Annotated in this window: 52 protein-coding genes (2 of these 52 cut by a window edge); 25 read left to right on the plus strand and 27 right to left on the minus strand. The window is 68.6% G+C overall.

Going from position 1 to position 56,135, the window contains the following annotated elements; genetic code table 11:
- The 6 genes from DDF67_RS02275 to rhmD all read right to left on the minus strand — a co-directional run.
- A protein-coding gene (locus tag DDF67_RS02275; RefSeq protein ID WP_233247507.1) for a beta-galactosidase crosses the window boundary here: on the minus strand, window positions 1-3,721 show its 5' portion. 71 nt of this gene lie to the left of the window's left edge; the window shows 3,721 of its 3,792 coding nt (coding positions 1-3,721); its start codon is at window positions 3,719-3,721; the stop codon falls past the left edge of the window.
- A gap of 5 nt (window positions 3,722-3,726) precedes the next feature.
- Window positions 3,727-4,062, minus strand: coding sequence for an L-rhamnose mutarotase (rhaM, locus tag DDF67_RS02280; RefSeq protein ID WP_109099344.1), 336 nt, complete (start codon window positions 4,060-4,062; stop codon window positions 3,727-3,729).
- 29 nt (window positions 4,063-4,091) lie between these two features.
- Window positions 4,092-4,997: an amidohydrolase family protein gene (locus DDF67_RS02285; protein WP_109099345.1), complete on the minus strand. Its 906-nt coding sequence runs from the start codon at window positions 4,995-4,997 to the stop codon at window positions 4,092-4,094.
- A gap of 68 nt (window positions 4,998-5,065) precedes the next feature.
- Window positions 5,066-5,815: an SDR family NAD(P)-dependent oxidoreductase gene (locus tag DDF67_RS02290; RefSeq protein WP_109099346.1), complete on the minus strand. Its 750-nt coding sequence runs from the start codon at window positions 5,813-5,815 to the stop codon at window positions 5,066-5,068.
- The gene (locus DDF67_RS02295; RefSeq protein ID WP_109099347.1) at window positions 5,812-6,675 is read right to left on the minus strand and encodes a fumarylacetoacetate hydrolase family protein; all 864 of its coding nucleotides are present in this window, start codon (window positions 6,673-6,675) and stop codon (window positions 5,812-5,814) included. Before DDF67_RS02295 ends, DDF67_RS02290 begins: the two co-directional genes overlap by 4 nt.
- 43 nt (window positions 6,676-6,718) lie before the next feature.
- Window positions 6,719-7,897 (minus strand): L-rhamnonate dehydratase, encoded by a 1,179-nt coding sequence (gene rhmD, locus DDF67_RS02300; RefSeq protein WP_109099348.1) that lies wholly within the window; start codon window positions 7,895-7,897, stop codon window positions 6,719-6,721.
- 213 nt (window positions 7,898-8,110) lie between these two features.
- Between rhmD and DDF67_RS02305 the strand changes: the two genes are divergently transcribed.
- From DDF67_RS02305 to DDF67_RS02335, 8 genes are all read left to right on the plus strand, one after another.
- On the plus strand, window positions 8,111-8,944 hold the full coding sequence (locus DDF67_RS02305) for an IclR family transcriptional regulator (RefSeq protein WP_109099349.1): 834 nt from the start codon (window positions 8,111-8,113) through the stop codon (window positions 8,942-8,944).
- Window positions 8,945-8,977: 33 nt separating this feature from the next.
- Window positions 8,978-9,739, plus strand: coding sequence for an SDR family NAD(P)-dependent oxidoreductase (locus DDF67_RS02310; RefSeq protein WP_058350571.1), 762 nt, complete (start codon window positions 8,978-8,980; stop codon window positions 9,737-9,739).
- Window positions 9,740-9,754: 15 nt separating this feature from the next.
- Window positions 9,755-10,894, plus strand: a complete 1,140-nt coding sequence (gene lldD, locus DDF67_RS02315) for an FMN-dependent L-lactate dehydrogenase LldD (protein WP_109099350.1) — start codon at window positions 9,755-9,757, stop codon at window positions 10,892-10,894.
- Window positions 10,894-11,688, plus strand: a complete 795-nt coding sequence (locus DDF67_RS02320; protein ID WP_109099351.1) for a rhamnogalacturonan acetylesterase — start codon at window positions 10,894-10,896, stop codon at window positions 11,686-11,688. The genes lldD and DDF67_RS02320 overlap by 1 nt, the downstream gene beginning before the upstream one ends.
- A 195-nt stretch (window positions 11,689-11,883) precedes the next feature.
- Window positions 11,884-13,113, plus strand: coding sequence for an SGNH/GDSL hydrolase family protein (locus DDF67_RS02325; protein ID WP_146197932.1), 1,230 nt, complete (start codon window positions 11,884-11,886; stop codon window positions 13,111-13,113).
- 72 nt (window positions 13,114-13,185) lie between these two features.
- Window positions 13,186-13,362, plus strand: coding sequence for a hypothetical protein (locus DDF67_RS25425; RefSeq protein WP_158277974.1), 177 nt, complete (start codon window positions 13,186-13,188; stop codon window positions 13,360-13,362).
- 98 nt (window positions 13,363-13,460) lie between these two features.
- Window positions 13,461-14,786 (plus strand): serine hydrolase domain-containing protein, encoded by a 1,326-nt coding sequence (locus DDF67_RS02330; RefSeq protein ID WP_332888311.1) that lies wholly within the window; start codon window positions 13,461-13,463, stop codon window positions 14,784-14,786.
- A gap of 31 nt (window positions 14,787-14,817) precedes the next feature.
- Window positions 14,818-15,585, plus strand: coding sequence for an SDR family oxidoreductase (locus DDF67_RS02335; RefSeq protein ID WP_109099354.1), 768 nt, complete (start codon window positions 14,818-14,820; stop codon window positions 15,583-15,585).
- A 174-nt stretch (window positions 15,586-15,759) separates the two neighbouring features.
- Here DDF67_RS02335 and DDF67_RS02340 read toward each other — a convergent pair whose 3' ends face one another.
- Both DDF67_RS02340 and DDF67_RS02345 read right to left on the minus strand, forming a co-directional pair.
- Entirely contained in the window at window positions 15,760-16,605 is an 846-nt protein-coding gene (locus DDF67_RS02340) for an arginyltransferase (RefSeq protein ID WP_109099355.1), read from the minus strand.
- A 111-nt stretch (window positions 16,606-16,716) separates the two neighbouring features.
- Window positions 16,717-17,616 carry a flagellar motor protein MotB gene (locus DDF67_RS02345; protein ID WP_058350562.1) on the minus strand — a complete coding sequence of 300 codons (900 nt, stop codon included), beginning with the start codon at window positions 17,614-17,616 and terminating at the stop codon, window positions 16,717-16,719.
- A 126-nt stretch (window positions 17,617-17,742) separates the two neighbouring features.
- On the opposite strand from DDF67_RS02345, the gene DDF67_RS02350 reads away from it, so the two are divergent.
- Together DDF67_RS02350 and DDF67_RS02355 are read left to right on the plus strand one after the other, a co-directional pair.
- Window positions 17,743-18,600, plus strand: a complete 858-nt coding sequence (locus DDF67_RS02350; protein WP_109099356.1) for an NAD(P)-dependent oxidoreductase — start codon at window positions 17,743-17,745, stop codon at window positions 18,598-18,600.
- Window positions 18,601-18,603: 3 nt separating this feature from the next.
- Window positions 18,604-19,671 carry an alpha/beta fold hydrolase gene (locus DDF67_RS02355; protein WP_109099357.1) on the plus strand — a complete coding sequence of 356 codons (1,068 nt, stop codon included), beginning with the start codon at window positions 18,604-18,606 and terminating at the stop codon, window positions 19,669-19,671.
- A gap of 12 nt (window positions 19,672-19,683) precedes the next feature.
- Here the strand turns inward: DDF67_RS02355 and DDF67_RS26315 are convergent, their stop codons facing one another.
- The 5 genes from DDF67_RS26315 to DDF67_RS02380 form a co-directional block, all read right to left on the minus strand.
- Entirely contained in the window at window positions 19,684-20,574 is an 891-nt protein-coding gene (locus DDF67_RS26315) for an exonuclease domain-containing protein (RefSeq protein WP_146197933.1), read from the minus strand.
- The gene (gene ligA / locus DDF67_RS02365) at window positions 20,550-22,898 is read right to left on the minus strand and encodes an NAD-dependent DNA ligase LigA (RefSeq protein WP_109099359.1); all 2,349 of its coding nucleotides are present in this window, start codon (window positions 22,896-22,898) and stop codon (window positions 20,550-20,552) included. Before ligA ends, DDF67_RS26315 begins: the two co-directional genes overlap by 25 nt.
- Window positions 22,899-23,076: 178 nt before the next feature.
- The gene (locus DDF67_RS02370; RefSeq protein ID WP_109099360.1) at window positions 23,077-24,066 is read right to left on the minus strand and encodes a DUF2891 domain-containing protein; all 990 of its coding nucleotides are present in this window, start codon (window positions 24,064-24,066) and stop codon (window positions 23,077-23,079) included.
- Window positions 24,047-25,000, minus strand: coding sequence for a DUF979 domain-containing protein (locus DDF67_RS02375; protein ID WP_109099361.1), 954 nt, complete (start codon window positions 24,998-25,000; stop codon window positions 24,047-24,049). Before DDF67_RS02375 ends, DDF67_RS02370 begins: the two co-directional genes overlap by 20 nt.
- Complete coding sequence (locus DDF67_RS02380) at window positions 24,997-25,680, minus strand: DUF969 domain-containing protein (RefSeq protein ID WP_109099362.1); 684 nt, start codon at window positions 25,678-25,680, stop codon at window positions 24,997-24,999. Before DDF67_RS02380 ends, DDF67_RS02375 begins: the two co-directional genes overlap by 4 nt.
- A gap of 151 nt (window positions 25,681-25,831) precedes the next feature.
- Here DDF67_RS02380 and DDF67_RS02385 point away from each other — a divergent pair, with 151 nt between their 5' ends.
- The 4 genes from DDF67_RS02385 (at window position 25,832) to DDF67_RS02400 (ending at window position 33,422) form a co-directional block, all read left to right on the plus strand.
- Window positions 25,832-26,608: a class II aldolase/adducin family protein gene (locus tag DDF67_RS02385; RefSeq protein ID WP_109099363.1), complete on the plus strand. Its 777-nt coding sequence runs from the start codon at window positions 25,832-25,834 to the stop codon at window positions 26,606-26,608.
- Between the two features lie 174 nt (window positions 26,609-26,782).
- Window positions 26,783-27,907 carry an efflux RND transporter periplasmic adaptor subunit gene (locus DDF67_RS02390; protein WP_109099364.1) on the plus strand — a complete coding sequence of 375 codons (1,125 nt, stop codon included), beginning with the start codon at window positions 26,783-26,785 and terminating at the stop codon, window positions 27,905-27,907.
- Complete coding sequence (locus DDF67_RS02395; RefSeq protein WP_109099365.1) at window positions 27,907-31,053, plus strand: efflux RND transporter permease subunit; 3,147 nt, start codon at window positions 27,907-27,909, stop codon at window positions 31,051-31,053. The genes DDF67_RS02390 and DDF67_RS02395 overlap by 1 nt, the downstream gene beginning before the upstream one ends.
- Before the next feature lie 14 nt (window positions 31,054-31,067).
- On the plus strand, window positions 31,068-33,422 hold the full coding sequence (locus DDF67_RS02400; RefSeq protein WP_109099366.1) for a transketolase: 2,355 nt from the start codon (window positions 31,068-31,070) through the stop codon (window positions 33,420-33,422).
- Between the two features lie 174 nt (window positions 33,423-33,596).
- Here DDF67_RS02400 and DDF67_RS02405 read toward each other — a convergent pair whose 3' ends face one another.
- Genes DDF67_RS02405 through DDF67_RS02415 form a run of 3 tightly spaced genes read right to left on the minus strand, consistent with a single transcriptional unit; the run spans window position 33,597 to window position 34,860 of the window.
- Window positions 33,597-33,959 (minus strand): nuclear transport factor 2 family protein, encoded by a 363-nt coding sequence (locus DDF67_RS02405; RefSeq protein WP_109099367.1) that lies wholly within the window; start codon window positions 33,957-33,959, stop codon window positions 33,597-33,599.
- Between the two features lie 2 nt (window positions 33,960-33,961).
- Window positions 33,962-34,324: a nuclear transport factor 2 family protein gene (locus DDF67_RS02410; RefSeq protein WP_109099368.1), complete on the minus strand. Its 363-nt coding sequence runs from the start codon at window positions 34,322-34,324 to the stop codon at window positions 33,962-33,964.
- Window positions 34,321-34,860: a c-type cytochrome gene (locus DDF67_RS02415; RefSeq protein ID WP_109099369.1), complete on the minus strand. Its 540-nt coding sequence runs from the start codon at window positions 34,858-34,860 to the stop codon at window positions 34,321-34,323. Before DDF67_RS02415 ends, DDF67_RS02410 begins: the two co-directional genes overlap by 4 nt.
- 288 nt (window positions 34,861-35,148) lie before the next feature.
- Between DDF67_RS02415 and DDF67_RS02420 the strand changes: the two genes are divergently transcribed.
- On the plus strand, window positions 35,149-35,640 hold the full coding sequence (locus DDF67_RS02420; protein ID WP_109099370.1) for a GcrA family cell cycle regulator: 492 nt from the start codon (window positions 35,149-35,151) through the stop codon (window positions 35,638-35,640).
- Window positions 35,641-35,677: 37 nt separating this feature from the next.
- Entirely contained in the window at window positions 35,678-35,878 is a 201-nt protein-coding gene (locus tag DDF67_RS02425; protein WP_058350547.1) for a hypothetical protein, read from the plus strand.
- Window positions 35,879-36,055: 177 nt separating this feature from the next.
- Here DDF67_RS02425 and DDF67_RS02430 read toward each other — a convergent pair whose 3' ends face one another.
- A complete protein-coding gene (locus DDF67_RS02430; RefSeq protein ID WP_109099371.1) occupies window positions 36,056-36,682 on the minus strand; it encodes an alpha/beta hydrolase in 627 nt (208 codons plus the stop codon).
- A gap of 220 nt (window positions 36,683-36,902) precedes the next feature.
- On the opposite strand from DDF67_RS02430, the gene egtB reads away from it, so the two are divergent.
- A complete protein-coding gene (egtB, locus tag DDF67_RS02435) occupies window positions 36,903-39,062 on the plus strand; it encodes an ergothioneine biosynthesis protein EgtB (RefSeq protein ID WP_109099372.1) in 2,160 nt (719 codons plus the stop codon).
- A gap of 158 nt (window positions 39,063-39,220) precedes the next feature.
- On the opposite strand, the gene DDF67_RS02440 is transcribed toward egtB, so the two are convergent.
- A complete protein-coding gene (locus DDF67_RS02440; RefSeq protein ID WP_058350544.1) occupies window positions 39,221-39,430 on the minus strand; it encodes a KGG domain-containing protein in 210 nt (69 codons plus the stop codon).
- Between the two features lie 9 nt (window positions 39,431-39,439).
- Entirely contained in the window at window positions 39,440-39,607 is a 168-nt protein-coding gene (locus DDF67_RS25670; protein WP_199229121.1) for a hypothetical protein, read from the minus strand.
- Between the two features lie 251 nt (window positions 39,608-39,858).
- Between DDF67_RS25670 and DDF67_RS02445 the strand changes: the two genes are divergently transcribed.
- Window positions 39,859-40,398 (plus strand): DUF1345 domain-containing protein, encoded by a 540-nt coding sequence (locus DDF67_RS02445; protein ID WP_233247509.1) that lies wholly within the window; start codon window positions 39,859-39,861, stop codon window positions 40,396-40,398.
- Between the two features lie 6 nt (window positions 40,399-40,404).
- Here DDF67_RS02445 and DDF67_RS02450 read toward each other — a convergent pair whose 3' ends face one another.
- The 3 genes from DDF67_RS02450 to DDF67_RS02460 all read right to left on the minus strand — a co-directional run bounded on the left by DDF67_RS02450 (window position 40,405) and on the right by DDF67_RS02460 (window position 43,518).
- The gene (locus DDF67_RS02450) at window positions 40,405-41,187 is read right to left on the minus strand and encodes an EF-hand domain-containing protein (protein ID WP_109099374.1); all 783 of its coding nucleotides are present in this window, start codon (window positions 41,185-41,187) and stop codon (window positions 40,405-40,407) included.
- A 91-nt stretch (window positions 41,188-41,278) separates the two neighbouring features.
- Window positions 41,279-42,754, minus strand: coding sequence for an ATP-binding protein (locus DDF67_RS02455; protein WP_109099375.1), 1,476 nt, complete (start codon window positions 42,752-42,754; stop codon window positions 41,279-41,281).
- On the minus strand, window positions 42,751-43,518 hold the full coding sequence (locus tag DDF67_RS02460) for a response regulator (RefSeq protein ID WP_101711996.1): 768 nt from the start codon (window positions 43,516-43,518) through the stop codon (window positions 42,751-42,753). Before DDF67_RS02460 ends, DDF67_RS02455 begins: the two co-directional genes overlap by 4 nt.
- 104 nt (window positions 43,519-43,622) lie before the next feature.
- Here DDF67_RS02460 and DDF67_RS02465 point away from each other — a divergent pair, with 104 nt between their 5' ends.
- Window positions 43,623-44,063 (plus strand): EF-hand domain-containing protein, encoded by a 441-nt coding sequence (locus tag DDF67_RS02465; RefSeq protein ID WP_109099376.1) that lies wholly within the window; start codon window positions 43,623-43,625, stop codon window positions 44,061-44,063.
- Window positions 44,064-44,070: 7 nt separating this feature from the next.
- On the opposite strand, the gene DDF67_RS02470 is transcribed toward DDF67_RS02465, so the two are convergent.
- Window positions 44,071-44,781, minus strand: a complete 711-nt coding sequence (locus DDF67_RS02470) for an MBL fold metallo-hydrolase (RefSeq protein WP_109099377.1) — start codon at window positions 44,779-44,781, stop codon at window positions 44,071-44,073.
- Between the two features lie 74 nt (window positions 44,782-44,855).
- Entirely contained in the window at window positions 44,856-46,472 is a 1,617-nt protein-coding gene (locus tag DDF67_RS02475; RefSeq protein WP_109099378.1) for an amino acid permease, read from the minus strand.
- Between the two features lie 181 nt (window positions 46,473-46,653).
- Between DDF67_RS02475 and hrpB the strand changes: the two genes are divergently transcribed.
- The 4 genes from hrpB (at window position 46,654) to gatB (ending at window position 52,695) form a co-directional block, all read left to right on the plus strand.
- On the plus strand, window positions 46,654-49,098 hold the full coding sequence (hrpB, locus tag DDF67_RS02480) for an ATP-dependent helicase HrpB (protein WP_109099379.1): 2,445 nt from the start codon (window positions 46,654-46,656) through the stop codon (window positions 49,096-49,098).
- A 641-nt stretch (window positions 49,099-49,739) separates the two neighbouring features.
- On the plus strand, window positions 49,740-50,123 hold the full coding sequence (locus tag DDF67_RS26365) for a helix-turn-helix transcriptional regulator (RefSeq protein WP_109099380.1): 384 nt from the start codon (window positions 49,740-49,742) through the stop codon (window positions 50,121-50,123).
- Window positions 50,038-50,955, plus strand: a complete 918-nt coding sequence (locus DDF67_RS02490; protein WP_158277975.1) for a reverse transcriptase family protein — start codon at window positions 50,038-50,040, stop codon at window positions 50,953-50,955. The genes DDF67_RS26365 and DDF67_RS02490 overlap by 86 nt, the downstream gene beginning before the upstream one ends.
- Window positions 50,956-51,198: 243 nt before the next feature.
- On the plus strand, window positions 51,199-52,695 hold the full coding sequence (gene gatB / locus DDF67_RS02495; RefSeq protein WP_109099382.1) for an Asp-tRNA(Asn)/Glu-tRNA(Gln) amidotransferase subunit GatB: 1,497 nt from the start codon (window positions 51,199-51,201) through the stop codon (window positions 52,693-52,695).
- A gap of 189 nt (window positions 52,696-52,884) precedes the next feature.
- On the opposite strand, the gene DDF67_RS02500 is transcribed toward gatB, so the two are convergent.
- Complete coding sequence (locus DDF67_RS02500) at window positions 52,885-53,277, minus strand: proteophosphoglycan 5 (RefSeq protein WP_109099383.1); 393 nt, start codon at window positions 53,275-53,277, stop codon at window positions 52,885-52,887.
- Window positions 53,278-53,480: 203 nt separating this feature from the next.
- Window positions 53,481-53,996 (minus strand): RcnB family protein, encoded by a 516-nt coding sequence (locus tag DDF67_RS02505; RefSeq protein WP_109099384.1) that lies wholly within the window; start codon window positions 53,994-53,996, stop codon window positions 53,481-53,483.
- Between the two features lie 181 nt (window positions 53,997-54,177).
- Between DDF67_RS02505 and DDF67_RS02510 the strand changes: the two genes are divergently transcribed.
- Window positions 54,178-54,903, plus strand: a complete 726-nt coding sequence (locus DDF67_RS02510; protein WP_109099385.1) for a glutathione S-transferase family protein — start codon at window positions 54,178-54,180, stop codon at window positions 54,901-54,903.
- A 174-nt stretch (window positions 54,904-55,077) separates the two neighbouring features.
- The gene (locus DDF67_RS02515) at window positions 55,078-55,356 is read left to right on the plus strand and encodes an SEL1-like repeat protein (protein ID WP_058350531.1); all 279 of its coding nucleotides are present in this window, start codon (window positions 55,078-55,080) and stop codon (window positions 55,354-55,356) included.
- 66 nt (window positions 55,357-55,422) lie between these two features.
- Here DDF67_RS02515 and DDF67_RS02520 read toward each other — a convergent pair whose 3' ends face one another.
- Window positions 55,423-56,135 carry the 3' portion of a polysaccharide biosynthesis/export family protein gene (locus DDF67_RS02520; RefSeq protein ID WP_109099386.1) on the minus strand. It continues 28 nt past the right edge of the window, so only the last 713 of its 741 coding nucleotides appear in the window; the start codon falls outside the window, past its right edge — the gene reads right to left on this strand; the stop codon is at window positions 55,423-55,425.

The following is a 56,135-nucleotide window of genomic DNA, read 5'->3' on the forward strand; positions in this document are numbered from 1 at the left end:
GTTTGACCGCTTCCAGGGCGTCGCCGGGGGCGCCGTCGCTGGTTACGGCCAGGGCGATGGTGTTCTTGCCGTGCGGATCGACGATGCCGTTGGGCAGGACGAAGGTCCGCTGCGGGCCGACGTGGGCGATGAACTGGCCCATGTTCCAGCCATTGACGAAGATCAGCACGCGATAGCGGCCGGGCGAGCGCGGGGTCTTCGGATCGCCGATCGTCAGGCCCAGCGTCACGTCCTGGTCCTTGGGCAGGGCCAGGTCGAAGTTGGTGCGATACCAGGTGGTGCCGGCGTAGGGCGTGGTCGCGGCCATGTCGGCCTTCTGCCAGGCCTGGTCGGGGAAGCCCGGCAGGTGCCAGCCCATCCGCTCGCCGTACTGGCCGCCTTCGTTCATCGGGCCGCGCACCGGATCGGCGATGTCCTCGCCGCCCTTGTTGCCCTGGATCTTCCAGCTGATCGGCACGGCGAAGCTGTAGCTGGTGGGGCTCGACAGCGAGGCCGAGACCAGGCCGCGGGCTTCCTTGTGGAAGTCGTCGGCGTCGAGGTCCCAGTTGTGGCCGTTGTTGCGCACCATCACCGACAGTACGTGCTCGCCGTCGCCGCGCAGGTCTTCCGGCAGCTTGAAGGTCGCCACGCCCGTGGTGATCGGGCGGGGCAGGCCGCCGTCCAGCTCGTGCTGGCCCAGGAACTTGCCGTCCAGCCAGACCTGCAGCATCCCCGCGCCGCCGGCGCCGTAGTGCAGGGTCAGGGTGTCGATGTCGGCGCGGCCCTTGTAGCGGCCGCGATACCAGACGTCGCCGTGGTGGAAGCCGTGGGTGCTCATGTCGAGCGCCGGCTGGCCCGTCGGCGGACGCACGGTGGAGCCGCCGCGCTTGCCCTCGGCCTTGGCCCAGGCGCTGTCGTCGAAGGCCGGATCCGACTCCGGCGAGCCGGCGGCGGTCTTCCAGTCGAGCCTGGCCAGGTCGGGCACGGTGACGGCGGCGGGGCCGGCCAGCGGCTTGGACGCCAGCAGCGAGCCCGAAGCCGTGGCCTTGGCGGCGACGGCCGCGCCGTTCCAGCGGACGGACTTCACGCCCTTGGGGGCGAAGACTTCCAGGGCGCTCTGCGTCTCGGTGTCGCCGGTCAGAGACAGGACCGCGCCCTTGACGGCGGCGGTGCGCACGAGGCCGGGGCCGCGCTGCAGGGTGGGCCCGGCGGCGGTGTCCTGGCGCCAGAAGGTCTGGCCCGTGGCTTCATCCGCCAGCAGCAGCACGAGCGGCGGACGGCCGCCGCCGGTGACGCGCACGCGGGCCAGGCCCGCGTGCTGGTAGGAGAGCTTCAGGTCGCCCTTGGCGGCGTCGAAGCTCGACGACACCTGGCCTTCCAGCACCTCGACCTTGGGGGCCTCGGCGTAGCGCAGGACCGTCTCGCCCGCCTCGCCGGCGCGGCCGTACATCAAGGCCAGGTCGCCGCCGTTCCAGGGCAGGTGGGTCTGGATCTCGGAGGTCGAATAGACCAGCCGCTGACCGCCCAGATCGTAGCTGGCCATCAGCATCTTGCTGTCCTGGCCCTTGATCCGCGAGGGGACCACGTACTCGCCGTCGCGGGTCTTGACCTTGAAGGTGAAGGCCTCGTCGCCAGTGGCGCTGCTGGGGTTGTGGATCACCACATAGAGGTGGCTGCCGGTCTCGGCGTTGACGTTGTGATAGACGCGGACCTTGTCGTTCGACGGAACGACGGCCTCGCCCTTGTCCATGCGGCGCAGGTCGGTGACCGTGTTCAGGAACTGGCCCATCTGCTTCATGACGCGGGCCTTGTCGCGCAGGCCCCGGGTCTCGTCGATGGCCGAGCCGTAGTCGTAGGAGCTGAACACCACCGGGGCCGGCGACCAGCCCCACGAGGTGCCGCCATAGGTCATGTAGAAGCTCTGGATCGTCAGGCCGTTGGCGATGTTGGTTCCGTAGAACACCCGCTGGTAGCCGACGCCGCGATGGATGGCGGTGCAGTCGTAGTCGCCGTTGCTGCCCCAGTAGTCGAACCAGCCGCCGCCGAACTCGGCCGCGAAGCCGGGGGTATTGGGGCTGGCCGAGGCGCCGCCCTTGGCCCCGCCGGCGCCGTAGAGGCCCCAGTCGGGCGCCACGCCGGGCGAGGAGGGGGTTGAGTCGACCTTGCACGAGCCGCCCGGGTAGCCGTCGAAGGCGTAGAGGTCGGTCGGGCCTTCGACCGCGCCGGGCACGTTGGAGCCCTTGGGCACCCAGTAGCCGTTGCGGCCCTTGTCGTTGTGGAACAGCGGGACGGTGATCCCATCCGCGCGGGCCTTGTCGGCCAGCCACTGCATGTAGCGCTGCTGCGGGGCGCCCACGACGTCGAGCTCGTTCTCGATCTGGTGGGCGATGACCGTGCCCTGGCCGGTGGTCAGCTGGTGGCGGGCGATGACCTTGTTGATCTGGCTCAGCCACTCGTCGGCGGCCTGGATGTATTCCGGCGCGTCGGTGCGGGCGCGGGCCTGCTGGTTGACCAGGTGGCCGGGGAAGCCGCCGCGCGTCAGCTCGGCGTTCACGTACGGGCCGGCGCGGGTGATGACGTAGAGGCCTTCTTCCTTGGCCATGGTCAGCACGCGATCCATGTCGCGGATGCCCGAGAAGTCGTAGACCCCCTGCTTGGGCGAGTGGTAGCCCCAGTCGATGTAGATGGCGACGGTGTTGTAGCCGCTGGCCTTCATCTTCTGGAGGATGTCGCGCCACAGGTCGGGGCTGGGCACGCGGAAGGGATGGAACTCGCCGCCCCACGAATAGATGCGCTCGCCGTCGACCTTCAGGGAGTACTTGTCCCAGGTGATCTTGTGGGCTTCGGCCGGCTTGGCCGCGACCGCCTGGTCGCCGCCTTCCTTCAGCACGGTGAAGTGGCGCACCGTGCCCGACAGCTCGGGCAGTTCCTTCTTGGGCGTCCAGGTGCGGAAGCCGTCGGTGCTGTCGGAGTACCAGTAGCGCTTGGCCATGTACTCGTCGAAATAGATGCGCCAGGCGCCTTCGGGCGTGCGCGTTAGGGCGGGGCCCTCGAGGAACTTGCCCCAGCCGGCCCAGTCGCCGCCGCCCTTGACCTGCCAGGGGCCGTCCAGCGACGGGGCGGTCAGGAGCTCGATGAACTTGGTGGTCTCGTTCTTGGCGAAGGCCTGGTACTGCGAGCCCTCGCGCACGACGAAGGCGTCGATGTAGTTGGGGCCCATGCCCGACAGCGGGCGCGGCGCGCTCCAGCTGGCGAGGTCGGCGTCCTGCGCCGTGATCCGGTAAGGCTGGAACTGCCCGGCGATGCCCGTGGTCGAGACCGACAGGATCAGGTGCTCGGAGCCGTCGGCGTCGACGAACCACTCCGGCGCCCAGGTGTTGGTCGAGGCCGGCACATCGACGGTGACGTCCCGCAGGAACGTCCAGTCGACCAGGTCCTTGCTGCGGGCCAGGCCTATGGTGTTGCTGGTCCAGCCGGTGGTGTAGGCGACGTAGTAGAAGCCGTCCTTGCGCTTGATGACGCTGGGATCGCGGATCAGCCCCTTGGGCGGGGTGTAGGCCAGCGGCTTCTGCAGGGTGAAGCGCGAGCCGTCGACCGAGTCGTACACGCTCATGTTCGACTGGCTGGCGTTGGTGAACGCCGTCATGACGTAGCGCGTCGGCTCGGCCGCAGTCGCGCCGGACAGGGCGGTCGTGGCGAGCAGGGCGGCGGCGAGGCCGAAGAGGGCGGGACGCTTGATCACTGGTTTCAGCCCTCGAAGTAGAAGACGGGCTTGAGCGGCCATTCGACCGGCTTATTGTCCGGATGGACGTCCATCAGGTCGGCCATGAAGTCCCACCAGCGCTTCATCACCGGCTGCAGGGGCAGGGCGTCCTTGTTGTTGTCCGGCTTCAGGCGAAGCACGGCGAACAGGCTCATGGTCTCTTCGTCGAGGAAGATCGAATAGTCGTAGATGCCGGCGCTGCGCAGCGCTTCGGCGAGGTCCGGCCACAGCTCGTCGTGACGGCGCTCGTACTCGGCGGCGACGCCGGGCTTCAATTGCATGCGGAAGGCGATCGGGCGGCCTTCGGTCAGCGTGCTCATGGTTTCCTCCTGGCGTCGTTTCTTGGTTTTCAGGCGATGCGGTAGACGGCGGCGGCCGAGCCGGCGAACAGGCGCTCGCGTTCGGCGTCGCTGAAGCTGGCCGTGATGGCGTCATAGGCGCTGTAGAAGGCGTCGAAGGAGCCGTGCACCTTCTCGACCGGGAAGTTGCTGGCGAACATGGTCCGCTCCACGCCGAAGGTCTCGATGACCTCGAGGACGAACGGGCGCAGGCTTTCCACCGTCCAGGCGCGGTCGACCATGGCCAGGCCCGAGACCTTGCAGGAGACGTTCGGACGCTTGGCCAGCGTCGCCAGGCCCGCGCGCCAGAGCGCCAGGCCGTCCTCGTCGCGGTCGGTCGGCATGCCGGCGTGGTTGACCACCAGCGGAATGTCGGGATGGGCGTCGGCCAGGGCCGCGGCCGTCGCCATCTGCGAGGGATAGAGCTGCAGGTCGAACGACAGGCCGTACCTGGCCAGCAGGCTAAAGCCCGCGCGCCACTGGTCGTTCAGCAGCAGGTCGGACGGGCCGTAGGTCTTGGCCGGGTCCTTGTGAAAATTGACGATCTGGCGGATGCCGCGCACGTGGGGCCGCGAGGCGTGCGCCTCCAGCAGGGCCTCGACGGCGGGATCGTCCAGGTTGGCGCCGGCGACGATGGCCCCGATGGGGGCGCCGGCGGCGATCAGGCCTTCCAGCCAGTCGGTCTCGGAAAGCTGCTTGTCGGTCGGCAGGCCGCACTCGACGTGGACCAGGCGTTGGACGCGCCAGGGCAGGGCGTCGGCGGCGTAGTCGGCGGGCAGGTAGTTCTTGCCGGCGATCATGGCCATGTCGCCCGCCGGGTTGCCCGGCAGGGGAACGTCCTGCAGCCACGAATAGTAGTGCTTGTCGAGATCCCACAGGTGCATGTGGGCGTCGATGATCGGACCCGCGTACGCCATGCCTGTCCCCTTGGGCTCGTGGACTGCGGGCCTGCCCGTCCCGAGGGGCGGGCAGGCCCGGTATCAAACTAGAAGGTGGTCCGGCCGCCGGACGTGTCGAAGGTGGCGGCGGTGGTGAAGCTGCACTCCTCGCTGGCCATGAAGCAGACCATCGCGGCGCTTTCCTCGACTTCGCCCAGGCGCCCCATCGGGATCTTGCTGCGCATGTAGTCGACCTGGCTCTGCGGCAGCTGCTCCAGGATCGGGCTCTCGAAGGTGGCGGGGGTCAGGGCGTTGGCGATCACGCCCTTGCCGGCCAGTTCCTTGCCCAGCGACTTGGTCAGGCCGATCACGCCCGCCTTCGACGCCGAATAGGCGCTGGCGTTCGGATTGCCTTCCTTGCCGGCGACCGAGGCGACGTTGACGATGCGGCCGTAGCCGGCCGCCAGCATGTGCGGCACCACCGAACGGCAGCAGTAGAACAGGCCGTTCAGGTTGATGTCGATGACGCGCTTCCAGCTATCGAGCGGGAACTCGTGCACCGGAACCGTGGCGCCGGTGATGCCGGCCGAGTTCACCAGCACGTCGATCTTGCCCAGCGCTTCGACGCTGGCGGTCGTGGCCGCGGCCACCTGGGCCTCGTCCGAGACGTCCAGAGCGTAGGTGAAGCTGGCGCCGACTTCCTCGGCGGCGACCTTCAGGGCCTCGGCGTTGAGGTCCCACAGGGCGACCTTGCCGCCTTCGGCGACGATGCGACGGGCGGTTTCCTTGCCCAGGCCCGAGGCGCCGCCGGTGATGACGGCGGCGCGGCCCGCGTAGCGGTTGGCGTAGACGGTCACGAGACGCCTTCCTTGGTCCAGGCGATGACTTCCTGGCGCTGCTCGCCCAGCTTCTCGATGCCCAGGGTCATGACGTCGCCCGGCTTCAGGAAGATCTTTTCCGGCTTCTGGCCTTCGCCGACGCCCGGAGGGGTGCCCGTCGTGAGGATGTCGCCCGGCTCCAGGGTGACGAAGCGGCTCATGTAGGCGATCAGCTCGGCGACGCCGAAGATCATCGTCTTGCTGTTGCCGGTCTGCATGCGCTTGCCGTTGAGGTCGAGCCACATGTCGAGGTTCTGGCAGTCGCCCACTTCATCGGCAGTGACGACCCACGGGCCCACGGGGCCAAAGGTGTCGCAGCCTTTGCCCTTGTCCCACTGAGAGCCCATTTCCTTCTGGAAGGCGCGCTCGGAGACGTCGTTCACCAGCACGTAGCCGGCGACGTAGTCCAGGGCCTCGGCTTGCTCGACGTAGCGGGCGCGCTTGCCGATCACGACGCCCAGCTCGACTTCCCAGTCGCCCTTCTCGGCGCCCTTGGGCAGCATGACCTGGTCGTTCGGGCCGTTGAGGCACGAGATCGCCTTGGTGAAGAAGATCGGCTCGGGCGGGGGCTCGAGACCGGCTTCCTTGGCGTGGTCGGCGAAGTTCAGGCCGATGGCCAGGAACTTGCCGACATTGGCGATCGGCACGCCGTAGCGCGGCGAGCCTTCGACCACCGGCAGGGTGGTGGGGTCGATGGCGGCGATCTTGGCGAGGCCTTCCGGGGTCAGGTCCGCGGCGGTGATGTCGGACACGTGGCCCGACAGGTCGCGGATCTTGCCTTCGGAATCCAGCAGGCCGGGCTTTTCGGCGCCCCGCGGGCCGTAACGCAACAGTTTCATGGTCTTCTGGCTCTAGGGGTAATGGGGGAAGGGGAGGCGCGGCTTACCGCGGATACGGACGGTGCAGGCCGACGTCGCGGTTCAGCTCGACGCCGAAGCCGGGCGCGTCGCCGAGCTTGAGCTTGCCGTTGACCGGAACGGGCTCGCCGATCAGCTGCGGATGGAACATCGGCACGACCTCGTCGGCCTTCGGCGCCATCATCAGGAACTCGGCGAACGGGCTGTTATGGCGCGTGATGACGAAGTGGTAGCTGTACACCGACGAGCCGTGCGGGATCATCATCACGCCCTTGCTGTCGGCCAGGTTGGCGATCTTGATCAGCTCGGTGACGCCGCCGCACCAGCCCACGTCCGGCTGGATGATGTCGCAGCATTCCATTTCCAGCAGCATGCGGAAGCCCCAGCGGGTGGCTTCGTGCTCGCCGGTGGTGACCAGCATGCCGGGAGGGGCGTTCTTCTTGAGGTCGCGGTAGCCCCAGTAGTCGTCGGGGCTCAGGGCCTCTTCGATCCACTTCAGGCCGTACTCGTGGGCCTTGTGCGCCAGCTTGGTGGCGTAGTTCAGGTCCAGCGACATCCAGCAGTCGAACATCAGCCAGAAGTCCTCGCCCACGCGGTTGCGCATGGTTTCGAGCTCTTCGAGGTTCTTGCGCAGGCCCTCTTCACCTTCGGCCGGGCCGTGGTGCAGGGGCATCTTGCCGCCGATGAAGCCCAGCTCCTTGGCCAGGTCCGGACGCGCGCCGGTGGCGTAGAAGGTCAGCTCGTCGCGGACCTTGCCGCCCAGCAGGGCGTAGACTGGCTCCTGGCGCAGCTTGCCGATCAGGTCGTAGAGCGCCAGGTCGACGCCCGAGATGGCGTTCACGACAAGGCCCTTGCGGCCGTAGTACTGGGTGGAGAAGTACATCTGGTCCCAGATCTTCTCGACCTCGGTCGGGTCGCGACCTTCGAGGAAGCGGGCCAGATGCTTTTCGACGATGTAGGCGGCCGGTTCGCCGCCGGTGGTCACCGCAAAGCCGATCGTGCCGTCGACGGCCTCGATCTCGACCACGAGGGTGCCGAGCACGTTGATGCCGAAGCTCTGGCGGCTCTGGCGATACTCGGGATAGCGCGACATCGGGGTGGCGATGTGGTCGTCGATCCAGTGGCCTTCGCCCTGGTCGTGATAGTCGGCGCCGCCCCCGCGGACCACATAGGCGCGAACAGCCTTGATCAAGGGAAGCGGCATCTCGTGCTCCAACCATCGCCCGGTCTCTCGTGACCGGATCTGCCCCTATTAGAGGAGGCGCGCCAGCGGGGCCGCCGAACGACGCGAACGGATGTTCGCGCTACCTCCCCAGAACATCGTATGACACGCTTGTCGCAGGACCCCCGCGACCGAAAGAGTCGCTGACGCGAGCCCTTGTCTTGCGTTCCATATTATGAGAGGTAGTGCTACAAAATGAAACCCAGCACGTCAAGGGGAGCGGAACCGGTGGCGGACGACGAAGGCGCGGCGACCAAGAGCCCAAGCGGCAGCCAGACGCTGTTTCGCGGCCTGGACGTGCTCGACGTGGTGGCCGACGCGGGGGCCATCGGCCTGCCGGCGCTGGCCGCGCGACTCGGGCTGACGCGCAGCACCACGCACCGTCTGGCCACCGCCCTTGTCGAGCGCCGCCTGCTGACCCAGACCCCGCGTGAAGGCTACAGCCTGGGTCCGAAGCTTCTGGAGCTGGGCTACCTGGCCAGCCAGCAGATGGACCTGCCGCGCATCGCGCGCCCGCACCTGGAGAAGCTGTGGGAAGAGCTCGAGGACACCGTCCACCTGGGCGTGCTGGACGACGACCGCGCTCTTTACCTGGACAAGCTGACCGGCCGCCGTCGCATCAACATCTCCTCGCGCGTGGGCGATCGCCAGCCGATCCGCTCCACCGGCCTGGGCAAGGCCCTGGTGCTCGACGATGACGAGAGCCGCTGGCGCACGCTGTATCGCAAGGAAGGCCCGGCGGCCGCCGGCGCGCCGAACGAAGAGCAGTGGATCGCCTGGATGCACGACTATTCGCAGCGCGGCATCGCCTTCGACCTTGAAGAGAATGAAGACCGCATCCGCTGCGTGGCCGCGCCCGTGCGCGGGGCGGGCGGTCAGATCGTCGCCGCGATCAGCGTCTCGGGCGCTGCTCAGTACATGGACGACGAACGGATGGGCGGGCTGGTGGACGACATCCGCCTGGCCGCCGACGCGATCAGCCGCGATCTGGGCTGGAACGGCAAGCGGGGGTCGGGCGCCAAGACCTGACGCCTCCCGCGCGTGAGTGAAGACGGAGGAACTATGCTTCTGAAGGACAAGGTGGTGCTGGTGACCGGCGCCTCGGGCGGGATCGGCAAGGCGGCCGCCATCGGCGCGGCGCGTCATGGCGCCGACGTGGCGATCAACTACCACTCCGACGAGGCCGGCGCGGCCGACGCCGTAGCGCAGATTGAGGCCCTGGGCCGTCGCGCCATCGCCGTGAAGGGCGACGTGGCCCAGGTCGAAACCGCCCAGGCCTTCGTCGACGCCGCGGTCGCGGCCTTCGGCAAGGTCGACGTCTTCGTCAACAATGCCGGCATCTGCCCGTTCCACGCCTTCCTGGACATGCCGCCGGAAGTGATGGAGCGGACCATGAAGGTGAACCTGTTCGGCGCCTATTACATGGTGCAGGCGGCGGCCAACCAGATGGTCAAGCAAGGTCACGGCGGCTCGATCATCGCCGTCTCCTCGATCAGCGCCCTGGTCGGCGGCGGCATGCAGACGCACTACACCCCGACCAAGGCCGGCGTGCACAGCCTGATGCAGTCGACCGCCATCGCCCTGGGCAAGCATGGCATTCGCTGCAACTCGGTGCTGCCGGGCACGATCGAGACCGCGATCAACAAGGAAGACCTCGCCGACGTCGCCAAGCGCGAATACATGAGCGGCCGCATCCCGCTGGGCCGCCTGGGCGAGCCTGACGACCTGGCCGGCCCGATCGTGTTCCTGGCCTCGGACCTGGCCAACTACGTTACCGGCGCGGCCCTGCTGGTCGACGGCGGCGCGTTCGTGAACCTGCAGTAGATCGATCGCCCTTCCATGATCGTCTCGTCGACCACCGACTTCCGTGAGGCTGCGCGGCGCAAGCTGCCGCGCTTCCTCTTCGACTACATCGACGGCGGCGCCTACGCCGAGCGGACCCTGGCCCGCAACGTCTCCGACCTGGCCGACCTCGCCCTGCGACAGCGGGTGCTCAAGGACGTGTCCAAGGTGTCGACGGCGACCAGCCTGTTCGGCGTCGAGCAGTCCATGCCCGTGGTGCTGGCCCCCGTGGGCCTGACCGGCATGTACGCCCGGCGCGGCGAATGCCAGGCGGTGCGCGCGGCTTGCGCCAAGGGCGTGCCGCTGTGCCTGTCGACGGTGTCGGTGTGCGACGTGGACGAGGTGGCGGCGGCTTCCAGCCGGGCGCTGTGGTTCCAGCTCTACGTGCTGCGGGACCGCGCCTTCATGCGCGACCTCCTGGCCCGGGCGGCGGCGGCGGGGGCGAGCACGCTCGTCTTCACCGTCGACATGCCCGTGCCGGGGGCCCGCTATCGCGACGCCCATTCCGGCATGAGCGGTCCCAACGCCGGGGCGCGCCGCATCCTGCAGGCCATGGGCCGGCCTCAGTGGGCGTGGGACGTCGGCCTGATGGGCCGTCCCCACACGCTGGGCAACGTGGCTCCGGTGCTGAAGGGCAATACGGGCCTCGAGGACTTCATGGGCTGGCTGGGGGCCAACTTCGACCCCTCGATCCAGTGGAAGGACCTCGAATGGATCCGGCAGTCCTGGAAGGGGCCGCTGATCATCAAGGGCGTGCTCGACCCTGAGGACGCCAAGGCCGCCGCCGACATCGGCGCCGACGGGGTGGTGGTGTCCAATCACGGCGGCCGCCAGCTTGACGGCGTGCTGTCGTCGGCCAAGGCGCTGCCGGCCATCGCCGAGGCCGTGGGCGACAGGTTGACCGTGCTGGCCGACGGCGGGGTGCGCTCGGGCCTCGACGTGGTGCGGATGCTGGCCCTGGGCGCCAAGGGCGTCCTCTTGGGCCGGGCCGCCGTCTACGCCCTGGCCGCGCGTGGCCAGGCGGGCGTGACCCAGCTCCTGGACCTGATGGAGAAGGAGATGCGGGTGGCCATGGCGCTGACCGGCGTCAATTCCGTCTCCGAGATCGACCGTTCAATCCTGGCGGAGACCCGCTGATGAAGGCCGCCGCCGCCCTCGCACTGGCTCTGGTCATGGGGGCGGCGCCGGCCGCCCTGGCCGACCCAAACCGGATCGTCATCGCCAGCGACTCCACCGCCGCCGACTACAGCGCCCGCAGCTTCCCGCAGATGGGCTGGGGCATGGTGCTGAAGTGCTCGCTGACGCCGGACGCACAGATCGTCAACCTGGCCCGCGGCGGCCGCTCGACCAAGACCTTCCAGGAGGAGGGGCTGTGGTCGGTGCTGATGGCGCAGCTGAAGCCCGACGACACCGTGCTTATCCAGTTCGGCCACAACGACGCCGACACCAAGAAGATCGTCCGCTTCACCGACCCCAACGGGGCCTATGCCGACAATCTGCGGCGGTTCGTGGCCGACGTGCGGACGGCCGGCGCCAAGCCGGTGCTGATCACCCCGATCGCCAAGCTGGTCTTCAAGGACGGCCAGATCCAGGACACGCACGGCCCGTATTCGGCGACCGTGCGGCGCGTGGCGGCGGAAACGAAGACGCCACTGATCGACCTCGACAAGGAAAGCCAGGCCGCTCTCCAGAAGATGGGCGAGGCCGAGGGGGCCAAGCGCTTCATGATCTATTCGGCGGCCGACAAGATCGCCAGCCATCCCGAAGGGATCAACGACACCACCCACCCCAACGAGCTGGGCGCGCGCATGGCGGCCGGCATCGTGGCCAAGGGGCTGAAAGGGGCGAAGGTTCCGGCCTCGAAGCTGGTGCTGCGCGGCGAGGCCGATGCGTCGGCGCGTGGCGAGCCGACTTGCGCGGCCCATCCCTAGGTTTCAGGCAAAAAGAAAGGAGCGACGGCGGGGCCGGCGCTCCTGGACCTCAGAGGGGGAAGTACGAGGTCAGGCAGAACAGGGAAGGATCGATCTTCGATCCATCGATCAATTCTCACAATGTGGACAATTGATCGATATATTGAGAATATCATTGAGGCGGCGGACGTCAACCGCCGTTGTGGGGAAACGCCGATGAACCGTTGCATCCTGTCCGCCGCCTTGGTCCTGGCGCTGGCGCCCGCGCCGCTGCTGGCCGCGCCGAAAGCCCGGCCGGCGGCCGCTGTTTCCGAAGCTCCGGCCTGGCGCAGCGCCTGGGGCAATGCGCCGATCGCGCCGCAGGCCGTGGCCCGGCCGGGCGAGGCCAGAGCCTTCACCGACGTCACTGTCCGCCAGGTGATGCGTCTGAACGCCGGCGGCGAGGCGGTGCGCCTGCGCCTGTCCAACGAACTGAACGAGCGCCCGCTGGCGGTGGGGGCGATCACCCTGGCCCCGGCCGACGCCGACGGAAAGATCCTGGGCCCGCCGATCGCGGTGACGGTGGGCGGCAAGGCCGAGTTCACGATCCCGCCGGGCGCGCCGGTGTTGAGCGATCCGGTGACGCTGCCGGTCAAGGCGATGGACTACGTCTCGGCGGCGATCTTCTACGTCGGGACCCAGGCGCCGGCCGGCCACCGTGTGCGCCTGTTCGTGGCCCCTCCCGGCAACCACGTCGCCAAGGACGCGATCCCGGGCGAGCAGGCCCTCAAAGGTCCGGGCCTGATCAGCGGCGTCGAGGTACGCGGACCTGGCGAGGCGCCGGTGCTGGTGGCCATCGGCGACTCGATCACCGAAGGCTCCGGCTCGACCCCGAACGCCGACAAGGGCTGGCCCGAGCAGCTGGCGGCGCGGCTGTCCGCGCGCGGCCAGGGCTGGAGCGTCGTCAACATGGGTGTCGGCGGCGGACGGCTGCTGCGCGAGGTCTCGGGCCCCAGCGCGCTGTCGCGCTTCGACCGCGATGTGCTGAGCGTGGCCGGCGTCAAGGCGGTGGTGGTGCTGGAGGGCATCAACGATATCGGCCGTCCCGCCCAGCCCGGCTTCGCCGCCGACGCGGTGACGCCCGAAGACCTGATCGCCGGCTACCGCCAGCTGATCGCCCGGGCCCATGCGCGCGGCGTGAAGATCTATGGCGGCGTGATCCCGCCGTTCGAGGGCGCGGCCTACTATCACGACAAGGGCGAGGCCACGCGCCAGGCCGTCAACGCCTGGATCCGCACCGGCGGCGAGTTCGACGGCGTCGTCGACTTCGACGCGGTGCTGCGCGATCCGGCCAAGCCCGGCCAACTGCGCGGCGAGGCCCATGGGGGCGACCACCTGCATCCGAACGATGCTGGCTACGCCCTGATGGCCGAGGCGGCGGACCGCGTGCTGTTCCCGGCCAAGTAGAAAGCGGCGACGCTTGCCGTTCTGGTGGCGATGAGGCTAGCTCCTCGCAGTAACACTGCGAGGACGCTGCTCATGACGACTATCAGGTTGCTGCTGATCTCCGCGGCCGTGCTGGCGACGCCGGCCCTGGCTTATGCCGCCGACGGTGAATCCAAGAATTCGGTGGCGATCATTGCCGCACTGGTGGGCGTATTCACGGGCGTGGGGACGGTGTTGCTGGTGACCTATGCCAAGAACAAGAAAAAGTAGCCTCTTTCCAACCGATCATGCCGCGCCCTTGCCGCGGCGTGATTGCACCTGTCGCAATCCTGGGTAAGGTCGCTTCAAACGGCTGTTTGGGGTGAAGCATGGCGATGCGAGTTGCGGGGCGGCGTTTCGGGCTGGCGACGGCCCTGGCCCTTTCCCTGGCCTGGAGCGGCGCTCCGGCCCTGGCCGCACCGAAGGACCAACTGACCGCCGCCGCGCCGGCCAGCGTCGGCGTCTCGTCCGAACGCCTGGCCCGCCTGGACGCCCTGATGAAGGACCTGGTCGCCAGCGGCCACCTGCCGGGCGCCACGACCATGCTGGTGCGTCACGGCAAGGTGGTCAGCTTCGAGACCTATGGCGCCAGGAGCTTCGGCGGCCCGCCGATGACCAAGGACACGATTTTCCGCATCTACTCCCAGACCAAGCCGGTCACGGGCGTGGCGATGATGATCCTGTTCGAGGAAGGCAAGTGGAAGCTGGACGATCCGGTCAGCAAGTACGTGCCGGAGTTCGCCAACCTCAGGGTCTACAAGGGCGTCAACGCCGACGGCTCGTTCGTGACCGAGGCCGCCGACCGGCCGCCGACCATGCGCGAGATCATGAGCCACACGGGCGGCTTCGCCTATGGCCTCAACCCCGACAACCCGATCGACAAGGCCTATGTCTCGACGGGCGTGCTGGGCTCCAGGAGCGGCCAGGAGTTCGTCGAGAAGGTCGCCAAGCTGCCGCTGGTCGGGCCGCCCGGCAAGCAGTGGAAATACAGCGTTGCGGTCGACATCCAGGGCTTCATCGTCGAGAAGCTGTCGGGCCAGGGCCTGCCCGACTTCATGCAGACCCGCATCTTCGATCCGCTGAAGATGAAGGACACCGGCTTCTGGGTGCCGGCCGAGAAGGCCGATCGCCTGGCCAGCCTCTACGCGTGGAACAGCAAGGAAAAGAAGGTCCAGCCGGCCGAGGGCTTCATGGTGCTGGACGTCACCAAGCCGCCGGTGGTGGCCTCGGGCGGGGGCGGGCTGGTCTCCACCAACGCCGACTACGCCCGCTTCTGCCAGATGCTGCTGAACGGCGGCGAGCTGGACGGAGCGAGGATCCTGTCGCCGGCGACCGTGAAGCTGATGGCCGCCGACCACCTGCCCGACGCCATCCTCGACAATCCGAAGAGCGAGTTCTCCAAGGCCAGCGGCAAGGGTTTCGGCCTCGACTTCATGGTGGTCAACGATCCGGCCCGGGCCGGCACGCTGGCGGGGAAGGGGACCTACAGCTGGGGCGGGGCCGCCGGCACCTGGTTCTGGATCGACCCGGAGAACGACCTCTTCTTCCTGGGAATGATCCACGTGCTGGGCAAGGACGGCGACCCGGCCTTGCGCGACCTCGACGAGCGCGCCGCGACCCTGGTCTACCAGGCGCTCACCCATCCCGAAAAATAAGGCCCGGCAAAGGGCTCACGGAGGAAATCACATGCAGGATCTGTTTTCGCTCGAGGGCCGGGTGGCTCTCGTCACCGGCGGTTCGCGCGGCATTGGCCGGATGATCGTCGAAGGCTTCCTGCGCCACGGGGCGGCCAGGGTCTACATCACCGCCCGCAAGGCCGCGGCCTGCGACGAGGCGGCGCAGGAACTGTCGCAGTTCGGCGAGTGCGTCTCGCTGCCGGGCGACATCTCGACCATGGAGGGCGTGCACGGCCTGGCCGCGCGCATCCTCGAGCGCGAGAGTAGGCTCGACATCCTGGTCAACAACGCCGGGGCGGCCTGGGGCGCGGGCATCGACGAGTTCCCCGAGGCCGGCTGGGACAAGACCGTCGACCTCAACATGAAGACCCCGTTCTTCCTGACCCAGGCCCTGCTGGCCCCGCTGCGCGAGGCGGCCAAGGCCCGGGTGGCCAAGGTGATCAACATCGCCTCGATCGACGGCCTGTCGGTGACCAAGGAGGAGACCTACCCGTACGGCGCCAGCAAGGCCGGCCTGATCCACATGACCAAGCGCATGGCCCTGCGCCTTGCGCCCGAGAACATCGCGGTGTCGGCCATCGCGCCCGGCGCCTTCGCCAGCGACATGAACCGCGTGGCCCGGGATCACGCCGACGCGGTGGCCAAGTTCATCCCCGCCGGCCGCATCGGCGAGGCCGAGGACATGGCGGGCGCCGCGATCTATCTCGCCTCGCGGGCGGGGGATTACGTGGTGGGCGGCACGCTGGCGGTCGACGGCGGGGTGGCCTGGTCGCGGTAGTCTTAGTTCCTCTCCCCTTGCGGAGAGGGTGGCCTCCGAAGGAGGTCGGGTGAGGGTTTGCACGAACGGAGACGCCGCGATGGCTGATCGGCTGTCGCGGCGTTTGCGTCTGAGAGACCCCTCATCCGTCGGCTATCGCCGACACCTTCTCCCGCAAGGGGAGAAGGGGTGCTCTTAAGGCTTGCCCGCCGCCGGCAGTTCGGTCAGGGGGATGGCGTCCGACAGCTCGACTTCGCGGACGGCCGGGGCCGGGGCTGCCCTGGGCGGACGGGCGCCGCGCTCGCGGGCCGACATCAGCGACCAGCCGCCGGGCTTGAGGATTTCCAGCGGCGAGAACCTGGCCTTGTAGGCCATCTTCTCCGAGCCCGGGACCCAGTAGCCCAGATAGACGTATGGCAGGCCGGTCAGGCGGGCCTGGACGATGTGGTCGAGGATGATGAAGGAGCCCAGGCTCCGGCGTTCCTCGGTCGGGTCGTAGAAGCTGTAGACCAGCGACAGGCCGTCGGCGAGCACGTCGACCAGGACGCAGGCCACCAGTTCGCCCGGGCCGCGATCCACCGACGGCCGGCGATACTCGATCAGATGAGTGCGGACAGCGGTGTCTTCGACCATCGCCACATAGTCGGGCCAGGTCATCTCGGCCATGCCGCCGTCGGCGTGGCGGGCGGTAAGGTAGCGGCGCAAGAGCTCGAACTGCTCCAGCGTGGCCTCGGCCTCGACCAGGCAGCGCACCAGATCGGTGTTGCGATTAAGGGCGCGGCGCTCCGAGCGCGAGAATTCGTAGTCGCCGGCCGGCGCGCGGGCCGACTGGCAGGCGCGGCAGGTCTCGCAGGCGGGACGGTAGGCGATGTTCTGCGAGCGACGGAAGCCGACCTGGGTGAGGCTGTCGTTGACGCCGGGGCCGTCGGAAAGAGGCAGGTGGGTGAAGACCTTCCGCTCCTGCCGGCCGGGCAGGTACGGGCAAGGGGTCGGCGCCGTCAGGAAGAACCGAAGCTGTCGCGTCGGAAAATGCTGCGTCACGTCTTCCCAATCCCCTTACGCCCGGCAAGGCCCCCGCCTATGCCGTGAAGACGATTAGGCGGCATGCCGGGCCGTTGTGCAAGCAGGACAAACGCACGACGCGGCGAACGGTCACAGGTTGTCGGGCAGGACGGGCTTTTCGCGTAACAGGACGATGGAAATCCGGCGGTTGCCGGCCAGGGTCGGATCGTCCGCGTACAGCGGTTCGGAGTTGGCCTTGCCCGAGACCTGGTAGATGCGGTCGTCGTCGACGCCGGCGCCGCGGAGAATCTGTCGCGAGGTGTCGGCGCGCTGGGCCGACAGGGCCCAGTCGCTGTCGGCCTTGCGGCCGCGCTGGTCGGCGCTTGTGTGGCCCGAGACGGTGATGCGGTTGGGCAGCTGGTTGATGACCTTGGCCACGGCGCGCAGCAGCAGGCGGGCGCGATCGTTAGGCTCCCGCGAGCCTTCCTTGAACATCGAGCGGCCTTCCTGGTCGACCAGCTGGATACGCAGGCCTTCCGGGGTCTGGTCGATGAGGATCTGCTTCGACAGTTCGGCCAGTTCGGGCATGTCCTGCAGCGACTGGCGCAGGGACTGCGCCGCCGAAGCGAAGCTGTCCTGTTCCTTCTTGGCCAGGGCGTCGCGCAGGGCCTGCTCGCTGGCCGAGTCGAGGCTGGCGGTGGTCGAGGACTGGCCGTCCTGGTTGGTCTGGTCGGGGGCTTCGGGAGCCATCTGCTGGACGACCGACATCTTGCCGTCGGCCTTGGCGCCATCGTCGCCGAGCGAGGTGCCGCCCAGGATACCGCCCGAGCCGCTGGTGCTGGACGAGATCGAGGCTGGGGCGAAGTAGTCGGCGATGCCCTGCTTCTGCTCGGGGCTGGTGGTGTTGAGCAGCCACATCAGCAGGAAGAAGGCCATCATCGCCGTCACGAAGTCGGCATAGGCCACCTTCCAGGCGCCGCCATGGTGCCCATGACCGCCGCCCTTCTTGACCTTCTTGATGATGATCGGCGCTTCGCCGGTCGACGCCATCGTGCTTAAGCCTGCTTAACCCTGTCGGGGCAACCTGCCCGCAGGACGTTAAAATGGCGTTGCGATGCGGGGCCGAAGGGGCCACAGACGGGCCCAAACCGCAGGGTGCGGCAAGGAGTCTCGCGCATGAAGACGGCGTTCATTGGCCTCGGAGTGATGGGCTTTCCGATGGCGGGCCACCTGCAGGCCGCCGGCCACGACGTGACCGTCTACAACCGCACTGCGCAGAAGGCCGCCCGCTGGATGGAAAAGCACGGTGGGACGAGCCAGCCGACCATCGCCGGGGCCAGCCGGGGTGCGCAGCTGGTCGCTCTGTGCGTGGGCAACGATGACGACGTCCGCGCCGTGGTGGGCGAAATCCTGCCCGCGCTGGAAGCTGGCGCGATCATCGTCGACCACACCACCACCTCGGCCAAGGTGGCTCGCGAGATGGCCGACCTGTGCGCCGGCAGGGGCGTAGGCTTTCTCGACGCGCCGGTCTCGGGCGGCCAGGCTGGAGCCGAGAACGGCCAGCTGACCATCATGGTCGGCGGCGACGAGGCGACCTATGCGGCGGCTGAGCCGGTCTTGAACGTCTACGCCAAGGCCATGCGCCGCATGGGGCCGTCGGGCGCGGGCCAACTGACCAAGATGTGCAACCAGATCGCCATCGCCGGGGTGGTGCAGGGCGTGGCCGAGGCGCTGCACTTCGCCAAGCGCGCGGGCCTGCCGACCGACGAGGTGCTGGCGGCGATCTCCAAGGGCGCGGCCCAGTCCTGGCAGATGGAGAACCGCTGGGGGACGATGTCGCGCGGCGAGTTCGAGTTCGGCTTCGCGGTCGACTGGATGCGCAAGGACTTGGGGATCGCCCTGGACGAGGCGGCCAGCAACGGCGCGACGCTCGACATGACCCGGATGATCGACGGCTTCTACGGCGAGGTGCAGGCGATGGGCGGCCATCGCTGGGACACCTCCAGCCTCGTGGCTCGTCTGGAGAAGAAGTAAGCCATGCGCCGTCTCCTGCTGACCCTGGTCGCCTGCGCGGCCCTGTCGCCCATCTCGGCCTTCGCCGCTCCCGCCGTCGCGCCCAAGGACGGCGAGTTCGTGGTCAGGGACTTCAAGTTCGGCTCAGGCGAGACCCTGCCGGAACTGCGGCTGCACTACACGACGCTGGGCGAGCCCACGCGCGACGCGCAGGGGCGGGTGACCAACGCGGTGATGGTGCTGCACGGCACCGGCGGCAGCGGCAAGCAGTTCCTGTCGCCGCAGTTCGCCGACGAGCTGCTGGTCCCGGGCGGCCTGCTGGACCCGGCCAAGTGGTACGTGATCCTGCCCGACGGCATCGGCCACGGGAAATCCTCCAAGCCCTCGGATGGGCTGAAGGCGAAGTTCCCGCACTACGACTACGACGACATGGTGCGCGCCCAGCACCAGCTGCTGGTCGAGGGGCTGAAGGTCGATCGCCTGAAGCTCCTGATGGGCACGTCGATGGGCTGCATGCACGGCTTCGTATGGGGCGAGACCTATCCGGGCTTCGCCCAAAAGCTGGCGCCCTTCGCCTGCCAGCCGGTGGCCATCGCCGGCCGCAACCGCATGTGGCGCAAGATGACCATGGACGCCATCAAGGCCGATCCGGCCTGGAACGGCGGCGACTACACGCAGCAGCCGAAGCAGGGCCTGCGCACGGCGACCGACTTCCTGATCATCGCCGGCGCCTCGGCCCTGCCGATGCAACTGGCCCTGCCGACCCGCGAGGCGACCGACAAGGCCCTGGAGGCCGATTTCAACCGCCGGATCGCGGGGCTGGACGCCAACGACCTGCTCTATCAGGTGGATGCTTCGAGGAATTACGACCCGTCGGAGGGGCTGGAGAAGATCGAGGTTCCGGTGCTGTGGATCAACTCGGCGGACGACTTCATCAACCCGCCTGAGCTCGGGATCGCCGAGCGTGAGGTGAAGCGGCTGAAGCGCGGTGAGTTCGTGCTGCTGCCGGCCAGCGAGAAGACCAAGGGCCACGGCAGCCACACCTGGGCGGTGCTGTGGAAGGATCGGCTGGCGGCGTTTCTGGGGAAGTAGTGTCGAGGTTCCCTAGCTGACCAGAGCCAGCCAGGCCTCTTCATCCATGATCTGCAAGCCGCGCTCGCGGGCCGTTCGCAGCTTTGCGCCGGCGCCGGGGCCGGCGACGACTAGGTCAGTGGTCTTGGTCACCGACAGGACGACCCGCGCGCCCATGGCGGCGGCCAGGTCCTGAGCGTCTGGGCGGCTCATCATGTCGAGCTGGCCAGTGAAGACTACCGTGCGACCGGCCAGACGGCGCTCGGCGCCCGGCGGCAGGACCGGACGCGGCGGCGGCGGGGTCTTTCTGGACAGGGAGCGGCTTTGCGACGGCGCGTAGGCGTTGCGGCTCAGCCGGCCGAGGTTGAGGCCGATCCGTCCCGGCAGGTCGTGGACTCCGGCTGCGCCCGTCAGGCCGGCGGCCGCCAGGGCGACCTGGCCGCAGGCATAGGCGTCGCCGGCCGCGTCGTGATGCTTGAAGCTGACGCCCAGATGCCGGCCGACCACGTTCAGCTTGTGCGAGGGCAGGTTCGGCCAGACGCTGCGCGCGACCTGCACGGTGCACATGTAGTCGAAGGCCGGCGGGGCGATCCCGTAGTGCTCGCAGGTGCGGCGGATGACGCTGATGTCGAACGAGGCGTTGTGGGCCAGCACCAGTGCGCCGTCCAAGTCGCCCCGCAGGCGGTCGAGCACGGCCGGGAACTCGTCGGCGTCGCGCACGTGGTTCGGGCCGATGCCGTGGAAGGCGATGTTGAACGGCGCGAAGCGCATGTCCCACGGCCGGATGTAGTGGTGGTCGACGCGGGCGACCGCGCCGTCCTCGATCCACGCCAGACCGATCGAGCAGGGGCTCGACCGGGTCTCGTTGGCCGTCTCGAAATCGATGGCGACGACCTTCATCAGCCGGCGACCAGGGCCAGCCACTCGTCCTCGGTCATCACCTGGATGCCGAGGTCCTGGGCGGTCTTCAGCTTGGAGCCCGCGCCGGGGCCGGCGACCACCAGATGGGTCTTCTTGGACACCGAGGAGGCGACCTTGGCGCCCAGCGACTCTGCCTGAGCCTTGGCTTCGTCGCGGGTCATCTTCTCCAGCGAGCCGGTGAAGACCACGGTCTTGCCGGCCACAGCGGTGTCGGTCTTGGGCTTGGCCACGGCCTGGACGTCGAGCTGGGCCAGCAGGTTCTCGACCTTCTGGCGGTTGTGCGCCTCGGCGAAGAAGCGGGCCAGCGACTGGGCGGCGACCGGGCCGACGCCGTCGACGGCGGCCAGGTGCAGATAGTCCTCGCCCGGCGCGCCCTTGGCGGCCTCGGCAAGGCCCTGCGCGAAGGCGTCCCAGGTTCCGTAGCGCTGGGCCAGGGCGGCGCGGGCCGGCTTGGTCAGCTTGGGGACGACCTGGCCGATCTTCAGCTCCAGGTCTTCCGACTGCGGCCACGGATCGGCGGGCACGCCTGCGCGGCCGGCCTCGACGAGGAGATCGAGCGCCTTGGGGCCGACGCCGGCGGCGGTCGACAGCTCCAGATAGGTCGCGCCGGGCAGGCCCCCGGCGGCGGCTTCGGACGCGGCCTGCAGGTCGGCGAACGTATCGAAGTGGCGGGCCAGCACGGTCGAGGTGGTCTCGCCGATATCCCGGGCGCCCAGGGCGTAGATCATCCGGTCCAGGCCGATGGTGCGGCGGGCCTCGATGCCGGCGACCAGGTTCTTGACCGAGGTCTCGCCGTAACCGTCGCGTTCGCGCAAGGTCGCCAGCTTCTCCTCGTCCTTGGCCAGGGCGAAGATATCGGCAGGTTCCTTGATCCAGCCCTCGTCGAAGAAGGCCTGGAGCTGTTTTTCGCCCAGGCCCTCGATGTCGAAGGCGCGGCGGGAGACGAAGTGGCGCAGGTGCTCGACGCGCTGGAACGGGCAGGCGAACTCGCCGGTGCAGCGGCGAACGACCGACTCCACGCCGTTGGCGTTGATTTCCTGGGTCAGGGCCGTCTTCAGCGGGCATTCGCAGACATGCGGGAATTCGTAGGGGGCGGCGTCTTCGGGGCGGGCGTCGAGGTCGACCTCGACGATCTGCGGGATCACGTCGCCGGCGCGCTGGAGGACGACGGTGTCGCCGATGCGGGCGTCGAGGCGGGCGATCTCGTCGGCGTTGTGCAGGGTGGCGTTGGTCACCGAGACGCCGCCGACGGTGACGGGCTTGAGGCGTGCGACGGGCGTGTGGGCGCCGGTGCGGCCGACCTGGATGTCGATGGCCTCCAGGATCGTCTTGGCGCGCTGGGCCGGGAACTTGCGGGCGATGGCCCAGCGGGGCGAGCGCGAGACGAAGCCCAGGCGGCGCTGCCGCTCCAGGTCGTCGACCTTGTAGACGACGCCGTCGATGTCGAACGCCAGCTGCGGGCGCAGGGTCTCGAAGCGGGCGTAGATGTCGAGCAGGCCTTGCGCGCCTTCGACCCGCTCGGCCGGCGGGGCGGTGGTGACGAAGCCCCATTCCTTCAGCTTGCCCAGCGCTTCGGACTGGCTGGCGGCGAACGGCTCAGACACCAGGCCCCAGGCGTAGCCGAAGAAGCGCAAGGGCCGCGTGGCGCTGATCTTGGGATCGATCTGGCGCAGCGAGCCGGCGGCGAAGTTGCGCGGGTTGGCGTAGGTGCGCTGGCCGGCTTCCTCGGCGGTCTGGTTGAAGGCGGCGAAGGCTTCGAGCTCGACATAGACCTCGCCGCGGACCTCGATCACGTCCGGCCAGCCCGAGCCCTTCAGGCGGTGGGGGATGTCGGCGATGGTCTTGAGGTTGGCCGTCACGTCCTCGCCGACGCGGCCGTCGCCGCGCGTGGCGCCTTGCACCAGCACGCCCTTCTCGTAGCGCAGCGAAGCCGACAGGCCGTCGATCTTGGGCTCGGCCATGTAGAAGACCGGCTCGTCGGCGCCCAGGCGCAGGAAGCGGCGGATGCGGGCGTCGAACTCCTCGGCCTCGTCGTTGGAGAAGGCGTTGTCGAGGCTGAGCATCGGCACGCCGTGCTCGACCGGCGAGAACTGGGCCGAGCGGGCGGCGCCGACCTTCAGCGACGGCGAGTTCTCGCGGACCAGGTGCGGAAAGCGCGCCTCGATCTCGGCGTTGCGGCGCTTGAGTTCGTCGTACTCCGCGTCGCTGACCGTCGGCGCGTCGTCCTGATAGTAGCGCAGGTCATGGCCGGCCATCTCGTCGGCGAGACGTTCCAGCTCCTCGACAGCTTGGGCTTCGGTGAGGTCGGCGACTGGGATCAGGGGCACGGGCAGGCGAATCCGGTTGCGGTCGGCGGAGCACAGTAAACGAACCTCCCCCTTTGGGGGAGGCGATCGCGCAGCGATCGGTGGGGGGAGTTGGCGCGAAATCGGCCGGTGCCCCTGAGGCTGAAAAGGGCCCCCCACCGGCCTTCGGCCGCCTCCCCCACGGGGGGAGGTCCCTTGATCAGGTTTCCAGCAACGCCAGCAGGGCGAAGCTCGCCAGCCAGTGCTCGCCCATGTAGTCGCCGGTGACGTGGGGCAGGGCGGTGGCAAGGTGCAGGTCGGCGGCCTCCAGGGCTACGGCGGCGACAGCCAGGGGCGCGTCCTTGGCCACGGCGCGCCAGCACCAGGCGCGAGACAGCGACAGACCGTCGAGGTGGGCGATCTTGCCGTCGGTGCGGTCGCTGACCTTGGGCGGGGCGAACAGCGTGGCCGGCTGGCGCTCGGCCAAGTCTGGCAAGAAGGCGGCGAACCATTCCGCGAAGCCCTCCGGCTGGAGCCGGCGCATGGCCAGGGCCTCGATCAGGGCCGGGGACAGGAAGTCGTCGCCCGACGGCTCCCAGGCCTGGCAGGCGCGGTCATGGCCGTACCAGGCGGTGGCCTTGGCCGCGAGCAGGGCGCGGAACTCGGCGTCTCCAGCTGCGTCGGCGTAGTCGGCGGCCAGGGCCAGGGCGAAGGCGGTGTTGGAATGCACGCCGGCCCGGATCGGATAGTCGGCGATCGGCAGGAAGGCGCGGTAGCGGGCGACGAAGGCGTCGGCCAGGGGCTGCATCGTCGCGGCCCAGGGCGCGTCGTGGGCCAGCAGCTCGGCCTGCAGCTTCAGCAGCCAGGCCCAGCCATAGGGGCGCTCGAAGCCGCGGCTTTCGGGGCGGGCGAGATAGCCGGCCTCGGCGGCGACCTTTTCGGCCGTGAAGGCGTCGTCGAACAGGGCGCGGATCTCGGCGGCCTCGGCCATCTGGGGATGCAGGCGCAGCAGGGTGGCCAGGGTCCAGTAGCCGTGGACGCACGAGTGCCAGTCGAAGCTGCCGAAGAAGATCGGGTGCAGGGCGCGCGGGCCTTGGGCGTCGGCGTCGCCGGCCATCACGTGGTCGAGCTTGTTGGGATACTCGCGGGCGACGTGGCCCAGGGCGGCCCGGGCGAAGCGGGCGGCGGTCTCAGCGGAAGGCGAGGGCATACATCAGGACCATGTTGATCAGCAGCATCAGCACCGCCGTCGGCGCCTGGGCCTGGATGACGGCGTAACGGTTCTTCAGCTGCAGCAGGGCGGCGGGAACGAGGTTGAAGTTGGCGGCCAGCGGGGTCAGCAGGGTGCCACAGAAGCCCGACAGCATGCCGATGGCGCAGACCACGGCCGGGTCGCCGCCGAAGCGGCCGATCACCAGCGGCAGGCCGATGCCGGCGGTCATCACCGGGAAGGCGGCGAAGGCGTTGCCCATCATCACCGTGAAGAGCGCCATCCCGAGGCAGTAGGCGACGACGACCGCCAGGCGGCTGTCGACCGGGGTGATCGCCAGGGTGATGTCGCCGATCGTCTGGCCTACGCCCGCCAGGGCGAAGACAGCGCCCAGGGCGGCCAGCATCTGGGGCAGCATGGCGGCCCAGCCGACGAGATCGATCAGGCGGCGGCCCTCCTGCAGCGGCGAGGCGGCGGGCTGGCCGAACAGGCGCTGGGCCAGGACGGCGGCCACGATGGCGGCCAGGGCCAGCGAGACCAGGGTGGCCTGCTTGGGATCCACCACATGCTGGCCGTTCCAGGTCAGGGCCTTGAAGGCGAAGGCGCCGGCCAGCACGATGACCGGGATCAGCAGGGCGGGCAGGAAAAGCTTGAGGCCGAAGCGCTGCGCCAGATCGGCGCGCTCCTCGCCGCTGGTGGTCTTGGGTTGGCCGACGCCCAGGCGGCCCGTGCCGGCCAGCAGGGCCAGGGCGACGACGAGGAAGCCATTGCCGAGGTCGCCGAGATGGTCGCCGAACAGGAAGCTGATCGCGAACAGGCCCCAGAAGGCGGCGTTGCCGAAGCGCTTGGGGTTGGCCTTGTCGCCGGCGCTCATCACCGCGAAGGCGGTGAACATGCAGCCGACAAGCAGGTAGACGAGCGGCAGGCCGATCATGCCGTCGCCTCGGGTCTGGGCGCGCGGCGCTTCGAGAGCTTGCGATCGAACAGCAGCAGGCGCGCGCCGTGCACGAGAAAGGCGGCGATCGCCGTGGGGATGGCCCAGACCGACAGGTGCAGCGGCTCCACGATCAGGCCGTTCTGGTCCAGGAAGCCGACGATCAGCAGGATCGAGCCGATGGCCATGAAGATGTCCTCGCCGAAGAAGACGCCGACATTGTCGGTGGCCGCGCTCATGGCCTTGACCTCGTCGCGGGTGGTCTCGTCGAGCTCGGCCTGGTTCTCGGCGGCGGCCTCGGACATCGGGGCGACGAGGGGCCGGACGGTCTGGGCGTGGCCGGCGATCGAGATCAGGCCCAGCGCCGCGGTCAACTGGCGGGCCAGCAGGTAGGCGACCAGGATCCGCCCGGCGGTGGCGGCCGTCATGGCCCGGATCGCGGTGCGGGCGCGCTCCTGCAGGCCCGATCGCTCAAGCACGCCGATGGCCGGCAGGATCACCCAGACGATGCTGACATAGCGGTTCTGGTTGAAGGCCTTGCCGAAGGCGGCCAGCACTTCCAGCGGGCCAAGGCCGGCGGCCAGGCCCGAGGCCATGGCGGCGCAGACCACCACCAGCAGCGGATTGAACCTCAGCGCGAAGCCGAGGACGATCACGCCCACGCCGATCAAGGGCAACATACGGCAGATCCCCCGTCTTCGAATCCGCCAGGACCGTCCGACGGCGAAAGGGCTCTGGCAAGTACGATCCCATCTAACGACGGTCGCTTGACGGCGGCGCCCGTCGGCGCGACGCTCAACTCAACAACGATAACTTACGGGAGCAAGCGTCATGGCCGACGGAACCGGCGCGATCGCCGCATCGATCAAGGATCAGGTCAGCGAGGCCGAATGGCAGGCTCGCGTCGACCTGGCGGCCCTCTATCGCCTGGTCGCCCTGCACGGCTGGGACGACATGATCTTCACCCATATCTCGGCCCGGATTCCGGGCCCCGAGCACCATTTCCTGATCAATCCGTACGGCATGTTCTTCGGCGAGATGACCGCCTCGTGCCTGGTAAAGATCGATCTGGACGGCAACGTCATCGACAAGACGCCGTACTTCATCAATCCGGCGGGCTTCACGATCCACTCGGCCATCCACGCCGCCCGCGAGGACGCCCAGTTCGTGATGCACCTGCATACCGACCAGGGCGTGGCCGTGGCCGCCCACGCCGAGGGCCTGCTGCCGCTGAGCCAGCAGGCGCTGATCGTCACCCCGCAGCTGGCCTATCACGATTACGAGGGCATCGCCCTGAACCTCGACGAGCGCGAACGGCTGGTGGCCGACCTCGGCGACAAGCGGCTGATGCTGCTGCGCAACCATGGCACCCTGGCCGTCGGCCGCACGGCGGCCGAATGCTGGCTCGGGATGTTCTTCCTGGAGCGGGCCTGCGCCCAGCAGGTGATGGCCTTGAGCGCAGGACGCGATCACGTGCTGCTCGCTCCGGAGGCAGCCCAGGCCGAGGTTCGCAGCCAGACCGGCATGGGGCTGGGCATGATCGCGGGCCTGGCCTGGCCCGGCTGCCTGCGCCAGCTGGACCGCCAGTCCCCGGGCTACACGGACTAGAGACGCAAGGCCAAGCTTGGCGACCGACGTTACGTCAAGCCAAGTGCTTGCAACTGTTTCAAAGTTGAAATGTCACGTAATTCTAGTGTCACTAGACGCAGGTCTAGGGTGGGGTCATATGTCGCCCCAACCTAGACCTTAAGGGCGCCGGTTCAACGGCGCCGGAGCGTATTTGTGATCCGCAGGCACTTCTTCCTCATCGCGGCCGGAGTCGCCTTGATCCTGATGATCCTGGCCGGCGGAGCCAAGCTGCTGCTCGGCGGCAAGGCCGAAGGGCAGGGCGGTCCAGGCGGCCGCGCCACGGCCGTGTCACAGGTCGCCGTGGCCCAGCGTGCCTTCACCGACCGCATCGAAGTGCTGGGCGTGGCCAAGGGCCGCCAGTCGGTGACCATCACCTCCAACACCACCGAGCTGATCACCGCCGTCCACTTCACCGACGGCCAGCTGGTCTCGCGCGGCCAGGTCCTGGTCACGCTGAAGGACGACCAGGAAACCGCCGACATCGCCCAGGCCCAGGCCAATCTGGACCAGGCCAAGCGCAACTACGACCGCTGGAAGACCCTGGCCGACAAGGGCATCGCCCCGCGCGCCACGGCCGAGCAGAACCTGGCCGCCTACGAGAGCGCCAAGGCGGCCCTGGCCTCGGCCAAGGCCCAGCGCCTGGACCGCGTGATCCGCGCGCCGTTCGCCGGCCGCGTCGGCATCTCCGACGTCGCCCCCGGCACGCTGATCGCACCGGGCGGGGCCATCGTCAGCCTGGACGACGCCTCGGTGGTGCGCGTCGACTTCGCGGTGCCCGACCGCTATCTCGCCACCCTGCGCGACGGCCTGCCGATCAAGGCCAGCCCCGACGCGCTGCCGGGCGAGACCTTCCAGGGCCAGATCGCCCAGATCGACACCCGCATCGATGCGGCCACCCGCGCCATCAAGGCCCGCGCCGAGTTTCCCAATCCGGGCGGCCGCCTGAAGCCGGGCATGCTGGTCAAGGTCGCCATCGACCAGGGCGTGCGCCAGGGCCTGGCCGTGCCGGAAGCGGCCGTTCAGTTCGAAGGCCAGCAGGCCTCGGTGTTCCTCGTCGCCAAGGGCGACAAGGGCCAGGTCGCCCGCCGCACCAACATCACCACCGGCCTGACGGCCGACGGCTTCGTCGAGATCCGTTCGGGCCTGAAGGCCGGTGACGTCGTGGTGGCCGACGGCCTCAACCGCGTGCAGGACGGCGGCGCGGTGCGCGACGTGGCCAAGCCGGCCGGCGGCCCGGGCGGTCAAGGCGGCAAGCCCCAAGACCGTAAGGCGGGCTGATGCTTTCTGACATCTCCGTCCGCCGCCCGGTATTCGCCGCCGTCGCGGCGATCATCCTGTGCGTTATCGGCCTGGCGGCCTTCGGCTCGCTGCCGATCCGCGAGCTGCCCAACGTCGACCCGCCGGTGGTGTCGATCTCGACCGTCTATCGCGGCGCCTCGGCCGAGGTCATCGAGGAGCGCATCACCCAGGTGATCGAGCGCCAGGTCTCCGGCATTCAGGGCATCGACCGCGTCAACAGCTCCTCGCGCGACGGCCGCTCGCAGATCAGCATCACCTTCCGCCTGGACCGCGACCTGGACGCCGCCGCCAACGACGTGCGCGACGCCGTCAGCCGGGTGTCGGCCAACCTGCCCGACCAGGCCGACCCGCCGCAGATCGCCAAGGCCAACGCCGACGCCTCGCCGATCATCATCCTGAACCTGACCTCGACCACTCTGGATCCGCTGGAGCTGGCCGACTACGCCGACCGCTATCTGGTCGAGCGGATGTCGACCATCGACGGCGTGGCTCAGGCCAACCTGTTCGGGGCCAAGATCTACGCCATGCGCATCTGGCTGAACGCCGACGCCATGGCCGCCCGGGGCGTCACCGTCAGCGACGTCGAGGACGCGCTGAACGCCCAGAACCTGGAACTGCCGGCCGGTTCGCTGGAAAGCAACGCCAAGGACTTCACCATCCGCGTGGCCCGCGCCTATGCGACGCCGGCCGACTTCGCCCGCCTGCCGATCCGGGCTGCAGACGGCGCCGGCTTCGTGCTGCGCCTGTCGGACGTGGCCCGCATCGAGGAAGGGCCGGACGAGCGCCGGCGCCTGTTCCGCGGCAACGGCGTCGACCAGGTCGGCATCGGCCTGACCCGTCAGTCGCAGGCCAACGACGTCGCCATCTCCGAGGCCGTCCGCAAGGAGGTCGAGGTCATCAACCAGACCCTGCCGCCCGGCACCAAGCTGGTGGTGGCCGTGGACAACTCGGTGTTCACCGCCGAGGCGATCCACGAGGTCTGGATCACCATGGGCATGTCCGTGGGCCTGGTGGCGCTGGTCAACCTGATCTTCCTGGGCAGTTGGCGCTCGGCGCTGATCCCCTCGATCGTCGCGCCGATCTGCATCCTGTCGACCTTTATCGTCCTGGCCCCGCTGGGCTTCTCGCTGAACCTCTTGACCCTGCTGGCCCTGGTGCTGGCCGTCGGCCTGGTGGTCGACGACGCCATCGTCGTGGTCGAGAACATCCAGCGCCGGGTGGACGAGGGCGAGCCGGCCCTGATCGCCGCCCAGCGCGGCTCGCGCCAGGTGTTCTTCGCCGTCGTCGCGACCACCATCGTGCTGATCTCGGTGTTCGCGCCGCTGATGTTCCTGCCCGGCTATATCGGCCGCCTCTTTGTCGAGCTGGCCGTGGCCATCGCCGCCGCCGTGGCCTTCTCGGCCGTGCTGGCGCTCAGCCTGTCGCCGATGATGGCCTCCAAGCTGCTCAAGCCCGCGCATGGCGGGGGCTGGTTCAACAAGCGCATGGACTGGGCGATGGACCGGCTGAAGGAGAGCTACCGCGCCTCGCTCGAAGGCCTGCTGGGCGTCCGCGCCGCCAGCTTCGCCGCCGGCGGGGCGGTGATCCTGCTGGCCGGCTTCGCCGCGCTGCTGTTCGTCAGCTTGCCCAAGGAGCTGGTGCCGGCCGAGGACCGCGGCCGCGTCGACATCCAGATCAGCGCCCCGGAAGGCGCCGGCTTCGACTACACCTCGGCCATCGGCGCCAAGATCGAGAAGATCATGGCTCGCTATCGCGAGGACGGCATCGCCGAGCGCACCATCCTGACCATCCCGCGCTTCGGCCAGAGCCAGTTCAACTCGGGCAACGGCGTGGTGGTGCTGAAGGGCTGGGGCGAGCGCGACAAGACCGCCGACGACGTGGCGGCCGAGCTCAACAAGGACCTCTCCAAGATCACCGGCGTGCGCGCCGTGGCCAGCGTTCGCGGCGCCTTCCAGCGCGGCGGGGGCGGTGGCGGTGGTGGCGGCACCAATGTCGACATGATCGCCGTCGGCAACGACTACGTGCAGCTGTCCAATTGGCTGAAGCCGATCCTGGCCGCCGCCCAGGAAAACCCGGGCTTCTCGCGCCCGCGCATCGACTACGAGCCGACCGCGCCGCGCCTGTCGGTGCAGATCGATCTCGACAAGGCCGCCAGCCTCGGCGTCTCGGCCCAGGCCGTGGGCCGGGCGCTGGAGACCATGTTCGGTTCGCGCCAGGCGACGACCTACATCAAGAACGGCCAGGAATACGACGTCATCCTGCAGACCGAGCTCGACCAGCGCCGCAGCGTGGCCGATCTCGACAAGCTGCAGGTGCGCACCAACGCCGGCGGCCTGGTGCCGCTGTCGACGGTGGTCAAGACCGAGCTGCGGGGCGACACCCCCGATCGCCCGCGCGTCGACCGCCTGCGCTCGGTGACCCTGACCACCCAGCTCTCGCCCGGCTACACGGTCGAGGATGCGGTCAGCTTCTTCCAGGCCCAGGCTGCGCAGCACCCGACGCCCGGCGTCAGCATCAAGTGGGGCGGCCAGGCCAAGGACTATCTGGAAGGCTCGGGCGGGATCGCCATCGCCTTCGGCCTGGCCCTGCTGCTGGTGTTCCTGGTGCTGGCCGCGCAGTTCGAAAGCTGGATCCACCCGGCGGTGATCATGCTGACCGTGCCGCTGGCGGTGCTGGGCGGGCTGTTCGGCCTGGTCATGGCCGGCTCGACCATCAACACCTACAGCCAGATCGGCCTGATCATCCTGATAGGCATCGCCGCCAAGAACGGCATCCTGATCGTCGAGTTCGCCAACCAGCTGCGCGACGAAGGCCTGAAGGTCACCGAGGCGGTGATCGAGGCGGCGGCCCTGCGCCTGCGTCCGATCATCATGACCTCGATCGCCACCGCCATGGGCGCCCTGCCGCTGCTTCTGTGGACAGGGGCGGGGGCGGGAAGCCGCCAGACGATCGGGGCCGTGATCTTCTTCGGCGCGATCGTGGCGACCCTGCTAACGCTGTTCATCGTTCCGGTGTTCTACAACCTGCTCGCACGCTTCACGAAATCTCCGGAGTGGACGGCGCGGCAGATCGAGGATTATGAAGCGCGCGAAAAGGCGGGCGAGGGGCATACCTCACCCGTATAAACGGGTGAGGAAGCATGGCTGACGGGTCTCTGACGGCCAAGCGGCAGGAAATCGCGCTGCTGCGGCGTCTCGAGGAACGCATTCTCTGGCTGGCGTCGTGGACGATCCACAACGCCAACCACCGTCGCGAAAGCCGCGACGGGCTGAAGGTGGGCGGGCACCAGGCCTCATGCGCCTCGATGACCACCCTGATGACGGCGCTCTACATGAAGGCGCTGCGGCCGCAGGACCGGGTGGCGGTCAAGCCGCACGCCAGCCCCGTCTTCCACGCCATCCAGCACCTGTTCGGCCGCCAGAGCCTGGACAAGCTGAAGGCCTTCCGCGCCCTGGGCGGCGCGCAGTCCTATCCCTCGCGGACCAAGGACGTGGACGACGTCGACTTCTCGACCGGCTCGGTGGGCCTGGGCGTGGCGGTCACGGCCTTCGCCTCGCTGGCCCAGGACTATCTGGCCGCGCGCGGCTCGGTGAAGCCCGAGGCCATGGGGCGGATGATCTCGCTGCTGGGCGACGCCGAGCTGGACGAGGGCAACATCTACGAAGCCCTGATCGAGGCCTGCAAGCACGACCTGCGCAACACCTGGTGGATCGTCGACTACAACCGCCAGAGCCTGGACGCGACGACCAAGGACCGGATGTTCACCCGCTATGGCGAGATCTTCGAGGCCGCCGGCTGGACCGTCGAGACCCTGAAGTGGTCCAAGCGCCAGCGCGAGGCCTTCGAGCGACCGGGCGGTGCGGCGCTGAAGGCCTGGATCGAGACCGCGCCCAACGACCTCTATTCGGCCCTGACCTATCAGGGCGGGGCGGCCTGGCGCGAGCGGCTGACCGCCGACCTGGCGGGCGAGCCTGACGCCCTGGCGCTGGTCGGCGCCTACAAGGACGTCGACCTGGGCGAACTGATGACCGAGCTGGGCGGCCACTGCCTGGAGACGATCCTGGAGGCCTTCGAGCGGGCTTCGCGTGACGATGCGCCCCGGTTCTTCATCGCCTACACCGTCAAGGGCCTGCGGCTGCCGTTCCAGGGTCACAAGGACAACCACGCGGGCCTGATGAACCCCACCCAGATCGCCGAGCTGCGCGAGCGCCTGGGCGTGGTCGAGGGCGAGGAGTGGGATGCGCTGTCGGGTTTGTCATCGGCCGAGCGCACGGCGCTGAAGGGCCTGGTGGCCCGCGCGCCCTTCGCGATCGCCAACGATCGCAACTACACGGCGGCGACCGTGGCGACGCCGACGCAGGACGAGCTCCTGGCGGCGGTGGCAGGCGGCGGCGACCAGTCGACCCAGGCCGCCTTCGGCAAGGTCATGTTCGACATCGCCGCCCGCAAGGACGAGTTCGCCGGCCGCGTGGTGACGACCTCGCCGGACGTCACGGTCTCGACCAATCTCGGCGGCTTCGTTAACCGGCGCGGCGTGTTCCATCGCCGCGCCCATGAGGACGTCTTCAAGCGCCGCCGCATCCCCTCTGCCCAGGTGTGGTCGATGGGGGAGACGGGGCAGCACGTCGAACTGGGCATCGCCGAGAACAACCTGTTCATCGCCCTGGCCGCCATGGGGCTGACCGCCCCGTTGTTCGGCGAGCGCCTGTTCCCGGTCGGCACGCTGTACGATCCCTTCATCGCTCGCGGTCTCGATGCCCTGAACTACGCCTGCTACCAGGACGCCCGGTTCCTGCTGGTGGCGACGCCCTCGGGTCTGACCCTGGCCCCCGAAGGCGGGGCGCACCAGTCGATCGGCTCGCCCCTCATCGGCATGAGCCAGCCGGGGCTGGACAGTTACGAGCCAGCCTTCGCCGACGAGACGGCGGTGCTGATGGCCCACGCCTTCGACCGCATCCAGGCCGCCGACGGCTGCTCGACCTATCTGCGACTGTCGACCCGCGCCATCGCCCAGCCGGAGCGCTCTGACCAGGCCTGGAAGACCGGCGTGGTCGAGGGCGCCTACTGGCTGAAGCCGCCGGCCCCGGACGCGCGGCTGGCCATCGTCTGCAGCGGGGCCCTGGCCCCCGAGGCGCTGGAGGCCCACGCGGCCCTGCTGGAGGACGAACCGGGCGCGGGTCTGCTGGCCGTCACCTCGGCCGACGTGCTGCACCGCGACTGGACCGCGGCAGGCCGTTCGCGCTGGACGGAAGGCGCCAGGCGGACCTCGACGGTGGAGCGGTTGCTGGCCGACCTGCCGCGCGAGGCGGGGCTGGTGACCCTGGTCGATGGCGCGCCGGCGACGCTGTCGTGGCTAGGCTCGGTGCACGGCCATCGCCTGCGGGCGCTGGGGCTGGAGACCTTCGGCCAGTCGGGTGACCTGCCGGATCTCTACGCGAAGTACCGGCTGGACGCCGACGCCGTGCTGGACGCCTGCGCGGACCTGCTGGCTTAGGCCGTCGTCAAAAACAATTCGTCATCCCGGAAAGCCCGAAGGGCTTATCCGGGACCTAGGGGGACAGGGCGCGGTGACGGGGTTCTGTAGTCGCCTTGCGGCGGCCCCTGGGTCCCGGCTCTTCGCGCTGCGCGCTACGGCCGGGAGGACGACGAAGGGGCGTGAGGGCCGGGGTCAGCGCGTCCCCGGATCCGGCTGCGGATCTATCCCGACGATCAGGTCGTCGCGGATCAGGTAGGCGATGACGGCGAGGTTCTGGGACCACAGGCGGCCGTCGGGGCGGCGCAGGGCGATCTCGACATCGGCGTGGACCCAGCCGTCGGTCTGGCGGCGCACGCGCATCAGGCTGATATCGACGCCGGCCATGGCGAACTGGCGCTCGAAATAGCCGCGGGCGGCCTCGATGCCGACGATCTGGCCGCCTTCCAGCACGTCGGCGAAGGCGATGTCGGGGTGAAGCTGGGCGACCACCGTCTCGAGGTCGCGCCGACGCGTCGCATCGAAGTGCCGGGTCAGCAACACTTCAGCCTTCGCCATCGTTACGCCTCGTCCAAACGCTCGACTATATCCATGCGCGACACGCGCTCGCCTTGGAACGTGTAGATATGTCGCACGCAGCTGTCGGACCAGAGGCGGCCCTCAAGGTTATGCACCGTCTGGTTCGTGGAAACCGACACCCGTCCGTCGTCCAGCGTGGTGAACTCCAGGGGCGCGGCCTCGACCCGGACCATGCCGTCGCGCCGCGCCCATAAGGCCCGCATCGCCTCGACCCCCACGAGCCGGCCGCCGGCGATCTGGTCTGGCCAGTCGACGGCGGGATCCAGCTCGGCTGCGAAGGCGTCGAAATCGCCCTTGTTGTAGGCGTCGTAGAGCCGGGTCAGGAGGGCGATGCGAGGGGTCATTTGGATGTCGGTGCGGGGGCTGTCGCCGCTGAGGGCTCGGGCTTGTAACCGGTCTCGACCTTCAGATAGGCGATCAAGTCGATCCGGTCCTTGGGGTTGGACAGGCCCGCGAAGGTCATCTTGGTGCCTGGCAGGAAGGTGCGCGGATTGTCGAGCCAGTGGTCCAGGTGCTCGGCGTCCCACGTGAAGCCGGCGTTCTTGACGGCGTCCGAATAGGCGTACTTCGGATGGGTCCCGGCCTTGCGGCCGAACACGCCGTAAAGGTTCGGGCCGGTCATGTTGGGGCCGCCCTGCGCGATGGTGTGGCACGAGCGGCAGAGGGCGAACTTGCTCTGGCCGTTCAGCAGGTCGCCGGTGTTGTAGGGGGCGGGGAGGGCGGCCAGCGCTGCGGCCTTCTCGGCCGGGGTCGGCGGTGGGGCGGCGGGCGGCGCGGGGGCGCCCGAGCCGGAGGTTTCGCCGCCCTTCGAGCAGGCGGTCATGGTCAGGCCGAAGCACAGGCAGAGCGTCGCGGCGGCGACGGCGGAAAGGGTACGCATCACAATCCCCGTAGGCGTTATGTCGCAAGGCTTGCGACGCCGCGCCGCATTCAAATCCAAGCCGGTTTCTGACCCGTGAATTCATCGCGGAACGACGTTATTCGGTCAAGGTCTTGCCGCAGTTCAAAAGGGCTCCCTGCGACATCGTCTGCTATCTAGCGAGATTCACTAGAAAAATGTGATTTCGAGAACCGTGGGTATGCACGGAAGAATTTGACCGCCGTTAACCATGATTCTACCGAAGAAGGGCGGGGGCTGATCCCGCACCCTTAAGAAGCGGAAACCGTCATGGACTGGAACGAGGAACGTACCGCCACGCTCAGGAAGTTGTGGCTCGAAGGGTTGAGCGCCAGCCAGGTGGCGCGCCAGCTGGGCGGCGTCAGCCGCAGCGCCGTCATCGGCAAGATCCACCGCCTGGGCATCACCGTCCGCGAAACCCCGGTGCGCCAGCGCGCCGTCACCGTCCGGGTGTCGCGCCAGGCCCCGCGGGCCCGCACCAACGCACCGGCCCAGGCCCGTCCGGCCATGCGCGCCCAGGCCGCGGTGATGGAGGAGCTGACCCCGACCGCCAGCATCCTCGACCTGTCGATGCACTCGTGCCGCTGGCCGATCGGCAATCCGGACGCCGGCGATTTCGGCTTCTGCGGCCGCGAGACGACCAGCAAGCGCGCCTCGTACTGCCCCGACCACACCCAGGGCGCCTTCCGCCGCTTCCAGAGCTCGGCCGACATCGACGCCTGGACCCGCCAGAGCCTGCCCCAGGAACGTCGCGTCCTCTGACGCGCCCTCAAGCCCTCTCAGAGAGAGAGACACCCCCATGATCCTCATCGAGAACGCCGCCGGCAGCAGCCAGGTGATCACGATCATCCAGGAATTCGCGGGCCACTCGGTCTCGCGCGACCTGCAGCCGGGCGACGCCGCCCGCATCCCGGTCGGCCAGTTCAAGTCGATCGTCGTGCGCGAGACCTATCCGGAAGACTGGATGAGCCGCGTACGTAGCCGCCAGGCCGCCGCCTGAGGCCTGATCCGAGGTTTGATCTTCGCGGAACAGCGCGCTCGCCCATAAGGAGGCTGGAGCAAAGCGCTGAGGATCGCGAAGCCGAACTTGGCAAAGTACGTCTAGACAGTCCGCGTAAAGAACGACCCCCGCGAACCCGGTTCGCGGGGGTCGTCTTTTGTCAGGCCAGAAGCGGGTTCAGGGCTGGGGCGAAGCGTTGGCCGTGACCCGGATCAACTCGTTCAGCAGGGTGCGGCCGCGCGGCCAGGCGCCGTGGCCGGAGTCGACGTTGATGTGGCCCGCCCGGCCAAGGTCGACGAAGCGCGAGCCCCAGCCGCGGGCGAAGGCCTCGGCCCGCTCGATGGCGACGTAGGGATCGTCGCGGCTGGCCACCACCAATGTGGGGAAGGGCAGGCGCGGGCGGGGGATCGGCGAGAAGCCGATCAGCAGACGGCCGGCGGGGCCCTCGCGATTGACGTCGGCCGGAGCCACCAGCAGGGCGCCGCGCACGCCCCGGCCGCCGGTCACCTGGGCCAGGTGGCAGACCAGCGCGCAGCCCAGGCTGTGGGCCACCAGGATCGCGCCGGGGCGGCTGCGCACGGCCTCGGCAAGGCTGATGGTCCAGTCGCCCAGGGTGGGCCGCTCCCAGTCGACCTGGTCGACGCGCTCGGCATTGGGCAGGGCGCGCTCCCAGTGGCTCTGCCAGTGATCGGGACCGGAGTTGTAGAGGCCGGGCACGATCAGGATCGGCGGATCGTCGGCCGGCGCGGACGGCGCGCCGAACGGACGCGATGGCGTGGGTTCGGGCGGAGAGGCGAAAGACATCGCTGAACTCTTCAAGACAGGCCGCGCGAAGCGGATTTACCTGCTTGTCGCTCCCGCAAGGCGGGAGAATCAAATCAGATCAATTCGATAGGAATTGAGAACTGCTGATGACACCATGCTGGCAGCAGGCCGACTTGCCGCTCTCCCGGGGAACGCCCAAGCTCCCGGTCCGTTTTGCACAGCGGCCGGCGCGCGCGGCCCGTAAGCGCCAGGAGCGTCCATGAGCCCCGACGACAATCTGGTCCTGACCTCCGCCGCCGAGGCGGTCGACACGCCGCTTTTCCGCTATCGCGCCGTGCGCGCGCGCACCGAGACGCTGGCCGCGCCGCTGTCTCCCGAGGACCAGGCGGCCCAGTCGATGCCCGACGCCAGCCCGGCCAAGTGGCACCGGGGCCATACGACCTGGTTTTTCGAGACCTTCCTGCTGGCGCCGTACCTGCCGGGCTACAAGCCCTATGACCAGGCCTTCGGCTATATCTTCAATTCCTATTACGAGGCCCTGGGACCGCGTCAGCCGCGCCCGCAGCGCGGCCTGCTGACCCGGCCCTCCTGCGCCGAGGTCGGGGCCTATCGCCGGCATGTGGACGCGGCCATGGCCCGGCTGCTGTCGGGCGCGCTGTCGCCGGAAATCCTGGAGCGGCTGGAGCTGGGCCTGGCCCACGAGGAGCAGCACCAGGAACTGCTGCTGATGGACATCCAGCACCTGTTCGCCCAGTCACCGCTGTCGCCGGCCTATCGCGAGCGCCCCGATCCGCGGCGCGCGGCCGCTTCGGCCCTGGAGTTCATCGGCTTCGAGGGCGGTGTCGAGACGATCGGCGCCGAGGCGGGCGGTTTCGCCTTCGACAACGAGCGGCCGCTTCATCGGGTGTTCCTGGAGCCCTTCCGCCTGGCCGACCGCCTGACCACCAACGGCGAGTGGCTGGGCTTCATCGAGGATGGCGGCTACGAGCGGGCCGAGTTCTGGCTGTCGGACGGCTGGACGATGGCGCAGGAGCAGGGCTGGTCCTCACCGCTCTACTGGCGCCAGGACGAGGACGGCGCCTGGAGCGAGTTCGGCCTCTCTGGCCTGCGCCCGCTGGATCTCGCCGCGCCTGTCGCACACGTCAGCTACTACGAGGCCTGCGCTTTTGCGACCTGGGCCGGGGCGCGCCTGCCCACCGAGGCCGAATGGGAAGTCGCCGCGCGCTCGGGCAGGGGCTTCAAGCAGATGTCGGGCGAGGCCTGGCAGTGGACGGCCAGCGCCTATGCGCCTTATCCCGGTTTCCGGGCCGGGGCCGGGGCGCTGGGCGAGTACAACGGCAAGTTCATGGTCAACCAGATGGTTCTGCGCGGCGGGGCGGCCGGCACGCCGCCGGGCCATGCGCGGGCCAGCTATCGTAACTTCTTCCACCCCGACCAGCGCTGGATGTTCTCGGGCGTGCGCCTTGCGCGCGACGGCGCGGGCGGACGCGAGCGGACCATGGACGCGGGATTTCGTGACGACGTGCTGGCCGGCCTGACCGCCAGCCCCAAGAGCCTGTCCAGCAAGTACTTCTACGACGCCGAGGGTTCGCGGCTGTTCGAGGAGATCACGGTGCTGCCGGAATACTATCCGACCCGCACCGAGACGGCGCTGCTGCGCCGCATAGCGCCCGAGATCGCCGCGCGCATCCCCGAGGGCGCGGCGATGATCGAGTTCGGCAGCGGGGCCAGCACCAAGACCCGCATCGTGCTCGACTCCGCGCCGCAGCTGGCGGTCTATGCGCCGATGGATATCAGCGCCTCGGCCCTGGAGGCGGCCGCCGAAGCCATCCGCGCCGACTATCCGAAACTGACAGTGGCGCCGGCCGTGGGCGACTTCACCCATCCGCTGGGCCTGCCGGCGGCGGCGCGAGGACGGCCTGCGGTCGGCTTCTTCCCCGGCTCGACGATCGGCAACTTCCCGACGGACGAGGCGATCGCCTTCCTGGCGGCGGCGCGCGAGCTTCTGGGACCAGGTGCTCTGTTCGTGGTGGGGGCCGATATCGCCAAGAGCGAGGATGTGCTGGTTCCCGCCTATGACGACGCGGCCGGCGTGACGGCGGCGTTCAACAAGAACCTGCTGGTGCGCATCAACCGCGAGCTGGACGGGACCTTCGACCTGGAAGCCTTCGCTCACCGGGCGGTGTGGAACGCGGTCGAGAGCCGGATCGAGATGCATCTGGTCAGCCTGCGTGACCAGGTCGTCAAGATCGCCGGCGAGCCGATCGCCTTCGCGGCCGGCGAGACGATCCATACGGAGAATTCCTACAAGTACGACCCGGACGCCTTCGCCGCGATGGCGGAGAAGGCCGGATGGCGCGTCGAGACGCGCTGGATCAGCGAGACGCCGGCGTTCGGCGTCTTCGCGCTTCGCTCCTGAATATCGCTCCGGAAGCGGAAAGAAGAAGTCGCGGCCGGCCGCTGGACGGCGGACAGCCCAAGAGCCCGGATCGGCAAACCGATCCGGGCTCTAAAATCCTGATACGTGCGCCACCACCGTTGGCTGTGTCGCCCGTCCCCCCCTCGGCCGCGGCATTCCTAAAGGTCGCGAGCGCCGAGGCGGCCGCCGCCACGCGACGAGGAACCGCCCTTGCGGCCAGCGTTGGCGGCGAGGTCGCGGTCCTTGGCGAAGCTGCGCTTCTCGCTGGGGACGCTGGCGCCGCCCTTGCGAGCTATCTCGCGGCGGCGTTCCGGATCCATGGCGGCGAAGCCTCGGCGGCCGCGGGGCCGTTCGCTGTCGAGGTCCATGTCTTGCTCCTAATCGGGACTGGTAACGGGAGGGAACGGGGCCGAAGCGGCGCCATAGGGTCGATCGTCGCCCGGCTGCACAGGGGGCGGCTCAAGCGGGACTTCGTCGGGCGTCGAGCCCGGCGGATCGTCCGGCGTTTGCGGCTCCAGCGGAGGCGGGGCGTCGGGGTCGGTCATGGCGTCGTTCCAGTGTTCCGGTGAAGTAACCGGTGAAGCCCGGTTCGGTTTCACGTGTCGGGCGAGACAAATGCAGCGTTAAGGACGATTGTCTGGGGAAAAGGCAGGCTGAGAGCGATGCGCAAAAGCACCGGTGCTGTTGGTAAATTCTTATTAATTACAAGGCATTGGCGGCTGCTGGCGGGGGCGCTGGCAGGGCTTTTGCATGGTTTTTCGCCCGCCAGATAAATCTGCCCGAAAGCACGCATATTTTGATCGGCTGGGACGTCGGCGCCGCGATCTACGCCGTTTTGCTGTGGCGCCTGTTCCTCACCACCGATGAGGCGGCCCTTCGCGCCAAGGCCGCGGCCGAGGACGAGGGGCGCTCGCTGATCCTGCTGATCGTACTGTCGGCCATCGCCGCCAGCCTGGCTGCGGTGGTGGCGGCGATGATCGGCGCGCGCTCGCAGGCGGCTTTCGTCAAGAACCTGACGGCGGCCTGCGCGGGGGTGACCCTGGTGCTGTCGTGGATCGTGCTGCACTCGGTGTTCGTGCTGCACTACGCCCACCGCCATTTCGGCGCCGGGGCGGGGAAGGGCGGCTTCGGCTTTCCCGGTGAGCCGGCCCGCACCTACAAGGACTTCATCTACCTGGCCTTCAGCATCGGGGCGACCTTCCAGGTCTCCGACAATGACGTGCGCACCGGGGCGTTGCGCAACCTGGTCACCGCCCACGCGGTCACGGCCTATTTCTACAACACCGCGATCCTGGCGCTGGGCATCAACATCATCGCCGGCGTGGTGGCGGGGTGAAAAGCCTCAGCGTGGCGGGCGACGGCCGCCCTTGCCGCGCCGGCCGCCTTCGCGAGGCTCGTCCTCGCCGGTCAGCATGCGCTGCATCCGGGTCTGGGGCAGTTCGTCCAGGATCAGGCGGCCGTCGCCGTCCTTGTCGAGCAGCCTGAAGCGGGCGTTGGCCGCACGGGTCGCCTCGTCGCGGGTGACGCGACGATTGAAATCGGCGTCGGCGCCCATCACCGGCTGGGGCTCGGCCAGCAGCGCGTAGGGCGTAGCGCCCAGCAGCATGTTGCCAAGGCCGCCGTCGCGGCGTCGGCGCGGCCCGTCGCCGTCTCCGCCGTCGGGACCGCCGCCGGACGGCTGGGCCTGTTGCGGCATGGCCGAGGCCTGGACGATCTCGGGCGCGATGTTGCGCTCGTAGGCCGAGACCTCGAAGCCGTCGAGGACGCCCGACTTGTCGGCGTCCAGCTTGTCGAAGAAGCGCAGGGAGTCGGCGAGGAACTCCTCGCGGGTCAGCACGCCATCGTGGTCGGCGTCGGCGCCGGCGAACCACAGGGCCACCGGGTAGGGCTGGCCGGCGTCGGCGCGGAACGGCTCGCCCGCCGGGCTGATGAACACCTGCTTGCCGCCGCCCATGCGCGGACCGCCAGGGCCGCCTTCGCCCGGAGACCAACCGCCGCGCAAACCGGGACGGCCGCTCGGTCCGCCCGGACCGCGACCGCCCGGTCCATCCGGCGGGGCATGGCCGCAGGCGGCGAGGCTGAGGGCGGCGAGGGCCAGGAAGGGCAGGGCGGCGCGTGCGGTCATGGGATGGGGCTCCTTGCCATCGCTTGAAGCGCCGCCGCGTTGCGCGGTTATGTCGTCACGGCCGCGCTTGATTGCGCGGCCGCAACAAGCCTCAGGCCGGCAGGGTTACGCGGGCCCGCAGGCCGCCTTCGGGGCGGTTCAGCAGCGTCACGTCGCCGCCATGGGCGCGGGCCAGAGAACGGACGACCGCCAGGCCCAGGCCGATGCCGCCGGTCTCGCGATTGCGCGACGGCTCGCCCCGGAAGAACGGCTCGAACACGCGGTCCAGCTCGGACGAGGGCACGCCTGGGCCGTTGTCGTCGATCTCGAGGACCGCGCCGCCGGTCTGGCGATAGACCCGGCCGCGCGCGGCCCCGCCGTATTTCAGTGCGTTCTCGACCAGGTTGGTGACCAGGCGCTTCAGCGCGATCGGGTCGCCCTCGATAACGATCTTGTCGCTTTCCTCGGCCGTGGCGTCGCCGCCGGTTTCGGCCGCCTCGTCCATGACGCTTTCCAGCAGCGAGGCGAGCTCCAGCTTCGTGCGTTCGGCCGGGCGGCTGGTGTCGCGCACGAAGGCCAGGGTGGCCGAGATCATCGCCTCCATCTGGTCGATGTCGCTTTCCAGCTTGGCTCGGACGTCGTCGGGCGTGGTCTCGATGCGGAACCGCAGGCGGGTGAGGGGCGTGCGCAGGTCGTGGGCCACCGCGCCGATCATGGCGGTGCGGTCCTCGACGTAGCGGCGCAGGCGCTCCTGCATCTCGTTGAAGGCGTTGGCGGCGGCGGCCACCTCGGCCGAGCCCGACAGGCTGAGCGGCGGGGCGCGCGGATCGCGTCCCAGGCGTTCGGCGGCGGCGGCGAAAGCGGTGATCGGACCGGCCAGGCGCCGGGCGAACAGCCAGGCCAGCGGCGACACGGCGACGACCGACAGCGCCAGGATCAACAGGATCCGCACCTGCCAGGTATCGCGCAGGAGGGTGAACTTGGGCTCGACCACCAGCCAGCGGCCGTCGGACTGGCGAATGCCCAGCTGGAAGTCGCCGAACAGAAAGGGCTCGTCGCGCATCACCGCGGCGATGCGGTCGGCGGCAGTGATCGCGACAGGCGGCGGAGGCGGCGGTCCGCCAGGCGCGCCCGGACCGTTCAGGGCGCCAGGACCTCCAGGACCTCCAGGGCCGCCAGGGCGCGGGCCGCCGGGACCCGGAGGCGGCGGCGGACCCTTCTGGCGGGCGGTGCGAACGAAGAAGCGAGGGCCGTTCTCGGTGCGGATCGAGATCCGGTCGACGGGCACGTTCAGTTCGCGGCCGATGGCGGCCTTGAACTCGGCGCGGCGCTGGGAGTCCTCGCCGTCGGGCTTGACGGTGGCGCGGTGGCGGACGAGCAGCGGCCGGCCGTCGCGCGGATGCACGGTTTCGCCGCTCTTCAGCGCCCGGCTGATCTCGCTGAGCTTGTAGAGCTCTGGCGGAGGCGGCGGCACGTTGAACACGACCGCCACGCAGATCAGGATCGTTGCGACCAGTGTGACGAGCGCCAGTCCCAGGGCCTGGGCGAACAGGGGCGCGCCGCCGCGCCCCGGGACTGCGAACTTCATGGCGTGCGGGTGACCTTGGGCGTGAACATGTAGCCCTCGCTGCGGATCGTGCGGATCAGTTCGCCGCCGCCGCCGTCGTCCAGCTTGCGGCGCAGCCGGCTGATCTGGACGTCGATGGCGCGGTCGTAGGCGTCGCTGTCGCGGCCACGGGCCAGGTCGAGGAGCTGGTCGCGGGTCAGCACCCGCTGCGGGCGTTCGACGAAGGCGCGCAGCAGTGAGAACTCGCCGCTGGAGAGGTTGACCACCACCGACTGCGGCGAGCGCAGTTCGCGGCGGACGAGGTCGAGGCGCCAGCCGGCGAACTCGCAGGCCGCGCCCATGGTGTCGTCGCTGGAGCGCGGCTCGGTGCGGCGGCGCAGGACGGCGCGCACGCGGGCCAGCAGCTCGCGCGGATTGCACGGCTTGGGCAGATAGTCGTCGGCGCCCAGCTCGAGGCCGACGATCCGGTCGGTCTCCTCGCCCATGGCCGACAGCATGATGATGGCGGGGCCGTCCTGGGCGGCAAGACGGCGGCAGATGGCCAGGCCGTCTTCGCCCGGCAGCATGACGTCGAGCACCACCAAGTCGACCGGGCCCTTGGCCAGGGCCTGTTCCATAGTGCGCGCGTCCTGGGCCGTGTCGACGACATAGCCGTGGCGGACGAGGAAATCGGACACGACGTCGCGGATGCCCGGATCGTCATCGACGATCAGGATGCGGGCGCCGGCGCCCTTGGCGGTGTCCGCGACGGCGGCGGACGAGGCGGTGGTCGGGGAGGTCTCCATGCCGATGGTCCTTTCATGCCCCTGTCACCGTCAGATTTCACGCTTGCAACAGGCGCGCAACCTGATCGTGGCCCCCTAGCGTCAAATCGCCACGGAGCGTCTTCATGAACCGACTCGTTTCCGCCGTCCTTGGATTGTCGCTGCTGGGAGCCGCCGCGCATGCCCAGCCTGGCCCCGGCATGCGCGGCCCGGACGCCGATGGCGACGGCGTCGTCACCGCCGCCGAGTACGAGGCCTCGGCCCAGCAGCGCTTCGAGCGCATGGACGCCAACAAGGACGGCGTCATCGACGCGGCCGAGCTGGAGGCGATCAAGCAGCGCTTCGCCCAGCGCGAGGGGCAGGGCGGTCCGGGCGGTCCGGGCGGTGGCGGCTTCGGCGGCCGGATGCTGGCCCAGCTGGCCGCCCAGGATGCCGATAAGGACGGCAGGATCACCAAGGACGAGGCCCTGGCCGCCGCCCGCGCCCAGTTCTCGGCCGCCGACAAGGACGGCGACGGCAAGCTGACCGGCGACGAGTTCCGCATGGGACCGCCGCCGCGTCAGTAGGGGGGTCTCACCCCGGCGAGCGGTTCACCGGAGCCGTGTAGCCGGGGCCCTTCATCGCCGCCACGGCGCGGTCGCCGACGAAGGGGTTGCTGCGGCGCTCGGCGCCGAAGCTCGACATCGGGCCGTGGCCCGGCACGAAGCGGATGTCGTCGCCCAGCGGCCACAGCTTGCCGGTGATGGCGTCGATCAGGTCCTGGTGGTTGCCGCGCGGGAAGTCCGTTCGCCCGATCGAGCCCTGGAACAGCACGTCGCCGACCTGGGCGAACCTGGTCTCGCGGTGGAAGAACACCACGTGGCCCGGCGTGTGGCCCGGGCAGTGCAGGACCTCGAACTCCGTCTCGCCCAGGGTGACGACGTCGCCGTCCTCCAGCCAGCGATCGGGCACGAAGATGCGGGCCTCGGGCATGCCGTACATCTCGCCGCTCTCCTGGATGCGGTCGATCCAGAACTGGTCGTCCTTGTGCGGACCCTCGATCGGAACCCCGGTCTTGGCCTTCAGCTCGGCCGCGCCTCCGGCGTGGTCCATGTGGCCGTGGGTGATCCAGATCTTCTCCAGGGTCAGGCCCTGGTCCTTCAGCGCGCGCAGCAGGCGGTCGACCTCGCCGCCCGGATCGATGATCGCGGCCTTCCTGGTCTTGGAGCACCAGACGATCGTGCAGTTCTGCTGCAGCGGGGTGACCGGGGCGATGACGGCGCTGATGGGCGACGAAGTGGTCAAGGTGTCGGCTCCAAACGAAAACGGGCGGGAACCGAAGTTCCCGCCCGTCTGAACTAGAGGCTAGAGCCCCAAGATCAAGACCGTTCCTCGGGCGAACCCGGGGCCGGGGCGCCCGGCATCGGCGGAACGGGGCCGGCCGGCGCGTCGGCGGCCAGTTCCGGCACGTCGATCAGGCCACGGCCCAGGTGGCTCTTGTGGATGCCGTAGGCCAGATAGATCAGCAGGCCGATGGCGCCCCAGATCGGCAGCACCAGCATGGCTTCGGCCGGCAGGTTGAAGTAGAGCGCCGCGCAGCCGACCATGGCCAGCGGGGCCACGATCCACACCAGCGGGGTCTTGAACGGACGCGGACGGTTCGGATCCTTCACGCGCAGCACCATCACCGCGATCGCCACCATGAAGAAGGCGAACAGGGTGCCCGAGTTCGAGATGTCGGCCAGCTGGCCCACCGGGAAGAAGGCGGCGGCGATGGCGACGAAGATGCCCGTGACGATGGTCACGATGTAGGGCGTCTTGAACTTCGGATGGATGGTGGCGAGCTTCTCGGGCAGCAGGCCGTCGCGGGCCATGACGAAGAAGATGCGGGTCTGGCCGTAGATCATCATCAGGATGACCGAGGGCAGGGCCAGGTTCGCGGCCAGGCCCAGCAGGTTGCCGACCACCGGCCAGTTGATCTCGCGCAGGACGTGGGCGAGGGCTTCGTTCGAGCACACCAGGCGGCCGCTGTTGTCGGCCAGGGCGCAGGCGGCCTGGAAGGCGGCCGAGCCGGGCTGGACGGCCGAACCGTCGGCGCCGAGCACCGGCTGGGCGCCGATGGCGCCGATCGCGCCGGCGGCGACGAGCAGGTAGAAGACGGTGCAGAGCGCCAAGCTGCCGATCAGGCCGATCGGCACGTTGCGCTGCGGGTTCTTGGTCTCTTCGGCGGCGGTCGATACGGCGTCGAAGCCGACATAGGCGAAGAAGATCGAGGCGGCGGCGCCGACGATGCCCATGCCGCTGGTGCCTTCGGGGCCGAACCAGCCGTTGGGGGCGAAGGGCGAGAAGTTGCCGCTCTTGATGACCGGGATGGTCAGCACGATGAAGGCCGTCAGGGCGGTGACCTTGATGGCCACGAGCACGGCGTTGACGCGGGCGCTCTCGGTGGTGCCCAGCACCAGCAGGGCGGTCACCGACAGGGCCACCAGGATGGCCGGGATGTTGACGATGCCGACGCTGAAGTCAGCCACCGGAATGAAGCCGTTCATCGACCAGGCCGGGCCGGCCTTGAGCAGGGCGGGCCACTGGAAGCCCAGGGCGTTCTCGATCAGGCCGAGGAAGTAGCCGGACCAGCCGGCGGAGACGGCGCTGGCGGCCACGGCGTATTCGAGGATCAGGGCCCAGCCGACCATCCAGGCCAGCGGCTCGCCCATCACGGCGTAGGAATAGGTGTAGGCCGAGCCCGAGACCGGGACCATCGAGGCCAGTTCGGAGTAGCAGAGCGCGGCGATGGCGCAGACGGCGCCGGCGATCACGAAGCTCCACATCATGCCGGGGCCGGCCTTCTGGGCCGCGGCGGCGGTCAGGACGAAGATCCCCGTACCGATGATGGCGCCCACCCCCAGCAGCGTCAGCTGGACCGGTCCGAGCGAGCGATGAAGCGATTTTTTCTCAGCCGTCGCAAGGATCGCATCAAGCGATTTAACGCGCCACATAGTTCCTCCTGGATAGGCAAGACTCCCCCCCGGGGGTCGCCTTTGGAAAATTTTGCGGACGGTGACCCGTTTATGAGCATGGGGTCAAGGCCGCGCCGCCGAAGCGCGTAAATGTTCTCCACACCTTAGGCTAGTCCAGTCCTGCTTGGCGTTGATCCCCAGCCCAGCTAAAGCCGGCGCGATGCTGCCCATTTTTCAGGCTATTCCCGCGCTCAAAGGCGCCTTGTCCGAACGCGAGACCGCCGTTCTCGTCGCGCCCCCGGGGGCGGGCAAGACCACGGCCGTTCCCTTGGCCCTGCTTGAGGAAGCGTGGGTCGGCGACGGCAAGATCGTCATGCTGGAGCCCCGCCGCCTGGCCGCCCGGGCGGCCGCCGCACGCATGGCCCAGACCTTGGGCGAGAGCGTCGGCGACACGGTCGGCTTCCGGGTCCGGTTGCAGTCGAAGGTATCGAATAATACCCGTGTCGAGGTCGTCACCGAGGGCGTCTTCACACGGATGATTCTCGACGATCCGGGCCTGGACGGCGTGGCCTGCGTGATCTTCGACGAGTTCCACGAGCGCAGCCTCGACGCCGACCTGGGCCTGGCCCTGGCGCGCGACAGCCAGGGCCTGCTGCGCGACGACCTGAAGATCCTCGTCATGTCGGCCACGCTGGACGGCGCCCGCGTCTCGGCCCTGCTGGGCGATGCGCCGGTGGTGGAGAGCGAAGGCCGGATGTTCCCGGTCGAGACGCGCTATCTGGGCCGCGACGACCGCCAGCGCCTTGAGGAGCGCGTCGGCCGCGCCGTCGAGCGGGCCCTGGCCGAGGAGACCGGCAGCATCCTCGTCTTCCTGCCGGGGCAGGGCGAGATCCGGCGGGCCGAAAGCTGGCTGGCCGAGCGCCTGCGCCGGCCCGACGTCGACCTGGCGCCCTTGTATGGCGCGTTGGAGCCGGCTGAGCAGGATCGCGCCGTCCAGCCCGCGCCCGCTGGCCGCCGCAAGGTGGTGCTGGCCACCTCGATCGCCGAGACCAGCCTGACCATCGAGGGCGTGCGGGTGGTGATCGACGCCGGCCTCTCGCGCGTGCCGCGCTTCGATCCGTCCAGCGGCCTGACCCGGCTGGAGACCGTGCGGGTGGCCAGGGCCGCCGCCGATCAGCGCCGGGGCCGCGCCGGCCGCACCGAGCCGGGGGTCTGCTACCGCCTGTGGGACGAACCGGAAACTCGCGCTCTGCCCGCCTTCGCCCGGCCCGAGATCCTCGAGGCGGACCTGTCGCGCCTGGCCTTGGACCTGGCCCGCTGGGGCGCCAAGGACGCCGAGGGCCTGGCCTTCCTCGACCCGCCGCCGCGCGCGGCTTTCGGCGAGGCGCGCTCTCTGCTGAACCGGCTTCAGGCGCTGGACGCCAATGGCGGGCTGACGGCGCACGGCAAGGCTCTGTCGAACATGCCGCTGGCCCCCCGCCTGGCCCACATGGTCGCCCGCGCCGCCGCCAGCGGGCAGGCGCATCGCGCCGCCGAGATCGCCGCCGTGCTCAGCGAGCAGGGGCTGGGCGGTCGGGGCGTGGATCTGCGCAGCCGGCTGGAGGGCTTCGGCCGCGACCGCACGCCCCGCGCACGTGACGCCCGGGCCCTGGCCGAGCGCTGGTCGCGTCAGGCCGGCAAGCCCAGCGGCGCCGCGCCCCTGGACGATGCTTTGCTGCTGGCCGAGGCCTATCCCGAGCGGGTGGCCAGGGCGCGCGGCAAGCCCGGCGAATACCAGCTGGCCAGCGGCCGGGGCGTCTATCTGGAACCGACCGACGCCCTGGCCCGCGAGACCTGGCTGGCCGTCGGCGAACTGGGCGGGGGCGAGGCCCGCGACCGCATCCTGCTGGCCGCGCCGCTGGATGAAGAGAGCCTGCGCGCCGCCTTCGCCGACCGCCTGGTCGCCGAAGACCGGCTGGAGACCAGCGGCGGCGGCAAGCTGCGCGCCAAGCGCCTGCTGCGCCTGGGCAAGCTCGTCATCGACGAGAAGATCATCGAAAAACCCGACCCGGCCCTGATCGCCGGGGCCCTAGCCGACCAGGTGCGCGCCTACGGCCTCTCAGCGCTGAAGCTGGGCGAGCGGGGCAGGGAACTGCTCGACCGCGTGGCCTTCCTGCGCGCCCATGACGGCGAGGCCTGGCCGGACCTGTCGGAAGAGGCCCTGATCGCGCGGCTGGACGAATGGCTGGAGCCGCTGCTGGCCGGCCGCTCGTCGCTGGCCGGTCTCGACGAGGGCACGCTGGAGGCGGCGATCAAGACCCTGATCCCGTGGGACATGCAGGGCCGCATCGAGGCCCAGGCCCCGGCGCGCTTTACAGCCCCCACCGGCTCGACCTTCGCCATCGACTATGGCGCCGAGGGCGGTCCCCGCGTCGAGGTGCGGGTGGGAGAACTCTACGGCCTGGCCGAACACCCCAGCGTCGCCAACGGCAAGGTCCCGCTGACCCTGGCCCTGCTGTCGCCCGCCCACCGCCCGATCCAGATCACCAAGGACCTGCCGGGCTTCTGGAAAGGCTCCTGGCGCGAAGTGAAGGTCGAGATGAAGGGCCGCTACCCCCGGCACGTGTGGCCGGATGATCCGGCCAGCGCGGCGCCTACGACACGGGCGAAGCCGCGGGGGACGTGAGGGGGGGTGATGCTCAGGGTGGCGGCATCCAGATGGCCGCTCTGCGCTCTTTCCCTGTAAACTGACGGATCGCAAAATACTGCCGCCGCGGTGCCTGGCGCGAAGAGCTTCGCGCCAGGATAACGACGTCTCCCACGAAATTTGTTCTCTGATGGAGAACTTTGTTGACAGTCAGAGCGCGGAGCTTCAATCTGCCATTGTCATCAACAGGCGGAGGGTTCGCCATACTCTGGACCACGGCAACGTGGTTCGTGGGAGGCCGCAGGTCTCTCGTCGCTCAAGGGCACGTGGATCGCCTCCTGGCGTCTCCCTCGGTCCCGCGAGATCGGCGCGCCCCGGCGACGGGCGCGCCAGGTGCAAGCTGGGTTAAACTGCCGTTCTCCACTCCCGCATCAATGGCGAGACAGGTCTGCATGGTGCAGGTCTGCGATGAGGGAGAACCTACCATGTTGTTAGGTCCTGAAGATGACCAACGGCAGGGGCAGCGGACGTCTCGGATGAAGAAGAAGTGGCTCAGTCACCTATTCAACATCCAGACAGCCCGGACGGTGATTCTTCTCGGTCGTTTGGCCGTCGAGATAGTCCGGCTGTTTGACAGGTAGTCCAACGCCACCCAGTCTTGTTACTTTAATGGAGATGAAATGATTGGTAATGCTCTGAGACTTTTGCGGAGATTTAAAGGTTTTACGCAGACGGAAATGGCTCAGAGGCTTGGTGTTGCGAAGTCATGGATTTCAGCGATTGAGGGCGGGAAGAAAGATCCGACCTTGAGTCTGCTTCAGAGTTACGCACTTGTGTTGGATGTCCCGCTATCGTCAATCCTGTTTTTTTCGGAGCAGATTGACGTGAGTAAACCTTCTGAGCGTGCCCGATCTTTCGTTTCAAAGAAGGTCTTGGCGATTTTAGATTTCATTGATGCTCAGTCTGGGGAGGAAGCTGATGGCGACGTTGCCCCGAACGCATCCGATAAAGCAGTCTCCGCTTCACAAGCTGGGCCACCACAAGCGCCTCGCCAGTCTCCTTAAGATCGAGGTTGCGCAGCTCAGGGGGTTGGCCAAGGCCGGAAGTGCTGCGTACTCGGAATGGGATGAGGACAAGCCAAATGGCGGGACCCGACGCATTGAGAACCCAAAGCCGCGCTTGAAGCGTCTGCAGTCTAGACTGGCGACTATCCTTTCGCTGATTGATCCTCCAGCCTTTTTGAGCTGCCCAGTCAAAGGCCGATCATACATTTCGAATGCAAGAGCGCATCTCGGCTCGAAAGAGTTCGTGACCTTGGATGTAAAGTCCTACTTTCCATCTACAACTTGGAATCGCGTCTATTGGTACTTCAACAAGCGACTGTTGATGCCAAGAGACACTGCTTGGACCCTTGCGTCGGTAGCGACCATTGACGGACGTCTACCAACTGGGAGCCCCCTCAGCCCCATTATGGCTTATCTCGCGCACGAGGACATGTGGCTAAAAGTGGCGAAGCTGGCAGAAGACGTTGGTTGCCGGTTGACTGTGTACATGGACGACATCACCATTTCGGGCGCGCGCGTTCCCGAGGCTACCGTCTGGAAGATCAAGCAGGAGGTCCACAAGGTCGGGCTGCGCTTGAATGACAAGAAGGAACGGCGGTTCTCGGACGTTGGTGTCATCACGGGTGTCGTCGTGACACCCGATGGTGTGCGGTTGCCAAAGCGCTCGCACCTAAATCTTTCGATCGCTCGCAAGGCAGCGCTAGTCGTTGACGGCGAGGCTAAGCTGAGAGCAATGCGTCGCGTTCGTGGCCTTGAAGCCCAGCATCGGCAGGTTCTGGCCCCGACCGATTTCACAGATAATCTCAGTGGCTCGCACCGCGGATCAAGCTGACCTAACGCAGGATATATGCTCTCGCTGGTCGTTGGTGGGAGTGTCTGTTCATCATTGGTTTTCGCGACAGAGGCGCAGTGAGGGAGGGCAGAGCGCGCGCCCGTTTTATACCTCGTAAGAAACCGCTGCCTAGCCTTGCGCTCCCCGACCCCCACGGTGCATGAGGAACCCCCGACACGGCGAGGCCTCTGCTTCGCCGCCCGCGCTAACCGGCCTTCCGGCGACGGAGGGAGGACAAGAGACATGACCGAAGCTGCTTCCAAGACGATCAAGGGTCGCACCGGCGACTGGGAAATGGTGCTGGGCCTCGAGGTTCACGCCCAGGTGGCCAGCAAGTCCAAGCTGTTCTCGGGCGCCGCCGTCGGCTTCGGCGCCGGTCCCAACGAGCAGGTCAGCCTCGTCGACGCGGCCATGCCGGGCATGCTGCCGGTGCTGAACCGCTTCTGCGTCGAGCAGGCGGTGAAGACGGGCCTGGGCCTGAAGGCGCAGATCAACCTGAAGAGCCGCTTCGACCGCAAGAACTACTTCTATCCCGACCTGCCGCAGGGCTATCAGATCAGCCAGTTCGACCAGCCGATCGTCGGCGAGGGCGTGGTGAGCGTCGAGCGCGACGACGGCACGACCTTCGACGTGCGCATCGAGCGCCTGCACCTGGAGCAGGACGCCGGCAAGTCGCTGCACGACCAGGATCCGAACGCCACCTATGTGGACCTGAACCGCGCTGGCACGGCGCTGATGGAGATCGTCTCCAAGCCCGACATGCGCACCTCGGAAGAGGCCGCCGCCTACGTCAAGAAGCTGCGGACGATCCTCGTCTATCTGGGCACCTGCGACGGCGACATGGAGAAGGGCAACCTGCGCGCCGACGTCAACGTGTCGGTCTGCCGTCCGGGCGACTATGAAAAGTTCCGCGAGACCGGCAGCTTCAAGCACCTGGGCACGCGCTGCGAGATCAAGAACGTCAACTCGTACCGCTACATCCAGCAGGCCATCGAGTACGAAGCCCGCCGGCAAATTGAGATTCTCGAAGAGGGGGGCTCGATTGACCAGGAAACCCGCCTGTTCGACCCGACCAAGGGCGAGACCCGCTCGATGCGTTCGAAGGAAGAGGCGCACGACTACCGCTACTTCCCCGATCCGGACCTGCTGCCGCTGGTGCTGGACCCGGCGTGGGTGAAGTCGATCGAAGAGACCCTGCCGGAACTGCCGGACGCCAAGAAGCAGCGCCTGCAGAGCCAGTACGGCCTGTCGGCCTATGACGCCGGCGTGCTGATCATCGAGAGCGACCGCGCCGACTACTTCGAGGCCGCCGCGAAAGGCCGCGACGCCAAGCTGGTCGCCAACTGGGTGACCAACGAGCTCTTGTCGAAGCTGTCGTCGGGCGGCCACGAGATCGCCAACTCGCCGCTGCCCTCGTCGGACATCTCCCAGCTGGTCGAGCTGATCGAGAACGGCACGATTTCCTCGAAGATCGCCAAGGAGGTCTTCGAGCACATGTGGGCCGGCGAAGGCCGTCCCGCGCAGATCGTCGAGAAGCGCGGCCTGGTGCAGATCAACGACACCGGCGCCATCGAGGCGGCGATCGACGAGCTGATCGGCGCCAACCCCGACAAGGCCGCGGCCGTGAAGGACAAGCCCCAGGCTATCGGCTGGTTCGTCGGCCAGGTCATGAAGGCCACCGGCGGCAAGGCCAACCCGGGCACGGTCAACGACCTGCTGAAGGCCAAGCTGGGTCTCTAGGAACTCAGTGCGTCCTTCGAGGCCCGCGCTGCGCGGGCGCCCCGGGATGAGGACGTCAGTGCAATAGATCCCCATCCTGAGGTGCGAGGCGAAGCCGAGCCTCGAAGGACGCACAGCCACAAGAAGAAGGGCCCGTCGCGAAAGCGGCGGGCCCTGCTCCTTTCGGAGGGGACTCGAACAGGGACGCGTCTACTGAGGCGTGGTCGGGTCCTGCGCGGACGACGAGGCGGCGGCCGGGTCGTCGGCGTGCTTCTTGTGCTTCTTGGCCTTCCTGTCGGCCTTGGTCGCGTCCTCGGCGGCCGGGGCGGTAGTGGTCGAAGTCTCGCCCGGGGCCGTGGCCGAGGTCGGCTCGCCCGCGCTGGCGGCGCTGTCGGCCTGCGGCGTCGTGCTGTCGGTCGTGGCCGGGGCGGTGGTCGAGGCCGAGGGATCGGTCGTCGTGGTCGACGAGCCCCAGCTGCTGCTGGACGAAGGCGGGGTGGTCTGGGCGGAAGGATCGGCCGGGGCCTGCTGGGCCAGGGCCGAACCGGCGTAGCCGGCGGTGGCGAGGGCGAGGACGGCGGCGGAGATGCGCAAGCTCTTCATCGGTAAGCGCCTTCGTGTCTGCTGCGTCGGACTGTGACGCGAGGCCTAGGCTGGCGACCGGATACGGCCGAAATGACCCGACAATCGGGCTTTGCGGCCCGATGCGTGGCGCGCGCGCGGCGAGCATGGCGCAAAAACGGCGCCCCAGGTGGAGTGCCCGGGGCGCCGCAAGGCTTTTCAGATATCGACGAAATGCCGACGATCTAGTTGTTGATGATCTCGAAGATCAGGCCGGTGGCGATGGCGGCCAGCACGTAGTCGTTGCCGGCGCGGTACCAGTAGTAGCCGCGGGGCGGCTGGCGCAGGTGATAGCGGCCGTAGTCGTGCACGACATAGCCGCCGCCGCGGTAGTAGGGCGGCAGATAGCCGCCGCGGCGCCAGGCGCTGTAGCCCGGGCGATAGTCCGGACGGCCGTAGTAGTGGGCCGGCGGCGCGCCGTAGTACCAGCGGTCGCGGTAATAGTAGCCGTTGTAGCGACGGTCGTCCCAGCGGCTGTGGCGGTCGCCGCGACGGTCGTCACGACGGTCCCAGCGGTCGCCCCGACGGTCATCTCGGCGATCCCAGCGGTCGCCACGACGGTCGTCGCGCCGATCATCCCTGCGGTCCCAGCGGTCTTCGTGGCGGTCGCCGCGGCCCTGGGCCGAAGCGTCGGTGGCGACGGCGGCCATCGGACCGGCGACCGAGGCCACGGCGGCGATGGTGAGCAACAGACGTTTCATGTGTACGTCTCCTTGTGGTCAGCGGTCGCCTTGCGGCGGCCTGGTCCCTCGACCTTGGAAACAAGATTGATCCCCGGCGCCTGAACCGTCGCTGAACGGTCATGTCAGGATGGATATTGGCGTCGCGCGCGCGGATGGCCATGTTCTGCGTCATCAAGACCGACATCAGGGAGTCGCGTGCATGACCAGTCCGATCGAACTGCACTATTGGCCCACGCCCAACGGCTGGAAGATTTCCATCGCGCTGGAGGAGATGGGCCTGCCCTACGAGATGATCCCGGTGAACATCGGCACGGGCGAGCAGTTCAAGCCGGAATTCCTGGCCATCAGCCCCAACAACCGCATGCCCGCCATCGTCGATCCGGACGGTCCCGACGGCCAGCCGATCTCGGTCTTCGAGTCCGGGGCGATACTGCAGTATCTCGGCCGCAAGACCGGCCAGTTCTACGGCGAAGGCGAGCGCGATCGCGTGAACATCGACCAGTGGGTGATGTGGCAAATGGGCGGCCTTGGCCCGATGGCCGGCCAGACCCACCATTTCCGCCAGTACGCCGGGGCGATCATCGCCGACCAGCGCCAGCTGGCCTATGGCGCGATCCGCTACACCAACGAGACCCACCGCCTGTACGGCGTGCTGGAAAAGCAGCTGGCGGGGAAGGATTTCGTCTGCGGCCAATTGTCCATCGCCGACTTCGCCATCTGGCCCTGGGTCGTGCCCTGGAAGAACCAGGGCATCCAGATCGAGGAGTTTCCGAACATCAAGGCCTGGTTCGAGCGGCTGAACGCGCGCGAGGCCGTGCAGAAGGGCTTCAAGCTTGGGGCGGAGCTGCGTTCCAGCGGCCTGCAAGCGTCGGGAAAAGCTGCCGAAGAGGCCCGCAAGGTTCTGTTCGGCCAACGCGCCCGTTAACCACCCGTATACCCGAGTTTATCAGGGGTTACTTCAGTGATCGAGGCGTGTTGTCGCGCCTCGATTCATGATCTCTGCGCGCTTAACTATATGTTCAGCGAGCAAGGTTTTCTCTGTGTTCATGACCGAGCTGGACCACTGGGGACCGGCCGGAAGGACTGGGGAACTGAAGTCATGATGATGAGCATCGAACCGCCCGCCGCCGTTATGGGCTTGCCGCTGCCGACCGCCGACTCAAGCGGCGACGAGCTGTTCCGCATGGGCATGCTGTATTCGACCGGCCAGGGCGGCGCGCCGCTGGACTACGTCTCGGCCCACATGCTGTTCAACCTGGCCGCCATGCGCGGTTCGGTCGAAGCCAAGGTCTATCGCAAGGAACTGTCGCAAGAGATGGCCAGCGAAGACGTTGCCGAAGCCCAGCGCCAGGCGCGCCAATGGCTGGCTCACGGCTGAACCACGGTTCAGCCTTTTCTACCTTCGGGCCGGACGCTCTCTGGATCCGGCCGTGACTTTGCAAGCTCAGTTGCTGAAGCCGTTGATGGCGTAGCTGAAGCTGATCGGCAGCAGGTCCCGGAAGTACTGCTGCATGAACAGGCCAGTCTCCGCCGCCCCGCTGCGCGGCACGTAGACGATGTCGAAGCGGCGAAGCGGCACCAGGTCCGCGCCGCGCGGATCCGTCAGGCCCCTCAGCAGGTCGGCCGTCCGCATCATGGCCCGCCCGTCGGGGCCGCGACGAATGATGATCACCTGGCTGCGCTTGGACGAGCTCTTGAACCCGCCGGCCTGGATCACGGCCCGCAGGGCGTCACCGTCGCCGGCCATGTCGTAGACGCCGGGATTGCCCACCTCGCCGCCGACGAACACCTTGAGCGGGGCCGTCGCCTTGACCGCCACCTGAACCTGCGGGCGCAGCAGCTGCTGGCCATAGGCCTGGGTCAATGAGGCTTCCAGTTCCTCGATCGTGCGATCGGCGGCCATCACCGGCCCGACCAGCGGCAAAGCGACGCGGCCATCGGGTTGCACCACCACCGACTTATTAAGCTCCGTGGCCGAAGGTACGGTCACCTCCAGCTCGTCGCCTGGATAGAAGCGGTAGGCGGGCTCGCTCTCGCTCCAGTCGGCGTAGCCGATGTTGGGGAACTGGCCGGTGGGACGCGGGGCGGGCGTCAGGGGCTCGCCGTCGACGTGGCCGCAGGCCGAGAGGCCGGTGCTCGCGAGCACCAGGGCCAGGG

The organism is Caulobacter endophyticus (genome assembly GCF_003116815.1).
GTDB lineage: Bacteria > Pseudomonadota > Alphaproteobacteria > Caulobacterales > Caulobacteraceae > Caulobacter > Caulobacter endophyticus.

Coding starts and splice junctions, on each gene's coding strand:
- rhaM (WP_109099344.1), bottom strand. CDS start 4,062: ATGAGCACGCTGACCGAAGGCCGCCCGATCGCCTTCCGCATGCAATTG.
- DDF67_RS02285 (WP_109099345.1), bottom strand. CDS start 4,997: ATGGCGTACGCGGGTCCGATCATCGACGCCCACATGCACCTGTGGGAT.
- DDF67_RS02295 (WP_109099347.1), bottom strand. CDS start 6,675: ATGAAACTGTTGCGTTACGGCCCGCGGGGCGCCGAAAAGCCCGGCCTG.
- rhmD (WP_109099348.1), bottom strand. CDS start 7,897: ATGCCGCTTCCCTTGATCAAGGCTGTTCGCGCCTATGTGGTCCGCGGG.
- DDF67_RS02305 (WP_109099349.1), top strand. CDS start 8,111: ATGAAACCCAGCACGTCAAGGGGAGCGGAACCGGTGGCGGACGACGAA.
- DDF67_RS02310 (WP_058350571.1), top strand. CDS start 8,978: ATGCTTCTGAAGGACAAGGTGGTGCTGGTGACCGGCGCCTCGGGCGGG.
- lldD (WP_109099350.1), top strand. CDS start 9,755: ATGATCGTCTCGTCGACCACCGACTTCCGTGAGGCTGCGCGGCGCAAG.
- DDF67_RS02320 (WP_109099351.1), top strand. CDS start 10,894: ATGAAGGCCGCCGCCGCCCTCGCACTGGCTCTGGTCATGGGGGCGGCG.
- DDF67_RS02325 (WP_146197932.1), top strand. CDS start 11,884: ATGAACCGTTGCATCCTGTCCGCCGCCTTGGTCCTGGCGCTGGCGCCC.
- DDF67_RS25425 (WP_158277974.1), top strand. CDS start 13,186: ATGACGACTATCAGGTTGCTGCTGATCTCCGCGGCCGTGCTGGCGACG.
- DDF67_RS02330 (WP_332888311.1), top strand. CDS start 13,461: ATGGCGATGCGAGTTGCGGGGCGGCGTTTCGGGCTGGCGACGGCCCTG.
- DDF67_RS02335 (WP_109099354.1), top strand. CDS start 14,818: ATGCAGGATCTGTTTTCGCTCGAGGGCCGGGTGGCTCTCGTCACCGGC.
- DDF67_RS02345 (WP_058350562.1), bottom strand. CDS start 17,616: ATGGCGTCGACCGGCGAAGCGCCGATCATCATCAAGAAGGTCAAGAAG.
- DDF67_RS02350 (WP_109099356.1), top strand. CDS start 17,743: ATGAAGACGGCGTTCATTGGCCTCGGAGTGATGGGCTTTCCGATGGCG.
- DDF67_RS02355 (WP_109099357.1), top strand. CDS start 18,604: ATGCGCCGTCTCCTGCTGACCCTGGTCGCCTGCGCGGCCCTGTCGCCC.
- DDF67_RS02370 (WP_109099360.1), bottom strand. CDS start 24,066: ATGCCCTCGCCTTCCGCTGAGACCGCCGCCCGCTTCGCCCGGGCCGCC.
- DDF67_RS02375 (WP_109099361.1), bottom strand. CDS start 25,000: ATGATCGGCCTGCCGCTCGTCTACCTGCTTGTCGGCTGCATGTTCACC.
- DDF67_RS02380 (WP_109099362.1), bottom strand. CDS start 25,680: ATGTTGCCCTTGATCGGCGTGGGCGTGATCGTCCTCGGCTTCGCGCTG.
- DDF67_RS02385 (WP_109099363.1), top strand. CDS start 25,832: ATGGCCGACGGAACCGGCGCGATCGCCGCATCGATCAAGGATCAGGTC.
- DDF67_RS02395 (WP_109099365.1), top strand. CDS start 27,907: ATGCTTTCTGACATCTCCGTCCGCCGCCCGGTATTCGCCGCCGTCGCG.
- DDF67_RS02400 (WP_109099366.1), top strand. CDS start 31,068: ATGGCTGACGGGTCTCTGACGGCCAAGCGGCAGGAAATCGCGCTGCTG.
- DDF67_RS02405 (WP_109099367.1), bottom strand. CDS start 33,959: ATGGCGAAGGCTGAAGTGTTGCTGACCCGGCACTTCGATGCGACGCGT.
- DDF67_RS02410 (WP_109099368.1), bottom strand. CDS start 34,324: ATGACCCCTCGCATCGCCCTCCTGACCCGGCTCTACGACGCCTACAAC.
- DDF67_RS02415 (WP_109099369.1), bottom strand. CDS start 34,860: ATGCGTACCCTTTCCGCCGTCGCCGCCGCGACGCTCTGCCTGTGCTTC.
- DDF67_RS02420 (WP_109099370.1), top strand. CDS start 35,149: ATGGACTGGAACGAGGAACGTACCGCCACGCTCAGGAAGTTGTGGCTC.
- DDF67_RS02425 (WP_058350547.1), top strand. CDS start 35,678: ATGATCCTCATCGAGAACGCCGCCGGCAGCAGCCAGGTGATCACGATC.
- DDF67_RS02430 (WP_109099371.1), bottom strand. CDS start 36,682: ATGTCTTTCGCCTCTCCGCCCGAACCCACGCCATCGCGTCCGTTCGGC.
- egtB (WP_109099372.1), top strand. CDS start 36,903: ATGAGCCCCGACGACAATCTGGTCCTGACCTCCGCCGCCGAGGCGGTC.
- DDF67_RS02440 (WP_058350544.1), bottom strand. CDS start 39,430: ATGGACCTCGACAGCGAACGGCCCCGCGGCCGCCGAGGCTTCGCCGCC.
- DDF67_RS25670 (WP_199229121.1), bottom strand. CDS start 39,607: ATGACCGACCCCGACGCCCCGCCTCCGCTGGAGCCGCAAACGCCGGAC.
- DDF67_RS02450 (WP_109099374.1), bottom strand. CDS start 41,187: ATGACCGCACGCGCCGCCCTGCCCTTCCTGGCCCTCGCCGCCCTCAGC.
- DDF67_RS02455 (WP_109099375.1), bottom strand. CDS start 42,754: ATGAAGTTCGCAGTCCCGGGGCGCGGCGGCGCGCCCCTGTTCGCCCAG.
- DDF67_RS02460 (WP_101711996.1), bottom strand. CDS start 43,518: ATGGAGACCTCCCCGACCACCGCCTCGTCCGCCGCCGTCGCGGACACC.
- DDF67_RS02465 (WP_109099376.1), top strand. CDS start 43,623: ATGAACCGACTCGTTTCCGCCGTCCTTGGATTGTCGCTGCTGGGAGCC.
- DDF67_RS02475 (WP_109099378.1), bottom strand. CDS start 46,472: ATGTGGCGCGTTAAATCGCTTGATGCGATCCTTGCGACGGCTGAGAAA.
- hrpB (WP_109099379.1), top strand. CDS start 46,654: ATGCTGCCCATTTTTCAGGCTATTCCCGCGCTCAAAGGCGCCTTGTCC.
- DDF67_RS26365 (WP_109099380.1), top strand. CDS start 49,740: ATGATTGGTAATGCTCTGAGACTTTTGCGGAGATTTAAAGGTTTTACG.
- DDF67_RS02490 (WP_158277975.1), top strand. CDS start 50,038: ATGGCGACGTTGCCCCGAACGCATCCGATAAAGCAGTCTCCGCTTCAC.
- gatB (WP_109099382.1), top strand. CDS start 51,199: ATGACCGAAGCTGCTTCCAAGACGATCAAGGGTCGCACCGGCGACTGG.
- DDF67_RS02500 (WP_109099383.1), bottom strand. CDS start 53,277: ATGAAGAGCTTGCGCATCTCCGCCGCCGTCCTCGCCCTCGCCACCGCC.
- DDF67_RS02505 (WP_109099384.1), bottom strand. CDS start 53,996: ATGAAACGTCTGTTGCTCACCATCGCCGCCGTGGCCTCGGTCGCCGGT.
- DDF67_RS02510 (WP_109099385.1), top strand. CDS start 54,178: ATGACCAGTCCGATCGAACTGCACTATTGGCCCACGCCCAACGGCTGG.
- DDF67_RS02515 (WP_058350531.1), top strand. CDS start 55,078: ATGATGATGAGCATCGAACCGCCCGCCGCCGTTATGGGCTTGCCGCTG.